41 protein-coding genes are annotated in these 49,259 nt (G+C 69.8%); 29 read left to right on the top strand and 12 right to left on the bottom strand.

The window, feature by feature from the left end; all coding sequences use genetic code 11:
- Nucleotides 1-102: 102 nt before the first annotated feature.
- The 4 genes from ACLQ3B_RS04595 to ACLQ3B_RS04580 all read right to left on the bottom strand — a co-directional run bounded on the left by ACLQ3B_RS04595 (nt 103) and on the right by ACLQ3B_RS04580 (nt 3,459).
- Complete coding sequence (locus tag ACLQ3B_RS04595) at nt 103-840, bottom strand: hypothetical protein (RefSeq protein ID WP_425777592.1); 738 nt, start codon at nt 838-840, stop codon at nt 103-105.
- Nucleotides 809-1,360, bottom strand: a complete 552-nt coding sequence (locus ACLQ3B_RS04590; RefSeq protein ID WP_425777590.1) for a DNA cytosine methyltransferase — start codon at nt 1,358-1,360, stop codon at nt 809-811. The genes ACLQ3B_RS04595 and ACLQ3B_RS04590 overlap by 32 nt, the downstream gene beginning before the upstream one ends.
- Before the next feature lie 190 nt (nt 1,361-1,550).
- A complete protein-coding gene (locus ACLQ3B_RS04585) occupies nt 1,551-2,534 on the bottom strand; it encodes a TRM11 family SAM-dependent methyltransferase (protein WP_425777588.1) in 984 nt (327 codons plus the stop codon).
- Nucleotides 2,527-3,459, bottom strand: a complete 933-nt coding sequence (locus tag ACLQ3B_RS04580; RefSeq protein ID WP_425777586.1) for a hypothetical protein — start codon at nt 3,457-3,459, stop codon at nt 2,527-2,529. Before ACLQ3B_RS04580 ends, ACLQ3B_RS04585 begins: the two co-directional genes overlap by 8 nt.
- Before the next feature lie 836 nt (nt 3,460-4,295).
- Between ACLQ3B_RS04580 and ACLQ3B_RS04575 the strand changes: the two genes are divergently transcribed.
- The 16 genes from ACLQ3B_RS04575 to ACLQ3B_RS04500 all read left to right on the top strand — a co-directional run bounded on the left by ACLQ3B_RS04575 (nt 4,296) and on the right by ACLQ3B_RS04500 (nt 21,121).
- Entirely contained in the window at nt 4,296-5,174 is an 879-nt protein-coding gene (locus tag ACLQ3B_RS04575) for a hypothetical protein (RefSeq protein ID WP_425777584.1), read from the top strand.
- A 736-nt stretch (nt 5,175-5,910) separates the two neighbouring features.
- Nucleotides 5,911-6,291, top strand: a complete 381-nt coding sequence (locus ACLQ3B_RS04570; protein WP_425777582.1) for a pilin — start codon at nt 5,911-5,913, stop codon at nt 6,289-6,291.
- 5 nt (nt 6,292-6,296) lie between these two features.
- Nucleotides 6,297-7,211, top strand: coding sequence for a conjugal transfer protein TrbL family protein (locus ACLQ3B_RS04565; protein ID WP_425777580.1), 915 nt, complete (start codon nt 6,297-6,299; stop codon nt 7,209-7,211).
- The gene (locus ACLQ3B_RS04560) at nt 7,208-8,170 is read left to right on the top strand and encodes a PrgI family protein (protein WP_425777579.1); all 963 of its coding nucleotides are present in this window, start codon (nt 7,208-7,210) and stop codon (nt 8,168-8,170) included. The genes ACLQ3B_RS04565 and ACLQ3B_RS04560 overlap by 4 nt, the downstream gene beginning before the upstream one ends.
- Entirely contained in the window at nt 8,167-9,954 is a 1,788-nt protein-coding gene (locus tag ACLQ3B_RS04555; RefSeq protein ID WP_425777577.1) for a VirB4 family type IV secretion system protein, read from the top strand. Before ACLQ3B_RS04560 ends, ACLQ3B_RS04555 begins: the two co-directional genes overlap by 4 nt.
- Before the next feature lie 77 nt (nt 9,955-10,031).
- Nucleotides 10,032-12,461, top strand: a complete 2,430-nt coding sequence (locus tag ACLQ3B_RS04550) for a helicase HerA domain-containing protein (protein WP_425778053.1) — start codon at nt 10,032-10,034, stop codon at nt 12,459-12,461.
- A 209-nt stretch (nt 12,462-12,670) separates the two neighbouring features.
- Nucleotides 12,671-13,546 (top strand): replication-relaxation family protein, encoded by an 876-nt coding sequence (locus ACLQ3B_RS04545; protein WP_425777575.1) that lies wholly within the window; start codon nt 12,671-12,673, stop codon nt 13,544-13,546.
- A 479-nt stretch (nt 13,547-14,025) separates the two neighbouring features.
- Complete coding sequence (locus tag ACLQ3B_RS04540) at nt 14,026-14,742, top strand: hypothetical protein (protein WP_425777573.1); 717 nt, start codon at nt 14,026-14,028, stop codon at nt 14,740-14,742.
- A gap of 421 nt (nt 14,743-15,163) precedes the next feature.
- A complete protein-coding gene (locus ACLQ3B_RS04535) occupies nt 15,164-15,835 on the top strand; it encodes a hypothetical protein (protein WP_425777571.1) in 672 nt (223 codons plus the stop codon).
- Nucleotides 15,832-16,224 (top strand): hypothetical protein, encoded by a 393-nt coding sequence (locus ACLQ3B_RS04530; protein WP_425777570.1) that lies wholly within the window; start codon nt 15,832-15,834, stop codon nt 16,222-16,224. The genes ACLQ3B_RS04535 and ACLQ3B_RS04530 overlap by 4 nt, the downstream gene beginning before the upstream one ends.
- Nucleotides 16,225-16,376: 152 nt before the next feature.
- Entirely contained in the window at nt 16,377-17,294 is a 918-nt protein-coding gene (locus tag ACLQ3B_RS04525; protein ID WP_425777568.1) for a MarR family transcriptional regulator, read from the top strand.
- Nucleotides 17,295-17,388: 94 nt separating this feature from the next.
- Nucleotides 17,389-18,066, top strand: a complete 678-nt coding sequence (locus tag ACLQ3B_RS04520) for a GGDEF domain-containing protein (protein ID WP_425777566.1) — start codon at nt 17,389-17,391, stop codon at nt 18,064-18,066.
- A gap of 106 nt (nt 18,067-18,172) precedes the next feature.
- Nucleotides 18,173-18,751 (top strand): hypothetical protein, encoded by a 579-nt coding sequence (locus tag ACLQ3B_RS04515; protein ID WP_425777564.1) that lies wholly within the window; start codon nt 18,173-18,175, stop codon nt 18,749-18,751.
- Nucleotides 18,752-18,963: 212 nt separating this feature from the next.
- On the top strand, nt 18,964-19,362 hold the full coding sequence (locus ACLQ3B_RS04510) for a hypothetical protein (protein ID WP_425777562.1): 399 nt from the start codon (nt 18,964-18,966) through the stop codon (nt 19,360-19,362).
- 136 nt (nt 19,363-19,498) lie between these two features.
- Nucleotides 19,499-19,912, top strand: coding sequence for a hypothetical protein (locus ACLQ3B_RS04505; RefSeq protein ID WP_425777560.1), 414 nt, complete (start codon nt 19,499-19,501; stop codon nt 19,910-19,912).
- 114 nt (nt 19,913-20,026) lie between these two features.
- Complete coding sequence (locus tag ACLQ3B_RS04500) at nt 20,027-21,121, top strand: M23 family metallopeptidase (RefSeq protein ID WP_425777559.1); 1,095 nt, start codon at nt 20,027-20,029, stop codon at nt 21,119-21,121.
- Nucleotides 21,122-21,308: 187 nt separating this feature from the next.
- Here ACLQ3B_RS04500 and ACLQ3B_RS04495 read toward each other — a convergent pair whose 3' ends face one another.
- Both ACLQ3B_RS04495 and ACLQ3B_RS04490 read right to left on the bottom strand, forming a co-directional pair.
- Entirely contained in the window at nt 21,309-21,926 is a 618-nt protein-coding gene (locus ACLQ3B_RS04495; protein WP_425777557.1) for a hypothetical protein, read from the bottom strand.
- Nucleotides 21,927-22,382: 456 nt separating this feature from the next.
- On the bottom strand, nt 22,383-23,222 hold the full coding sequence (locus tag ACLQ3B_RS04490; RefSeq protein WP_425777555.1) for a DUF4253 domain-containing protein: 840 nt from the start codon (nt 23,220-23,222) through the stop codon (nt 22,383-22,385).
- A 212-nt stretch (nt 23,223-23,434) separates the two neighbouring features.
- Between ACLQ3B_RS04490 and ACLQ3B_RS04485 the strand changes: the two genes are divergently transcribed.
- The 10 genes from ACLQ3B_RS04485 to ACLQ3B_RS04440 all read left to right on the top strand — a co-directional run bounded on the left by ACLQ3B_RS04485 (nt 23,435) and on the right by ACLQ3B_RS04440 (nt 34,342).
- On the top strand, nt 23,435-24,106 hold the full coding sequence (locus ACLQ3B_RS04485) for a hypothetical protein (protein WP_425777553.1): 672 nt from the start codon (nt 23,435-23,437) through the stop codon (nt 24,104-24,106).
- Nucleotides 24,107-24,173: 67 nt separating this feature from the next.
- The gene (locus tag ACLQ3B_RS04480; protein WP_425777551.1) at nt 24,174-25,268 is read left to right on the top strand and encodes a DUF4314 domain-containing protein; all 1,095 of its coding nucleotides are present in this window, start codon (nt 24,174-24,176) and stop codon (nt 25,266-25,268) included.
- 111 nt (nt 25,269-25,379) lie between these two features.
- On the top strand, nt 25,380-25,862 hold the full coding sequence (locus ACLQ3B_RS04475; protein WP_425777549.1) for a hypothetical protein: 483 nt from the start codon (nt 25,380-25,382) through the stop codon (nt 25,860-25,862).
- A 348-nt stretch (nt 25,863-26,210) separates the two neighbouring features.
- On the top strand, nt 26,211-27,386 hold the full coding sequence (locus ACLQ3B_RS04470) for an AAA family ATPase (protein WP_425777547.1): 1,176 nt from the start codon (nt 26,211-26,213) through the stop codon (nt 27,384-27,386).
- 37 nt (nt 27,387-27,423) lie between these two features.
- Nucleotides 27,424-29,061: a VWA domain-containing protein gene (locus ACLQ3B_RS04465; RefSeq protein ID WP_425777545.1), complete on the top strand. Its 1,638-nt coding sequence runs from the start codon at nt 27,424-27,426 to the stop codon at nt 29,059-29,061.
- A gap of 270 nt (nt 29,062-29,331) precedes the next feature.
- A complete protein-coding gene (locus ACLQ3B_RS04460; protein WP_425777543.1) occupies nt 29,332-29,943 on the top strand; it encodes a hypothetical protein in 612 nt (203 codons plus the stop codon).
- Nucleotides 29,940-30,482, top strand: a complete 543-nt coding sequence (locus ACLQ3B_RS04455) for a hypothetical protein (protein WP_425777541.1) — start codon at nt 29,940-29,942, stop codon at nt 30,480-30,482. Before ACLQ3B_RS04460 ends, ACLQ3B_RS04455 begins: the two co-directional genes overlap by 4 nt.
- A 106-nt stretch (nt 30,483-30,588) precedes the next feature.
- Nucleotides 30,589-30,957, top strand: coding sequence for a hypothetical protein (locus tag ACLQ3B_RS04450; RefSeq protein WP_425777539.1), 369 nt, complete (start codon nt 30,589-30,591; stop codon nt 30,955-30,957).
- 16 nt (nt 30,958-30,973) lie between these two features.
- Entirely contained in the window at nt 30,974-31,435 is a 462-nt protein-coding gene (locus ACLQ3B_RS04445; protein ID WP_425777537.1) for a DUF4262 domain-containing protein, read from the top strand.
- An 849-nt stretch (nt 31,436-32,284) separates the two neighbouring features.
- On the top strand, nt 32,285-34,342 hold the full coding sequence (locus ACLQ3B_RS04440) for a hypothetical protein (protein ID WP_425777535.1): 2,058 nt from the start codon (nt 32,285-32,287) through the stop codon (nt 34,340-34,342).
- A 1,174-nt stretch (nt 34,343-35,516) separates the two neighbouring features.
- Here the strand turns inward: ACLQ3B_RS04440 and ACLQ3B_RS04435 are convergent.
- The 5 genes from ACLQ3B_RS04435 to ACLQ3B_RS04415 form a co-directional block, all read right to left on the bottom strand.
- Entirely contained in the window at nt 35,517-36,923 is a 1,407-nt protein-coding gene (locus ACLQ3B_RS04435; protein ID WP_425777533.1) for a hypothetical protein, read from the bottom strand.
- Between the two features lie 215 nt (nt 36,924-37,138).
- On the bottom strand, nt 37,139-39,961 hold the full coding sequence (locus ACLQ3B_RS04430; protein WP_425777531.1) for a BTAD domain-containing putative transcriptional regulator: 2,823 nt from the start codon (nt 39,959-39,961) through the stop codon (nt 37,139-37,141).
- A 375-nt stretch (nt 39,962-40,336) separates the two neighbouring features.
- Entirely contained in the window at nt 40,337-42,439 is a 2,103-nt protein-coding gene (locus tag ACLQ3B_RS04425) for a hypothetical protein (RefSeq protein ID WP_425777529.1), read from the bottom strand.
- Nucleotide 42,440: 1 nt separating this feature from the next.
- Nucleotides 42,441-44,312 carry an Hsp70 family protein gene (locus ACLQ3B_RS04420; RefSeq protein WP_425777528.1) on the bottom strand — a complete coding sequence of 624 codons (1,872 nt, stop codon included), beginning with the start codon at nt 44,310-44,312 and terminating at the stop codon, nt 42,441-42,443.
- Nucleotides 44,313-44,396: 84 nt separating this feature from the next.
- Nucleotides 44,397-44,744, bottom strand: coding sequence for a hypothetical protein (locus ACLQ3B_RS04415; RefSeq protein ID WP_425777526.1), 348 nt, complete (start codon nt 44,742-44,744; stop codon nt 44,397-44,399).
- Between the two features lie 1,026 nt (nt 44,745-45,770).
- On the opposite strand from ACLQ3B_RS04415, the gene ACLQ3B_RS04410 reads away from it, so the two are divergent.
- Nucleotides 45,771-45,971, top strand: coding sequence for a hypothetical protein (locus ACLQ3B_RS04410; protein WP_425777524.1), 201 nt, complete (start codon nt 45,771-45,773; stop codon nt 45,969-45,971).
- A gap of 888 nt (nt 45,972-46,859) precedes the next feature.
- On the top strand, nt 46,860-47,807 hold the full coding sequence (locus ACLQ3B_RS04405; protein WP_425777522.1) for a helix-turn-helix domain-containing protein: 948 nt from the start codon (nt 46,860-46,862) through the stop codon (nt 47,805-47,807).
- Between the two features lie 78 nt (nt 47,808-47,885).
- Here the strand turns inward: ACLQ3B_RS04405 and ACLQ3B_RS04400 are convergent, their stop codons facing one another.
- Nucleotides 47,886-48,095: a DUF397 domain-containing protein gene (locus tag ACLQ3B_RS04400; RefSeq protein WP_425777520.1), complete on the bottom strand. Its 210-nt coding sequence runs from the start codon at nt 48,093-48,095 to the stop codon at nt 47,886-47,888.
- An 848-nt stretch (nt 48,096-48,943) separates the two neighbouring features.
- On the opposite strand from ACLQ3B_RS04400, the gene ACLQ3B_RS04395 reads away from it, so the two are divergent.
- Nucleotides 48,944-49,195, top strand: coding sequence for a hypothetical protein (locus ACLQ3B_RS04395; protein WP_357205363.1), 252 nt, complete (start codon nt 48,944-48,946; stop codon nt 49,193-49,195).
- Nucleotides 49,196-49,259: the final 64 nt, after the last annotated feature.

Raw genomic sequence — 49,259 nt, 5'->3', positions numbered from 1 at the left:
CCCCTCCCGGGGTGGTTGGGGGGGGGGGGCCCGGGGGGGGGGGGCTGGGTGGGGGTGGTTGGGTGGCGGCCCCCGCCCCCCCCCACCCGGGGGCTGGCAGCGCTAGGTGTGCTGGCAGAGCAGCAGTCGCAGGGCGGTCGCCGCTTGGGCCGGGACGACGCCGTTGCCGAGGACCCGCAGTGCGGTGGTGCGGGGCAGCCCGAGCGCGGGGTTGGTGACCCAGTGCTCGGGCAGGCCCATGAGCCATTCCACGAACGGCGGTGCGAGGACGGGTTTGCCGTGCCGGCCGGTTTGCGTGGGTTCGGGGGCGGGGCGGCCGAGCAGCAGCTCCCAGCGGGCGACGGCGTCGGCGTAGCCGCCCCACCGCTGCTCGTCGGGCTGCCCGAGTGCGGCGATGGTGGTGCGCAGGTCCGCGCCGCCGTCGCCGTGGCGCCCTGGGCCGCGCCCGTCGGACGCGCGCGGGGTGGGCAGGATCCGGGCCGGGACCCGCACCGCTGCGGAGGGGAGGGTGAGGTCCCCGTGCGAGCCGCGCTGCCCTGGGCAGCCCTTCTCGCCGTCGGTGGCCCGCGGGGTGGGCAGCAACACCTCGGACAGCGGGGGCCGGAAGCCGGCACCCGCGCGTCGTCCGGGCGTGCCGGTGTCGCTCGCCCTGGGGGTGGGCAGTAGCCGTGCGGCGCCGGTGGGCGGGTGCGCGTGGTGACTGGTGCGAGCGGTGCGCTCTGCGGTGTCGGTGGGTAGGAGGCCGTGGGTGGAGCCCGAGGGTTCGATGAGGTCGGGTAGGCCGTGCTGGTGGCCGGGTCCTTTGCCGTCACGGGCGCAGGGTGTCGGCAGCGTCCGCACCTCCGCCGGGTCGTGGGGTGGGTGCGGCCAGCAGGAACAGCCGGTCGCGGCGGTGGGCGGCGCCGATGTCGGACGCGCGTAGGCATAGCCAGCTCGTGTTGTACCCGATCGTGGCCAGGTCGGCTTCGACGACGTCGAATCCTCGCCGTAGGAGGGCGGCGACGTTCTCCACGAACACGAGCGGCGGTCGAAGGACGCGAACGGCGTCGGCGATCGAACTCCACAGGCTGGAGTGCTCTCCGGTGATGCCGGCGCGCTTGCCGGCGTTGGAGATGTCCTGGCACGGGAACCCGGCGGTGAGGACGTCGACGGGCTCGACGAGGGTCCAGTCGATGGTGCGGATGTCGCCGAGGTTGGGTACGCCAGGCCAGTGGTAGGCGCAGACGGTGCGGGCGTGCCGGTCGGTTTCGGCGTACCAGGTGAGCTGGCCGCCGAGCACCAGCTCGACGGCCATGTCGAGGCCGCCGTAGCCGGTGCACAGCGATCCGATGCGGAAGACGGTGGTGTGGGCAATGCTCACGTCACCTCCCCGCGCCCGGCGTCGCCTGTCACCGGCTCGCCGTGTGGGCAGGACCAGGGGCCACAGCCAGGCACTTCTGTGGGTTGAGGACGTGGGCGCAGCTGCACTTTGTCCAGCGGCACTCGCTGCCTGTGCACCGTGGAGCTCTGCACGCCGGCACCCATGGACAGGTAACGGTGGGTGGGTGGGCTCACGTGACCACCCCGGATCCGTCCTCAGCCGTGCGCGTCTTGGTGAAGATCAGAACGTCTTCGTGGGCGATGAGGTGCATCGGCACCCCAGACGTACGGGCCTTGCGGACCTGTTGGAGTTGGAAGAACGACGGGCGGGCGACGAGCTGCCCGTCACGGACGGCGGCGAGGAAGGCGACGCACCGCTCGGTCGGCACGAGTCCGGCGCGCAGACCGGCGGCGATCACGGCGCTGGGCAAGTCGACCAGCTCCCCACGTTTGCGCCACGGACGGGCGGTGACCACGACGGCGCCGCCGGGTCGTAGCAGGGTCGCGCAGCCGCGCAGAATCTCAGCGAAGCCGTCGGCGAGACCGGTCAGGTCACGGTAGGCGAGGTTGCCCTTGTCCTCGCCGTCGTTGTACCGGTCGTCGTACTTGACGACCCCGTGCTCGCCGGGGCGGACGAGGCCGTGGACGGTCGGCCCGTACGGCGGTGAGGTGACCACGAGCGCCACCTGCCCGGTGAGGGCCTTCGGCACCAGCGACATCAGCCGGGTCGCGTCGCCGCGGATGACCGACGCGCGTCCGCTGGCGCCGTGGTCGTGGGCGTGGCGAATGTTGGCGTCGGCGATGTTCGACCATTGCGGCTCGTATTCGATGCCGAAGGCGTCGCGTCCGGCGTGGACGGCCTCGACCAGGGTAGTGCCGATGCCGCACATCGGGTCCAGAACCAGATCGCCGGGCTGGGTGTAGACGGCGACCGCGTGGGCGGCGATGGCGGGCAGCATCCGGGCGGGATGCTTGACCGATTCCGGCACGTACCGGCCGCGTCGCTGGACAGGGCCGGTCGACTGGGCGGTAGCCCAGACGGACAGACCCCCAGGATCGGCGCGGTGGCGGCCTTCGTACTCGCGGTGCCGTCCCGGGTAGTCCTCGCCCACTGCGGAGCTGTTGGTGTCCGGCTCGCTCGCGCCGGAGGATCCTGCAGTGGTGTGCTCAGCCATGGCGCTCACCGCCGTCGCGGCCACGGCGCCGTTCCACCCCAACCCCTGGAGTCGAGTGCGGGGTGAAGACCATCAGGTCGGCGTGCACCCGCAGGTGGGCGACCGACCACTGCTCGGGGTTGGCGTGGACCAGGGTGAGCAGCTCCTCATCCGTGCCGTAGTAGACGAACTGGTCGCCGTCGGTGTCGGCCTCGACGGCGACGATGTGCTGCAGGTAGCCCAGTCCGGCCGCGGAGGCGGCGGCCACGAGCGGCCCGAAGTCCTCCGGCGTGGGCTGCGTGCCGGCGGGGACGCCGACGACGAGGACGAGGCAGCCGCTGGGGCGCAGTAGCCGCGCGCAGGCAGCGAGGAGCCAGGCGAGGCGGACCCGGGCCGTCGTGCCGGCCTCATGCAGCGGCCAGGTAGCGACCACCAGGCTGGTGGCCGCGTCCAGCGGGCCGTCGTGGGGCGGCCGGACGACCGTGGCGTCGGCGCCGGGCAGGTCGGGGTCGGTGAGGTCGTCGCCGAACCAGTCGACCAACTCGGGCGGGTCCTGCGCGTCGCCGGCCTCCAGTTCGTCGGGCGCGGTGAGCGGGTTCGTTGCGGTCGTGGGCGCCTGCGGGCCGGCGGTGGCGGGTCCGATGATCAGGCTGGAGCTGTCGGTGAACCACGCGCGGTGGTGCTGGCGCCCGCCCTGCGCGCAGATCGGTGCGAGGACGTGGTCGGTGGTGAGATCGGCCACCGCTTCCCCGGGCCGGCTGTAGGCGGCGACGAGGCGGTAGGCCAGACGGGTGGGCAGGCTGGTGTGCGGGTCGGCGTTGGTACGGGCCGTGCGCCAGACCGTGATCGGTACCGGCGGGTCGCCGGCGATCAGGTCGATGAGAGTGGCGTCGGCCGGCTTGGTGTGGTCGGCCTGCTGGTGTGGGTGCGGCGTGTGCTCGCTCATGTGCTGTCGGCTCCGCGCCGCGCCGTGAAGCGCTGACATCCCCAAACCGGGCTTTGTGAGCCTCGGCGAACACTTGCCGAACCCACAAACGCTCACAACGCGCGACCCGGCAGCGGCTTGTCCCGGTTTTCCTCGTCCTGCCTGGTGCGCGGGACGTGGCGGTAGCCATCGGCAGGTGGCCTACCGCGACGGGACCGGCATCGTTCCCACTCATTTCTGTCTGTGACGCTGGGTCACTGACAGAACGCCCTGACGGTGCCGGCGCCGGTTGGAGAGAACGCGTCGGGCGTCGACGTGGATGAGCGTTGACCAGCACTGTGAGAGGTTGCCGAACTTCGTGTGCCGGGCCGTTGTCATCGGCGCGGCGCGTCGCCTGTGACAGGGTGCGGGATGTCCAGCGGTGACAGCCTGCCCGCGACTGTCACGGGTACGTCGGCAGTCCGCGCGGGCCGTCCCCGGCGAGCGGTGACAGCGGCGCTGTGAGCCGACCCGGTTGTCACAGCAGGCCGCGTGTGTCCTCTGTGAGGTCGTCCGCGCCATCTCGCGGCTCACGACGTGAGCCTGTGCCACCACCTTCGAACCGCGCGGTCACAGACTCTGCCAGGGTGTCACAGGGCAGGTCAGCCGACCTTTGTCAGGCTCTTGCCAACGATCAGCGGCGGTGGCGCGCCGGGCGGGCGGGCCATTGACAGAGGCCTAGTCGAGGGCGACGAACAGCGCCCTGAGCGGCTCTGTCAGGACCGTGTGAGCCTGCTGTGGCGCAATCGATGCCACCGATCGCCGTGACAACGCCGGCGACGGCATTCGCATCCCTTCAGTGTCACAGGAGTGTTGACATGAGCGTGTCCGACGCTACGAACTGGCCGACGTCCGCCCTCGACGCGGCGGCGACCGCCTTCGCCGCGCTGACCTGCGAGCCCGCGCCGCTGGCTCTCGACTGCACGGCGTTCTTCTGCGACGCGCGTCTGCCGCAGCCGGTGATGCCGCTGCCCGCGCTGCGGGACTGGCTGTTGCGCCACCCCCGCGCCTACACGGCGCGTGACGAGGTGTGGCGCGAGCTGATCCGACGCGCCCGTCTCGACGGGCCGCACTGGGTCATCGCCGCGGTCGGCATGGCGATGCCGGCGCTGCAGCAGTACGCGGCCCACCTGGGCGAGGGCTACACCGGCGACCCTGCGGATATCGACGCCGAAGTCCTGACCGGGTTCCTGACCGCGCTTCGCGACCGGGCCGACCTGGGCAAACCCGCGCCGTACGCGAGCCTGTGCAAGGCGGCGTGGCGAGCCGGGCGGGACCTGCGGCTGCAGCAGCATCAGTGCCTGCCGGTGCAGAACATTGAGCACCTCGTTTCCGGCTCCCGCACCCCGCCGGTGCCGTACGGGCATCCGGACCTCCTGGTCCGCCGCGCGGTGACCCTCGGGATCGTCGACCCCGAGGATGAGCAGCCCTACATCGACGTGCGGCTCGGTCGACGGGCGATCGAGCCCATCGCCGCGAGGAATGGCGTCAGCGTCGACGCCCTGCGCATGCGGCTGTCCCGCATCGACAGCCGCGTCGCCGAGGCCCTCGCGGACGGGCTGTTGACCGGGATCGCGTCGCCGGAGACCACGGCGCGGCTGCGGCAGCAGGCCGAGCAGCGCGGCGGGCGTCGCGCAGGACGTGCCGCGGCCGCCCGCCGCGAAGCCGCCCGGCAGCAGGCTGCCGCAGCCGCCTGACATCCAACCGGCACGGCTGTGGCCGGCCCGAAGCACCACGTCGGGCCACAGCCGTTTCCGCTTGCCGAGCGCCCGTCCCAGCAGAGCTGCTCCGGAGGTAGCGCGCAGCGCTGGCAGCAGAAGACCAGCGCAGGATTGCCAGCCGGCCTGCCCGCCGGCACGTTTTGCGGCGCAGGCACCGCTCAGCCGTACCCCTCCGCTCCGACGATCAGAACTTTCGGCCGTCGTCCTAAGCGCCCTGGAACGGACGGGCGAACCACTTCGGCCTTGTCAAGAACTGTGAGCCCCGGCGGCCCTCACACCGCTCGCACAGAGAGCGGTTCCGAGCCGGCTGTGAGTCCTCGCCCGCAGGCAAGGCTGTCGAGCAGTGATAGCCCTTCACCAGCCCCGTGAGGCCTGCCTGGACCGCGGTGAGCGCGGCAAGTGTTCGCCCGGGCTCACAAATCCCGGTTTGGGGGTGCGGGACCTTTCGAGCTGTACCGCTCGCCGGTCCCGCCCGCCGCCGGGCGACACGAGGAGCCGCGATCCGCGCGCCTCGGGTGCCGCGCCAGTTGATGCGCTGACACCACGTTGATGACCGCAACCCACCCATGAGGGAGGACGAGCTCCTCCCGGGGCTCACGCGGTTCGTGCGCTTCTCGCCTGCGCCCGGCGGCGGTCCCATCGGACCGCTTCGAGCAATCGCCGCCCCCGGTCAGACGTCTTCGTGATCGGGGGCGGCGGGAGGTGAATCGCAATGTCTCGCACCCCACAGCGCACTCTCCGAATCCCGCGAGTCGTTCGTCTCGCACTGCGTGTCGCCGTACCGCTGGCCGGCGTCGGCCTGGCACTCGCCGTCCCGGCCGCCGCGTACGCCGATCCCGGCGAGGCCGTCGAACCGGCGGTGAACTCCCTGCCGATGGTGATCTTCAACCTGCAGACCTGGGTCATGGGCATCCTGGCCGCCGTCGCCACCCTCTTCCTCGTCCTGGCCGGCGTCTACTGGGTCACCGCCGGTGGTGACCCGTCGCAGGTCGAGAAGGCAAAACTCGCCCTGCGCAACGCGCTGCTCGGCTACGGCCTGGCCGTCCTCGCCCCGATCTTGCTGCAGGTCGTCCGAGGCATCGTCGGGGGCTGATCGTCATGGGATGGGTTCTCGACCATGTTCTTGATTGGCTCACTGCAGCGATTCTGGCCTGCCTCAGCGCGATCTTCGACCTCATCACCAGCATCCTGCTCACCACACCGAAGGTCACCGTGCTGCCGCAGGTGCAGGCGCTCACCGGCCGGTCGGTCTGGATCGTGGATACCGTCTTCGTGTTGGCGTTCGTCGCCGCTGGCGTGCTCGTCATGGTCGCCGGCGGCGACGAACAATCCCGCTACACGGTCAAGGACCTCCTCCCGCGGCTGGTCGTCGGGTTCACCGCCGCGCACTTCTCCCAGTTGGCCTGCGACCAGCTCGTCGATCTCGCCAACGCCCTGACCGCGGCGATCAGCGAGGGCGGCTACGACGGCGACGGCGCGTTCACGGCGATCCGCACCCACCTCGCTGCGGCACAGGACCGCACCGTCCCGCTGTTGTTCCTGGTCCTGATTCTCCTCATCACCGTCTTGGTCGTGACGGCGGCGTTTCAGCTGATCGGCCGGTTCGTGGCGCTGCTGGTGATGACGAGCATCGCGCCGCTGGCGCTGGCCTGCCACGCGCTGCCGCAGACCGACGGTCTCGCCCGGCTGTGGTGGCGCGCCTACGCCGGATGCCTGGCGATACCGGTGGCGCAGGCGTTCTTCCTCACCGCGGGGCAGCAGACACTGCTCGACCCGGCGACCATGCTGCCGGTGTTCGGCCTGCCCGTCGACCCGGGCGGCACGCTTAATCTCCTGGTCGTGGTGGTGCTGCTCTGGACCACCGTCAAGATCCCCACACTGTTGGCCCGGTGGGCGGGCCAGACCGGACGTAGCACGAGCACCATGCTCGGCGCGGTGGTCCGCGTCGTCGTGGTGCAGCAGCTCGCCCGCACCGTCCCCGGCCTGAACACCCTTCGGAGGACCATCAGATGACCCGACCTGATCCCGAAGCGCCGATGAGGGCGCGGATGCCCGCCGACGTCGACGCCCCCGACAAGGTCGCCTACGGCCTGACGTTCCACCAGCTGGCGGTCGTCGCCGCCGGCGCGCTGCTGTTCTACACCGCGTGGCGCACGCTGCACGATGTTGTGCCGGCGCCGGTGTTCATCGGTGCTGGTGTGGTGCTCGGCGGGCTGGTCATCGGCCTGGCGCTGGGCCGCCGCGACGGCCTGTCCATGGATGTGTGGCTGCTGCACGCGATCCGCTACACGCGCACACCCCGGTCACTGTCCACCGCCACCGTCGCGGCGGACACCGGGACGCCGGATTGGGTCGAGACCCCCACCAGCGGCCGGGTGCCGCTGCCAGCGCCGTTGCGGCTGCCCGCCGACGCCATCGACGACGACGGGGCAATCAGCCTCGGTGACGCGCGGGCGGCGATCGTCGGCACCACCACGGTGAACCTCGCGCTGCGCACACCCGGCGAACAGGCGGCCCTGATCGAGGGGTGGGGGCGGTGGCTCAACAGCCTGTCGACGCCGACGCAGATCGTCGTGTCCGCGCAACCGGTTGACCTGGCCTCCCACAGCCGGGCTCTCGCCGCCGCCGCGGGCGCCCAGCCGCATCCGCGGCTGCGCGCGGCGTGCGCCGATCACGCGGAGTTCCTCGGCGACCTCGCCGCCCGCCGGGACCCGCTGCGTCGGCAGGTCCTGGTCGTCACCCGCGCGGCTGCCGGCGAGCGCGCGCATGCCGCGCGGCGGCGAGCCGATGACACGGTGCGGGCGTTGGCCGGCCTCGGCGTCAGCCCGCGGGTGCTGGACGGCTCGGCGGTCACCGCCGCCCTGGCCAGCGCCGCCGACCCGTACCGGCCGCCGCAGCCGGGCCGCCTGGCCGCGCCCGACGCCGTCATCACCGCCGCTGCCCCCTCCCGCAGGACAAGGAGCCAACGATGATGAGGAAGAGACGGTCCGGCGACGACGGCGCACCGCCGCGGGCGGGCTCGCTGGCGTCGGCGGTCGCGCCGGCCGCCGTCGAGGTCACGCCCCGGTGGCTGCGCGTGGGCGACGGCTTCGCCGCGACCCTCGTCGTGACCGGATACCCGGCGGAGGTCGGCCCGGCGTGGCTGGAGCCGCTGCAGTCCTGGCCGGGCCGGCTCGACCTCGCGTTGCACATCGAGCCGCTGCCGGCCCCGATCGCCGCGTCCCGGCTGCGCACACAGCGAGCACGGCTGGAGTCCTCCCGGCGGGCCGACTCCGAGCGCGGGAAGCTCGCCGACCCCTACGTCGATGCCGCCGCCCACGACGCCGGTGACCTGGCCGAGCGGCTGGCCCGAGGCGCGGCGAAGCTGTTCCGCGTCGGCCTGTACCTGAGCGTGCACGCCCGCACCGAAGACGAACTCCTGCAGGCGTGCGCGCAGGTCCGGGCCGCCGCCGCGTCCACCCTTCTGGAGGTGCAGCCCGCGACGTGGCGACAGCTTCCCGGCTGGACCACCACCCTGCCCCTCGCCTGCGATGGGCTGCGGATGCAGCGCACCATGGACACCCAGGCACTCGCCGCCGCGTTTCCGCTGTCGAGCCCGGACCTGCCCGCACCGCTGCCCGGCGACCCGCCGGCCACCGGCGGTGTCCTCTACGGGATCAATCCGGCCAGCGCCGGCGTCGTTTGGTGGGATCGTTGGACGCAGGAGAACCACAACTCGATCGTCCTGGCCCGCTCCGGGGCTGGAAAGTCGTACTTCGTGAAGCTGGAGATCCTGCGCAACCTCTACCAGGGAGTGCAGGTCGCGGTGGTGGACCCCGAGGACGAGTACCTGCGACTGGCCGACGCGGTCGGCGGCAGCATCGTCCGGTTGGGCCTGCCCGGCGTGAAGATCAACCCCCTGGACCTGCCCGCCGGCGACCGGCGACCCGACACGCTGACCCGCCGCGCTCTGTTCCTGCACACGCTCATCAGCGTGCTACTCGGCCACCAGCCGCCGCCGGCGGAGCGCGCCGCACTGGACCGGGCCATCCTCGCCGTCTACCGGACCGCCGGGATCACCGCCGACCCGGCCACGCACCACCGGCCCGCGCCGCTGCTGCGCGACCTGGCCGCCACGCTACGCGCCGACGACGACCCGGCCGCCGCGACGCTGGCCGCCCGGCTCGCACCGTGGGTGCAGGGCAGCTTCGCCGACCTGTTCGACGCACCCACCACCCAGACCCCGGTCGGACACCTGGTCGTGTGGTCGCTGCGGCACCTGCCCGACGAACTGCGCACCGTCGGCACCCTGCTCGCACTGGACTCGATCTGGCGCACCGTCGACGCCCCACAACGCCCGTCGCCGCGGCGGCTCGTGGTGGTCGACGAGGCGTGGCTGCTGATGCGCGACGGCGAAGGCGCCCGCTTCCTGTTCCGCATGTCAAAGGCGGCACGCAAGCGCAACGCCGGACTGACCGTCATCACCCAGGACGCCGCCGACGTGCTGAGCACCGACCTCGGCCAGGCGGTGGTGTCCAACGCCTCCACCCAGGTGCTGCTGCGGCAGGCGCCGCAAGCCATCGACGCCGTCGGCGAGGCGTTCGGGCTCACCAACGGTGAACGGCGACTACTGCTCTCGACCCGCCGCGGCCAAGGGCTGCTGATCTCCGGGGCCAGCAGGACCAGCTTCGAGTCGATCGCCTCCGACGCGGAACACGCCCTATGCACCACCGATCCGGCCGAACTGGCCGACCTCAACGAGGAGGGCGACCTGTGACACCACCAACCGAAGCCCTCAGCTCAGCGCTCGTGTCACCGGCGCCCAGCCCCACCAGCGGGCCGGGCGCCGGTCCCATCCCGCCCCCTACCGGAGCTGCGGCCGCGCTGATCGACGCCGCCGTGTGGGCCACACAGCGGCCGTGGCTGGCGGCGGTCGCCGCCGGCGGGCTGATCGTGTGGATCGCGGCCCGCAACCTCGTCGAGATCTGGCGGCACCGCCACCACGCCCGCGGCGCGCGCCTCGTGACGATCGCGCCACCGCCGGAAGTCGACCCACACAGCGCTGGCGCGCTGTGGGCGAACCTGGCCGGCGTGCTGACCCCCTCACGGCGGCGGCGCCTGCTCCACGGCGCCCCGCACGTCGTGTGGCAGTACACGTGGTCCGGCCGACAACTACTCATCTCAATCTGGGTACCCGGCACCGTCCCCCCGGGGGCGGTCGAGGCCGCGGTGCGGGCGGCGTGGCCCAGCTCGGCCACCACCACCGACGACAACCCGGCACCGCCGATCCCCCTGGACGCGCATCCCGCGGCCGGTGGGCAACTTTTGCCCGTGTACGCGGAGTGGCTTCCGCTGGTCACCGACCACGACACCGACCCGCTGCGCCCGCTGATGGCCGCTGGCGCGCAGCTCAAACCCCGCGAGTACGCGTGCGTGCAGATCCTCGCCCGCCCGGCCACGCCCCGACGGGCGGCGCGGGCCCGCCGCGCGGCCGGGCGGCTACGGGCCGGCACCACCGCGGTCCCGGCGATCAACCCGGCCGCGCCGGTGCGGTGGCTGCTGGACGCGTTCCTGCCCGGCGGCGGCACCGGCCGCGCTGCGGCGTCCGCGTCCCGTCGGGATCCCACCGTGGAGCGCGACGTCCGGGCGATCCTGGACAAGACGGCGCACCCGCTGTGGCAGACCGGCATCCGGTACGCCGTCGCCACCACCAGCCGGCGCCCCGGCGCCGACCCGACCGGCCGGCTGCGGGGCATCGCCGACACCCTCGCCTCGGCGTTCGCCATCCACACCGGCCGCAACCGGCTCACCCACCGTGCCCGCATGCCCGCACCGGTGGCCGTCCTCGCCGCGCGCCGGCTCGGCCCCGGATTCCTCACCTCCGCCCCGGAACTCGCCGCCCTCGCGGCCCTGCCGCAGGACCTCGCCGTGCCGGGCCTCGATCGGGCGCGGGCCGCGTCCATGCCGGCACCGGTCGCCGTTCCCGGCGGCGGGCGTGGGGTGAAGATGCTCGGCGACGCCGAGATCGGTGGCCACAGTGTCGGGCTGTCGGTGGCGGACGCGAGGTATCACATGCATGTGATCGGTTCCACGGGTTCCGGCAAGACCACCCTGCTGGTCAACATGGCCGTCGACGACATCAAGGCCGGCCGCGGCACCGTCGTCATCGACCCGCACGGCGACCTCGTCCTGGACATCCTCGACCGGCTCCCCGCAGGCGTCGCCGACCGTGTCGTGCTCTTCGACCCGGACCAGGAGAACCCGCCGACGCTGAATCCCCTCGAAGGCGACGACCCCGACCTGGTCGTCGACAACCTCGTGTCGATCTTCGGGAACATTTTCGCGAAGGCGTGGGGGCCGCGGATGGATGACGTCATGCGGGTGGCGTGCCTGACCCTGCTGCGCCACAACAACGTCACCCTGCAGCACATCCCCCCGCTGCTCAACAGCCCCCAGTTCCGCTCGGCGATGACGGTGGACCTGGACGACCCGGCCGGGCTCAGTGGCTTCTGGCAGTGGTACGACAGCCTCAACGACAGCCTCCGCTCGCAGGTCATCGGACCGGTCCTCGCCCGGCTGCGCGCGTTCCTGCTGCGCGACTTCGTCAAACGCACCATGCGCTACCCCCGCTCGAGCTTCGACATGGGCCGCGTCCTCGACGGCGGCGTGCTGCTCGTCCGCATCCCCAAGGGTGTGCTCGGCGAGGACACCAGTCGGCTGCTCGGCTCCCTGATCCTCGCGCAGGTGTGGCAGGCCACGACCGCTCGCGCTGGCGTCGCACCCGACCGGCGTCGCGACGCGACCCTGATCATCGACGAGGCCCAGAACTTCCTGACCCTGGCCAACTCCCTGGACACGATGCTCGCCGAGGCCCGCAAGTACCGGCTGTCGCTCGTGCTCGCCCACCAGGACCTGGCCCAGTTCCCCCGCGACCTGCTCGCCGCGGCGTCGGCCAATGCCCGCAACAAGGTGTACTTCACGGTCGCGCCGGAAGACGCGAAGGTCCTGTCCCGGCACACCCTGCCGGAGCTGGGCGAGCACGACCTCGCCCACCTCGACGCGTACACCGCCGCCGCGCGGCTGGTCGTCAACGGCCGCCAGACCCCGGCGTTCACGATGAAGACCCGGCCGCCGAAGCCGGTCGTCGGAGAGGCGACCGCCATCCGCCAGGCCGCCGCCGCGGCGGTACCGAGCCAGGACACCAGCGCCATCGACGCCCTCGTCGAACGGCTCAGCCGCAGACCCGACGAACGTCGACCCCGTCCAAAGAGCGACCGGAGCTAACTTCCTCTGTCAGACGGTGGCGTCACCCGGGTCGCGCACCGGCTCACCATCGGGATCGTCACCGGTGACCGCCGGCATCCGCAGCACAGTGCTGACCTGGGCTGTCAGTGCCGCACACACGCCGTGACAGGCCCTCCGCGCCGACCTCCCTCGCTCCAGACACCCCTCCCGATCGGGAGGGGACCTCATCCTGCCCAGGAGCATCCGTCGTGTACTCCCGCGTTCCCCCCGTCTCCCGCAACCCCGATCCGCTCGCCGTCTTCGGTCGCATCGTCCCCCGCGACCACGCCCTCCTCGGGCTGCTCGCCGAGCACTACCTGCTGTCCACCGACCAAATCACCAGCGCCCTCTTCGACACCCGGCGCACCGCCCAACGGCGGCTGACGATCCTGCACCGCCTCGACGTGCTGCACCGATTCGGCCGCAGCGGCGCCCACGGCCGGTACGGATCACTGCTCTACACCCTCGGACCCGTCGGACTGCAGCTACACCCAACCGTCTACCACGACCCCACCGGCACCAGCGGCAAGGCACCGCGCAGCTCCCTGGAACGCGCCAAGCGGATCGCCGCCAGCGGCCAGGTCAACCACCTGCTCGGCGTCAACCAGTTCTTCACCGACCTCATCGCCACCGCCCGCCACACACCCGACGCCCGGCTGTCGCGCTGGTGGTCCGAGCAGCACGCCACCACCGTCTACGCCCAAGCGGGCATCCGCCCCGACGGGCACGGCGTCTGGACCGTCGGCGACACCTCGACCGGCTTCTTCCTCGAGCACGACAACGACACCGAGAACCTCGCCCGGGTCGTCGCCAAGCTGCGCGGCTACGAACGCCTCACCACCTTCGGCCCCCGCTACCCCGTGCTGTTCTGGGTCCCCAGCCGGCGCCGCGAGGCCAGCCTCCTCGCGGCGCTCGCCGGACTGCCCACCGCCAGCCCGATCGCCACCGCCGTCCACGGCCCCGACCCGGCAGGTCGGGTGTGGACCCTCGTCTCGGACCCCACCCACCGGCGGTACCTGCACGAGCTGCCCTGCGACCACGGCCCTGACACGGTCACCAACCCACGGCGCTTCGACCACCCGTAGAACTCACACCGCAGGCCAGCCCGCCGACACCTGCCTGAGTGAGCACCTCCGGCAAGCCGACTACCGTCGCCGACGTCTGTCAGCAAATAAGATCATCTGTGAGCGCCGTGAAGGCTCACAGCATCCCGCCGACGACGACTCCGCTACGAAGCGGAATGACTCACAGCGCAGGTCAGCCCCACTTTTCGGGGATCAACTCGTCGGATCGGCCTGACAGAACAGGCCGCTACCGTTCACGGCACTAACACCCCCTCATACATCTCCACCCCGGTCCGGTCCCACCTCGGAACCACCGCCGCACCCACCGGTGCGCCCCGCCCACCCGCCCCACCCGGGGCCGGTCGGCACCGCGCCGCGCGGCGACCCCAGGTCGCACCCCACCAACCCGCACCCACACCTCTCCCGCAACCGACCCACGCACCCCAGTGGGCCGGTCATCTCCGCGCGCCTGACGCGCCCACCCCCAAGGAGGACCACTCATGCCCAAGAACCCGACCCGGAAGGCCACCTCGCCGGCTGTCACACCGACGGCGACGATCCACACCATGATCGTCTGCGTGCCGGGCGACCTGCCCCGCGAATCCCTGACCGCACACCAACTCGACCGCAACTTCGGCGTGCAGGGCACGCTGTCGCCCCGCTTCTGGGCCAGCCCCGCCCTGCACCTGTGGCAGCGCAGCCAGATGTTCGGACTGCGCAAGGGCCGCCCGGCCTACTGCGCCGGCGGACCAGCGCGACTGCTCGACCTGACCGGCATGCGCCACGCCGCCGGTATCGGGGCGGGCATCCGCCACCAACTGTTCAGCCGCGCCGTGCACGGCACCCGCAACGCCACGCCGTGGCACGTCTACGAGGCCCGCCACCTGGCCGACCCGCAGCAATACCCGTGGGACACGGCCGTCGCGGACTTCACCCATCAGCCCCGGGTCAACGCCATCCGGATGCACAACGCCGCCACCTACGGCGCCGGGCAGATCCGCCTCAGCGAACTGGAGATGTACCAGGCCGGCTGCATGGCCTACCAGCACCACAGCGCTCTCACCGCCCTCGCGGGCGACGCGCTGATCACCGCCGAAGGGGCGAAGCTGGCCCCGGCCAGCGACGCCATGGCCGACCGGGTGACCTACCTCGAACAGGCCAACCGGCTGCTCTCCGCCATCGACCCCAACCAGCGACTGCTCGCGGTCGCGCTCTGACAGAGCCCGCCAAGAAGGAAACACGCCCGAGCGGCCGGGTCATGGTCCTGATCGGCGAGGTCGCCCGCCTCGCCGCCGACTGCGTCCGCGCCCCGCGCCGCAGCGCCGCGAACCGCTAGCCATCCACGCGCACCTCATCGCGCAGCTTCGGGTCGCCGCACGCGCCGACGCGATGCCCTGCTCACCATCCTGGCGACCGGCTCACGGTGTCGGCAGATACCCGCGAGCCGCCGCATCTCGCCCCGGCGTGCCAGCCGCCCCTGGCAGGGGCGCTGACAGCGCTGCCGGCCAGCGAGACGGCCGCCCTTTCCCTCTTGCGCGTAAGCCGGCGAGCGCCGGCACCAACCCCCACGCACCGCACCGAGCCGTCGGCGACCAAGCCCTGGTCGCCGACATCACCCTGCCTGAAGGGACACCCTCCATGATTCACCTTCCGATCTGCCCCGTCTGCGACGAGCCGGTGGCAGACCAACCCGCCACGCACTGGACCAACGCCTACCGCGGCGGCATCCCGTGGTGGCATCTGGCCGACAACAGCCCCATCTGCCCGGCAGCCGACGGCCAACACTCCCAGCCGGACCTCGTCGCCGACCCGCTACCGGTCGACAGCCAGACCAACACCTGGCTCGACGACATGAGCCGCCTGTTCGCCGTCGACGGTCCCTACGACCCCGCCCGACTGGGCAGCGCCATCACCGCCGCCGAGCACCTCACCCGCTGGCTGCACACAGCAACCGGACCGTTCAGCGCGCTGCTCACCCTGCCGGCACCCTCCGACGTCTCCTCCCTGATCGGGCACCTGCACCGCAGCACCCGGCTGCTCGCCCGGGTGCACGCACAGATCGGGTCCTACCTCCTCGACCAGGCCCGCCAGGCACACCTCACCAGCCTCGATGACAGCGAGAGGCGCAGCGAGGTCATCGACGCCGTCGACGACGTCCACGCATGGTTGCAGGACGCGGCCGACTCGCTCGCCCAGTCGGCGCAGGCCTCAGGTGCCGCTTGGTCCAGCGCCCGCACGGTCACGGCCACGAGCCGCCCCGGCGCCTCCTCCACCGCTGGCGATATCGACCCACAGGAGGGCCAGCAGTGACGAGTCCTGACTACACGCCGCGTCAGGGCAGCACCGCCGTCTTCTCCGGCCGGTGGCTGCGCTACGAACCGGTCCCTGGCTTCCACCGCTACCACGAGGGATACCTCGCGACGGTGACCGGTTGGTGGAACGGCAGCTTCGAACTCGCCCTCGACCACGAGGCCGTGACCGCCCTTACCCAGACGTTCGACGCGATGGCCACCTACGTCGGCGATGACTGGCGCACCGTCGGCTTCAACGGACACACCCTCACCATCACCCGTCCGGTGTCCCTCGGCGGCGGCGTCCACCTCGTCGAGCCCACCGGCAGGCGGTACCGGATCGGCTGGGGCCTGCCGTGGTTACCGGTCGACCCGAGCCGCTGCGACCACGTCTTCGGCCAGCCATAGCCGCACCGCCCCACCAGCACGGGGCCTGACAGGCCCCGAGCTCGATGGCATCCCGAGATCCGTCACCGCACTTGATCACGAGGCGCCATCGAAGCGTGGATCAGTGCACGCCCCCATCCAGGCAGACGCAACAGCAGCCACAGGGAGGACTCATGGACAACCCGACCGATCAGACTGCGGCGCCGAGCGCCCTCGACAAGGTCGCCGCCGCTCTGGCAGCACTTGGCCAGGACACGGCCGCCGCGATCGCGCAGCGCGCCGGCGTCGGCTACTCGACGGCCACCAAACGACTTCGCACCCTTGCAGAGGCAGGCCAGGCCGAATCGTTGCGCGCCGACGACGGCCGCACGCTCTGGCGGCACCTGCCGAACACGACGACCAGCACCGACAGCGGCGACCCGCAGGCGACCACGACCGACGCCAGGCGTGACCCGCCCTCCGCGGTGACGGACGACGACGCCGACGAGGCTCACGGACCGGACGGCGCCCCCGGACCGGCAGAGGAGGCGAACACCGCCATGGCGGCGAGACCGGACGACGAGTCGACCAGTCTCCAGCCGGACGACGAACGCCGACCAACGCCCGACGGCTACGCGGGCCGGCCAGCCCTACAGGACCCGCCCGCCAAGCCGGACCGCGTCCCCGACGCACCGACCACCAGGCAGGCGGAGGCCGGCGAGGCTTCCCCGGCCGACGCCGAGAATCCGGGCGCAGCCGACGCGTCCGGTCAGGCAGAATCCGCGCCCAATCTGGATCCGGCGGGCAGCGACGAACCCGCGGCGCCCAGCAGCCCATCCGATGCTGCGAGCGCGTCAGGTGGCGGCAAGCCGCGCCGGTCCAAGGGCAGCCTGCGCGGGGCCATCCTCGACGTGCTCGAAGCCCATCCCGGGCAGCCGTTCAAGACCAGCGAACTGTGCAAGGCCATCGACCAGGCGAACGAGGGCACCGACTCGGCCAAGGCCAGCGCGGGCGCGGTCGTCAACGCCGTGCACAAGCTCGTCACCGACGGTGTCGCCGTTCAGGTCGCCGAGAAGCCGGCGACCTTCCAACTCGCCCCGGCAACCACCTAGCAGATCCGTTACCGCTGGTAGCCCGGGGCGGGCGTCGAACTTGGCGGATCCACGCCCGCCCCGGTGCTCCTTAGTACAGAAGGAGCGACGTCAAGTGTGTCATCTGAGCTCGTACCTCACGGCGGCCGGCGGAGTCCTCGCCGGTCTCGCCGTCGCCGCGGCACTGCTCGCCCGGCAGCGGCACATCATTCACCATCAGCGGCAGGCGTTGGCTGCCCGCGACCGTGACCGGTCCTACTGGCATCGGCTGGCCACGCACAACGACACGACCGACCTGCCGAACCGGCGGGCCCTGTGGGCCCACCTTGAGGCCACGTTCTCGCTCGGGGAACCGCTCGGGCTCGTCCTCATCGACCTGGACCGGTTCAAGCAGGTCAACGACACCTACGGCCATGAGCACGGCAATGACCTGCTGCGCGAGGTCGGGCGCCGACTGAGGACCCTCGGGCCGTCGGTCGCTCTGGCGGCGCATCTCGCCGGTGACGAGTTCGCCCTCGTCGTGCACGGCGACGACGGCGAGGTCGAGATTGCCGCCGAGGCCGCCCACCGGCGTATCTCGGAGCTCCCGTACGAGATCGCCGGGCAGCAGGTGATCGTCACCGCCAGCGTCGGCTACGCGCTCGCCGAGCCGGACATGCTGCCCGGCGACCTCCTGCACGCGGCCGACCAGGCCATGTACCTGGCCAAACGCACGCGTTGCGGCGTCCGCGCCCACGACCCGGACCACGCCACGCCGCCGGGAGCCGTCATCCGCTACCGCGACCTGCGGTAACACGCCCCCGGCGCCAACCGCACCACGTCCCCGCACGCACCAGAAGCCCCGCAGGCCGATCCGGCCTGCGGGGCTTCTGCGTATGTCAAGGAGCCCGATCCCCGTGATGTCCTTCAACACCGTTCACACCCTGACCGGGTGCCTGCTGCACATTGAGGCCAGCGCCGACCTTATCGGCTGGGGCCGCCCGCCTCTCCTGCTGCTCGTCCAGGACCGGCCCTCCCCATCAGCACCTAATGGCCTGAGACGCCAGATGCGCGCCGTGCACCTACCGCTCAACGAAACCCGCATGGGCCGCTACCGCGCCGGACTCGCCGACCTCCTACCGGACCTCACCACCGCGCTCGACATCAACCAGCCGGTCGCCCGGCCCACCCTCGCGGCCTGCGTCGACATCGGCCTGATCACGGACCTCCTCGCCGATCCCACCCCCGGACTCCGCCTGCTGGCCTGGGCCGTCTGCTACGAGGACGTCCTCGTCGAGTCCGACGACCTGCACGAGATCCGCCGCGTTGACGCGGTCGACGCCGACCGCCGCACCTACCAGATCACGAGGCTGCGAGGCGAACCGCACCCCGTGGTCCGCGTCGACGACCACGACGACGCACCGGCCACTCGCTCCGCACTGGCGCGTCTCGTCCAGACCACCAGCAGACCTGGCCGAATCACGCCGACGGCCTTCTGACTGCCGCCGACGCCACGCCGGCAGCGCGGGTCCCCACCTCACCCGCGCGTCGCACGACGTGCCCTACGGCACCAACCCAGACGACTTGACCTTCATCGAGAGATAAGCGTCGATCAATCAGGTCATTGTCCGGGTCGTCCATCAGGCAACACACGACCGGTGCCGACCGGACGGTGACCCCTGCCCACAACCCCGACGGAAGGTCACCCGCCATGTCTGACCGCAGCCGAACCCGCTCGTCTCACCGCGCCCTCCTCCCCCGTGACGTCACCGACCCCCTGCTGTGGCGGCTGGCCGTGGATGTCCTCACCGCCCACCAACCCGGACCCGGCAACCGGTGCGCCAACCTGCAGTGCGCCGACCAGAGCGGGCCGTGTTCGGCCGCCAGGCAGGCACAACGGGCGATGCGCGCCGCGCGAGCCACACCACCGCCACAGCCGGCACCCGCCCGTGAACCCACACCACAACGGCCGGCCCGCGACTCCGTCGGATTCGTCGGCTGGTTCGCCAACGGTCTCGTCGCCGCTGCCACGCAGTTACTGCCGCGGGTCGCGCAGCGGCTGCCCCGCCGCGTCCCCGGCGCGACCCTGACCGCCGCCTACGCCGCGTAGCCGCAGCCCAGACGCAACGACCAACACCACCCGGCCCGGACCGAGAGACCTCACGACCTTCGACCGCGTGGCCCATTCACGGCCGTGCGGTCGTCGTCGTACCCGAACACCCCACCACGACGAGGAGACACGACCCGTGGGAACCATCTGCTACGTCAGCGCCACCGATCCCGCCCAGCCGAGCACCGTCCACGCCCGCTACGTCCACTTCGACGGCTACCCCCTGGCGCTCGTCGCGCACCTGCGCGGCATCTGGGCCACCACCGCCCGCCGCGACACTCAAGCCCTCATCGACGCGGTCCTCGCCCACGACTGGTACTACCTCGGATCCGACGTCACCCCGGACACCCGGTCGTTGCCCCACCAGCACCCCGTCGGCGGTGTCGGTGTGACGTTCGACGACACCGAGCCGGAGCCCGCCACCGTCTTCCCGCTCAGCCGCGCGGTCGACCTCGACGCCTCGTGGATCTACGTGATCAGCCCGGCCGACGACACCGTCACCGTGCACACCGGCGACGGCGATCCGGTCGGTGTCCACAGCCTCGGCTAGCCGGCAATCAGGAGGACCCGTCATGCCCGGCCACGCCTCTCCCCTCGTCCAGCGCCCCTCCACGCCCTACCGCGCTCCCTACCTCACCTATCCCCTCGCCCGTTGGGGGCCGACGTGAAGCTCCGGTCTCTGGTGTCAGTCGCGGTGGCGCTCGTCGCCGTGTTCATCCTCTGCACCGGTGGGCTCGGCGGACTCCTCGCCGGCGGCTCGGCCACCGCCGAATGTGTCCCTATGGTCACCACTTCCGGGTCCACGTCAGTCGAGACGGTGTCGCCACCCGGGCCGCCGATCCTGTGGCCGGCGATCGGTGACTGGGACAGCGACCAGGTCGGCAACGCCGCCGCGATCGTCACCACCGGCGCCCGCCTCGGGCTACCAGCGCGCGGCTGGGTGATCGCGGTCGCCACCGCCATGCAGGAGAGCAGCCTGCGGAACCTAGCCGGCGGCGACCGGGACTCGGTCGGGCTGTTCCAGCAGCGCCCCAGCCAAGGGTGGGGCACCCCCGCCCAGCTTCAGGACCCCGTCTACGCGTCGGAGAAATTCTTTGACGAGCTGGCAACGATCCGCGGCTGGCAGGCGATGCCGCTCACCGAGGCCGCCCAGGCCGTTCAGGTCAGCGCCTTCCCCGACGCCTACGCGACATGGGAGGGACCGGCCACCCATCTGGTCACCGCGATCGCCGACACCACGGGCCTACCCACCGACGGCCTGGCCGGGTGCGAGGCCACCGGCCCGTGGACACAGCCGGTCCTCGCCCCTGTCGGGTCGGGCTTTCGTAGCTCGGACCGGCCCGGTCACGACGGCGTTGACCTCAGCGCCCCGCGCGGCACCATCATCCGCGCCGCGTCCGCCGGGACCGTCCGCACCGTCCGTTGCAACGCCGTCCACGCCGACACCGGCGCCGAGTGGGGCTGCCACCGCGACGGCGACCCCGCCCTCACGCGCGGGTGCGGCTGGTACGTCGACATCGACCACGCCGCCGGCCTGCTCACCCGCTACTGCCACATGGACCAACCCCCGATGGTGACGGTCGGGCAGCCGGTCGCCGTCGGCCAGCCCATCGGCGTCGTCGGCTCCACCGGCCACAGCTCCGGCCCGCACCTGCACTACGAGGTGCACCACAACGGCGATGCCAGCCCGAACGGCGCGATCGACCCGGTGCCCTTCATGGCCGCACAAAACGCCCCGCTCGCCGCAAACGAGCGGTGATGCATCTTATGCAACATTCGTCGACCGCCGCAGGAGCGTCCCGATGCCACCGGGATCAATGGCACCGCCGAAGTGCAGTCATCCACCGCCCGCCCACCGTGGTTCCAGTCGCGACGAGCAGTATCGCCATACCGATGCGCAGGCCCGCTCGGCGTCTCATTAGGGGCAGTGCAACACGGACGGCGTCTCAGCGGTCGGCAGTAGCCCGCCGCTCATTCATTGCTGGCCGCCGCCTGCCAGTGGCAAGGACTCGAAAGCAGCCGACCACTCCGGCCGTCAACAGCGCCAGTCCACTGACGATGTCGGCCACCCGGTTCGGCCAAGGCAGGATCGCGGGGGTGGTGAACCGGCCGACAACGAACGGCTCGAGCACGCCTCCGACGGGGACGACAAGGCGGGCCGCAACCCCCCACGGATCCAACCGGCGAGCGATCGCGCCCACCAGGCCGAGCGGTCCTCCTACGACCATCGCCGCCAAAAGCCAGTGCAAGTTGGCCGCCCAGACGTTCAGATCGAACATGCCGAAGGCTATCCCCACGCTGTAGTGCACGACGGAAGCGGTGAGCAAGGCGATGACTCCAGCGGCAACGGCCGGCGCGGGGCGGCGGACGAGCCACCCGGATAGCACTGCCAGCCCGGCCCAAACCGTCCCCGCGTTGACCAACTGACTCAGAGTCAACCGGCCAGCCAGCAAGGTGTCCGCCTTGCCTTCGAGCTGATTTTGAGTCGTCACGTTTGAGGCAAGCGACACCAGAGCCAGCACAACGGCGGCGATAACGACCAGGCACCATCCCCGTCGACTCATAGCCAGAGGCTACGCACTTGCAGTTCGGCCCCCCGCCGTGCGCTGGCTGGACCGCATCGCCCTGGAGCACTATCCCGTTTCGCCGATGAAGGGCGTAGCTTGCCCAGAGCTCGGCAGGAACCAGAGGCCGGCCGGCCAGTGACACCGGCTGCTGCTGCCCGACAATGTCGGCCGACGCTTACTCTCCGGCGTCGGGATCGCGATCTTTCTCAACCCCGGACACCGTCGGCCATCAGTTTCGGCCAGGCGACGCCGTCGCTGTGTGCCGAGTCCGGCAGCGCCGCCACCGCACGGGCTAGGTGACGCTGAAGACAGCTACCACGACGCGTAGTCCTACCAGCAGGGTCGTTGTGATTGCACGGGGGACCTTGCACCGCCAAGGTCCAAGACGCGCAGGCACACCACACGTCCGGAATAACGCCGGTTCCCAGCAGGCAGACGGTGATGGGGCACCGATCAGGGGCGGTCGTGCAGGAACCATGCGTCGCCTCGGGTAAGGGCGATCGCGAGTTGCCACTGTTCGCATTGCAAGCTGCCACCGACGGCCAACAGTTGCCCGGCGAGCTCCCACGCCTGCGGGCCGGGCTGCGGCCGGCGTTGCGCGGTGAGCTGCAGCATGGTTCCCCAGGCGGCGATGAGGGCGGCGCCCCACCGCTGATCCCACTGCCACATGGCCGCTGCCAACGCTGGAATGCCGTTGTCACGGGTGGCTCCGAAGTAGGGCACCCAGGCGGGGGCCAGCCACTGCGACGTCGTGGGCAGCAGCACCAGCTGCACCTCGGGCCAGGTGTGCCATCTGCTCGTGCCGACAAGGTATTCGGACCCGCGGAAGGCTCGGAAGGCGAGCTCCGGATCGGCGAGGAGGGTGTCATAGGTCCACCTCTGCAGCGCCGTCGAGGTGGTCGGTAGCGTCAGCTGCTCGAGAGCCGCGGCGACCATGTCGTCACCCAGAAACGCCCGAACATAGCGTTCAACCTTTCCCTGGTCCTGGGCGTCCTCGCGGCCGTATCGCTGATACACCGACCACGGATCCAGCGTCCGAGCCACCCGGTCCAGGTCGGCGAGCTCATCAACATCCGGTTCGTGGTCGAGGTCGCCCGGCAACGTGAAGACGGGCCACCGACCGGTAGCCGGCATGGCCGCATGAGCAGCATGCCACGCATCGAGTAGCCGAGCAGGATCGACCTGCTCCACCAAGAAGGTCCGGCCGAGCCCTTCGCCCACGGGGTGGCCCTGAAGAGCGGTCCCCCGCAGGGCAGCCGCGATGTCGCCGGCGTCGTCCATCCGTGCAGCCATACGAGCACGGTAATTCCCTCCACCGACATGCCCGCCTGAGCCGCAGCCTTCTCTCACCGCAGGTGGCCGCTCGGAGGAACACCGCGCGGTTCGAGTACTGCGGTCACCCACGACGGCCGCGAGCAGTACCGGCGGGCCCATGCCATCCAAGTCCGGCGGTCGTCCCACCCGGGACGCCGCGCACCCCCACGTCCTCTAAGGAGGAAATGCACGTGAGCACACCCGCACTGATCGGTGTGGCTGCGTTACGCGGCAGGTACACCGCCCGGTCCATCCAGCTCGGCGAGGACCCGGAGGTCCTGGTGCCGCTGCTGCGCCGGATCTGGACCGACACGTTCGGCCACGACACCGACGCCATGGCCGCCGCGCTGCTGGCCCGCAACTGGTGGAGCCTCGCCGTCAACCCCAAGCCCCGGCGATGGCACCGACAGCCACCCGTGGCGGGACTCGGCTACCCGACTGTGACCGAGAACAACACCAACCGGCAAGGCTCGCTGCGAGAGGACCTCGACGGGTTCGACGAGTGGATGTACCTGCTGCGCCCCGACCAGCGGCTGCTGGTGGTGTACGAGGCGACGGTCCACGGCCGCTGGCTGCGACACAGCGTCCACCACCTCGACCCGATCGAGGACCTGTTCGTCACCGCACCCGCCCTCGCCGACGGCGGCCCGGAGATGACCGTCTGCACCGTCTGCGGCGCGGTCGACGAGATCGACCACGTCGAGGTCCCGTCCATGGCCGGCTACGGCCACGACACCGCCACCAGCTGCACCCGCTGCGGCTCCTCGGTCGCCACCGACCCGATGTTCGGCGCCCACATCACCCGCAAGCCCTGGCCACCGCACGCCCCCACCACGGGTAACGCGACACGCGGCACCCGATGAGCACGCTCGACCCGATGCCACCGCCGCCACCAGCCGCGTCCCATCCACTCGCCGATCGGAGAGCACCATGACCTACCAGCCCGGCCAGCGCGTCGCCATGGTCCACACCAGCGACCCGCACACCCAGTTGCGGCCCGGCGACACCGGCACCGTCCGCCGCCACGACCAGCAGCAGAACATCGTCGAGGTCACCTGGGACAGCGGCTCGGCCCTGTCCATGTGCCTCGACGCCGGCGACCGCATCCAACCGGTCACCACCACCCCGCCGCCCACCGGTGGGCCAGTCGACGAGGCCGCCAGATGGGCCACCGCACTGCAGCGGATGCGCGCCGCTGGCACCGAGGCCGGCCACACCGCCGCCGGGTCGCGGGCACAGGACACCATCGGCGCCCGGGCCAGCGACGACACCCGCCTGACCGCCCGCCGGGTCCTCGCCAGCATCAAGGACAGGGATCCCGCCGTCCTCGACGCCCTGCCCCGCTTCACCTTGGCCGGAGATGCGGTCGACACCGCCGGATGGGAGCTGTTCGCCGACGCCACCGGCGACGTCAGCGGCTGGTTCGGGCTGCGCATCCAGCAGCGCGACGACGCGATGACCGTCTACCGCGACGCCTTCGACACCGCCGCCACCGACCGGCTCGCCGACCTCTGTCACCTCGCGGCCAGCCCCACCGGCCGCGACGTGTCCCACCTGCGCCCCGAGAAGGTCCGTGTCGGCGACGTCGGCGTGTTCTCCGGCGAGTGGGCGCTGACCACCGGCCCGGATGGCGACGACCGTTTCATGGTCGGGTTCGTCGGCACCCTGATCGACCACTGGAACGGGTGGGCGGTGTTCTCCTGCACCCGTGCCGTGGCCGAGGCGATCGTCACCGACCAGCAGCGGCACCGCGACCAGTACCGCCACAGCCTGCGGGACGAGGGCGTGCCGGAGGACGAGCTGGACAGCCGGATCGGTGCCGCGCTGGCCGACCTGTCCTTCGACGGCGACGTCATCGTCGCCGACCAGCGTGCCATGTCCGGCGACCCGGATGCCATCGAACGCATCGCCCCGGACGGCGACGGCCGGTACGTGGTGATGGGCCGCAACTGGTGCTGGGAGCCCGTCGACCCCTACGCCTGCGACCGGATCGTCGGCGACCTGCCCGACCCCGATCAGGCATAGGCCGGGCGACCCCGACCAAGCCCCACCGCGTCACCCGAAGCCAGCCAACATCGGCCGCTGCCACCCGGCCGCTGCCTTCACGACAGGTAAGACCAACAGGAGGAAACCCAAATGGCCATCCGTACCCAAGAGGAAATCGTCACCCGGGTCTGGACTCTCCGGGCCAACCGCTGGGACATCTTCGGCTTCCGGGAGGAGGTGCTCGTGGAGGCGCTCGATCTCGACCACGCCCGCCAGGTCCTCACGCCCCGCCACCCGGGTGAGTGGAGCCAGCGGGTCGACCACGAGGGCTACACCCGGGATTACCTGCGATTCGCCGTCGGGAAGATCATCGACCACCGTGGCAACTCGGCGAGCCGGTCGGTGGACAAGCTCGGCGAACTCGCCTGGCTCCTCGGCCGCGACGACATCGCGGCGGCGATGGACGACGCCAGCTATCCAATGTACGGGGCACCCAAGGTCAAGGCGTTCGCCGACGGGTTCGACTGGCCGTTCCTCGACGGCCTGGACAGCGACGACCAGCGGGCCCTGGCCCGGATGGCTGACGGACAACAGTGCGACCCACAAGGCTGCGAACGGGGCTGCGCCGATTGACCACGACCGGGCCACCGGCATCTGTCCCGACTCTCACATGCACCCTCGGTCAGCGGGCGCCCCGCCATCCCGCACCCGCGCATCAATTCGACTTGATCGATTGAGCTGTGGGGCGTTGCATCGTCGGCGCCGACACCGCCCGCCCGACATCGACACCAACCAGCACCCACCAGCGGCGAACTGACGCGTCGCCGCAACCCCTCAGCACCACCGGGGTGTGGTCGCCCACCTGCCCGGCCCGACCAGGCCGGCAGGGGTTGGCCCCACCCGTCTCCGCTGTGCGGTACCTACCGCCCGCGCACCCGGAGACGGGTGCGCGGGCACGACCCTTGGAATCGAGGCAACCACATGACCACACCACACACGCCAGTCCCGCCGGCCGGTCCGCCGCAGAACGACCCGGCCCCAGCCGGCACCGGCGAGACGCCCACCACCGATGCCACCTCCGGCCGGTCCGGCTACCTCTACCGCAACGTCGCCCTGCACCTGGCCGACCACCCCGACACCATCCTCAAGGTCGGCGAGATCACCCGGGCGATCGGCGCACCGTCGTCCGGGGCGGTGTTCGAGGCATTGAAGAAGATGGCCGCCGCTGGGCACGCCACCCACCACCGCGACCCGCACCACCGCTTCCAGATCACCCAGCCCGGCATCGACGCCGCCGGCACCCTCCCACCCGCCGAACCCCGCACCCGCTCCGGCGGCAGTGCTGGTGGTGGCCGTCAGTCCCGGCCCGCGCCGGTACCGCGCCCGAACGGGGCGCTGTACCACCCGAGGCGGCTCGGCAAGGGCTGGGACGTCGAGGAACTGCGACGGCTCCGCACCCAGCAAGTACCGGTGCTGCTATACGGGCCGCCCGGCACCGGCAAGACCGCCATGGTCGAGGCCGCGTTCCCCGACCTGCTGACCGTCGCCGGCACCGGCGACACCGTCGTCGACGACTTCCTCGGCTCCTACAACCCGATCCCCGGCGGCGGCTACGAATTCGTCCACGGGCCCCTCGTCACGGCCATGCGTAACGGGCGGGTGCTGCTGGTCGACGACGCCACCCTCATCCCGCCCCGCGTCCTGGCCGTGCTGTACCCGGCCATGGACGGCCGCGGTGTCATCACCATCCCCGCCAACGGCAACGAGGCCGTGCAAGCCGTCGACGGGTTCTACATCGTCGCCGGCCACAACCCGGGCGTGCACGGCGCGGTGCTCACCGAGGCCCTGGCCTCCCGGTTCACCGTCCACCTGCACGTCACCACCGACTGGGACCTCGCCCGCCAACTCGGCGTCCCCAAGCAGGTCGTGGCCGCGGCGATCGACCTCAACGCCGACCTCGCCGCCGGCAAGACCGTGTGGGCGCCCCAGCTGCGCGAACTGCTCGGCTTCGTCACAGTCCGCGACCACCTGGGCCTGACCGCCGCCCTGGCCAACCTGGCCGGCATCGCCCCCGAGGACGCCCGCGACGACGTCACCGCCGCCCTGTCCCGACACACCGGCACACCCATCACCGCGCTCGCCCTCGGCAAGCGCTAACCACCGTCCACCTCAGAGTTCTGGAAGGAGCCAATCCGTGTCACACCCCAGCACCCACCTCCAGCAGGGCGCACCGCCGACGCCGGCCGGCGCCAGCGACTGGCATGACTGGTCCGCGGCGTGGACCAAACACGTCCCGATGCTGACCGGCCGTACCGACCTCACCGTCCTCGTCGCTCCCGGCGCCGCCGGCGACGCACCCGAGTGCTTCTACCCCGACCTCAACCGCATCGAGGTCGACGCCACCTACATCGCCGAGCGCCCCGACATCACCGACCCGGCCAAGGCCCGCCACAAGCGCCTCGTGCCCACCGGCTACGGGCTGCTCGTGCACGGCGCCGCGCACGCCGCGCACAGCCGCTGGACCACCCCGCCCGGCACCCCGCCGATCCTCGCCGACGTCGCCAACATGCTCGAGGAATCCCGGGCCGAAGGACGCCAACGCACCCGCCGCCGGGGCGACCGCCGCTGGCTGCGCCACGTCGTGACAACCCTCCTCGACCCCGACGACGCAGCCGTCGACGACCCATGGCACGCCGGACAACTCGCCGCCCTGCTGCTGGCCCGCGTCGACGCCCGCATCGTCACCAGCAAAGACGTCCGCCCCGTCCGCGCCGCCGTCACCGGAGTCCTCGGACGCAAACGCCTGCGCCAACTGCGTGACATCTGGCGCGAGGCCCAGATCTGCGACGACACCGACGCCGACACCATGATCTGCCTGGCCCGCCGCTGGTGTCAGGTCCTCGGCATCGACCCCGACCAGCAGTACGACACCCCCGTACCGGACGCCGGCCTGTTCGCCGGCCGCCTCGCCGCGGCCCTCGTCGACTACCTCGCCGTCGCCGCTGGCGTCACCCCGGCCGAGTACGCCGCATCAATGCTGGCCCGCCGCCACAGCCCACCCTCAGAGTGGGACCGCCGGGACCCGACCGAGCAGGAACACCGCGCGGCCCGCGACCTCGCCAACCGGCTGCGGCAGGCCCGCACCAGCCATCCCGAACCCGGCCGGCGGCCCTCCGCGATCCCACCCGGGCGGCTGCGCACCCGCCACGCCATCACCGCCGACGCGCAAACCGCCGCCGGGCAACTGCCAACGGCCGCCCCGTGGCAGCAACGCGCCCAACTACCGCCCGAGAAGCCCCGTCTGCACCTGGCGATCCTGGTCGACCTGTCCGGCTCGATGGACCGCTACACCGAGGCGATGTCCTCTGCGGCGTGGATCTTCGCCCACGCCGCCCGCCGCGCCGACGCGACGACCACCACCATCGGTTTCGGCGACCGCACCACCGTCCTGGTACCGCCGCGCACCTTCCCCAGGCAGGTGCTGCACATGCGCACCGACTTCGCCACCGCCACCTTCCCCGAAGCGGTCAAGGTCGCCGATCACCTCCTCGACCTGCGCCACGGCCGCACCCTACGGATGCTCGCCGTCGTCTCCGACGGCTACCTCGACGACATCCCCGCCGGACAACGCCTCGTCACCACCCTGCACCGCGCCGGCTGCGCCGTGCTGTGGCTACATCCCGCCGACCCGCCCGCCGCGGGCGAGCCAATCGACCCGGACCAGATCTGGGGAAACACCTTCACGCACACCACCACCCTGACCGTCACCGACCCGGTCGAAGCCATCACGGCGATCGCCGACGCCGCCGTCACGGCGCTCGCCCAGGCCTGAACCCCGGCCAGACCCGACCCGTCCGGGGTTTAACCAATCCCACCTCGCGCGCGGCGCTTGCAACGGCTGCGGCCGGGCAGCGCCGCGGGCGGCGTCCCACGAGTACCCCAGCCCTCCAGATCGCGCGGCCCCGCCGCCGGCTACCGGCCGCCGGTCCGCGACTTGACCATCCCGCCTCATCGAAGCGTGGATGCGTCGCGTCCCCGACTGGCCCTGACCGACCGGGGTCGGACGCGATACGACGATGCCCATCACAAGGAGTTCCAACCCATGCGCTACGGCACCGACAGCGAATACCCCTTCGACACGGACAACCGCGCCTGGCGACGCCTCGGCGACGTCGCCAGCGAACACTTCGACGTCATCACCTGGAACCGGGACCATGACGGCCGGCCGGTCATGCTCACCCTGGCCGACCTGCACACCGGGGACACGATCACCCTCGCGATCCTCGACTCACTCGAGATCCGCGACCCGTACACGCTGCTCGCCGTCCACACCGGCGGCGACCTCGCCGCGCACGGCCCCACCAGCGGCCCCACCGCGGCCGACTCCCACGCGGCGACGCTCGCGCTCGGCAGCACCACCCTCGCCGCGACCAGGCCCACACCGCTGCACGACCCCGCCGCCACGGCCCTGCCCGCCACCTGCTGGGTCGACCTGCCCACCGACCTCGCGGCGGCCCTACGGCCCGCACTCGACGACGCCCGCGCCGCCGTCCTCGTGCTGCTCGACCGCACCGGTGGCCGGCTCGCCGCCGTCGGCCCGTTCCCCACCCACGCCGCCGCCGACACCTGGCAACCCGACGACGGGCCCGGCCGCACCGCCGACCGGCTCATCGTGCCCCTGCACCCGGTCACCATTCAGGAGGCCCGGCCGTGACCAGCACCCCACCGCTGGCACGCCCCACCCTCGCACCGATCGTGGCCGTCGACGTCGACGGCGTGCTCAACCCCGACGACCCCACCCACGCCACGGCGCTGGGCTACCAGACGCACCGCTACGACGGGCCCGGCCCCGACGGCCGGCACGTCACCGGCACCGTCTGGCTCCACCCCGAGCACGGGCAGTGGCTGCGGGAGTTGGCCAACCACGCCCTGCCGGTGTGGTGCACCAGCTGGAACCACCTCGCCGCCGAATGGATCGCGCCACGGCTGGGCCTACCGGCCACCTGGCCGCACGTTCCCGTTCAGGCGGGCGGTATCCGCTTCGGCCACCAGAGCAAACTCGGCCCCCTCTACGCCTGGGCCGCGCGGCGGCCACTCGCCGTCCTCGATGACGAGTTCGGCGGCAAGGACCGCTTCGCCGCCGACCTGCGCACCGCCGGCGGCGCGCCCACCCTGCTCCGCCCGGTCAACCCGTGCCGCGGGCTACGCCGCGCCGACATCGACGCGGTGCTGACCTGGCTGAGGCAGCTCTGACAACCGCACCGGCGCCGACCCGGCGCCGGGCCGTCCCGTTCACCTGGACTCGCGGGGCCCGCATCCATGGATGCGGGCCCCGCGCCGTAAGGACAAGGAGTTGACGATGGACAGCATGTCCCAGCCCGCTGACGAACCGGCCACCGGTCGTCCAGCCCGGCTCAACGTCGGCGACCCGGACCTGCGCAAAACCCGCGTGCTCGCCCGCGAGTGCGCCACCTGCATTTTCAAGCCCGGCAACCCGATGCACCTCGACCCCGGCCGGCTCAAGCAGATGGTGACCGCGGCGCGCGGCGACGCCGGCTACATCATCTGCCACTCGACCCTGCCGTACGCCGGCAGCCCGGTCCCGCCCGCGGTCTGCCGCGGCTTCGCCGACCGCTACCGCACCTGGCAACTCCAGGTCATGGAACGACTCTGGGGCTTCGTCGAAGTCGAGCCACCCGATCCGGACTCCACCCGTTCTCTCGAGTGACCAGGAGACACCCACCATGGCGAACATCGACGACGTCCTCCGACGCCAAGAACAGATCATCGACACGATCGGCTGGGCCGTCACGCACGTCCTGCCCACCGACGACGACCCCGACACCAGCACCCCGTTCGCCTACACCGTCGGACTCACCGCCCACCACTACCCCGAACTGCTCACCGCCGGGCTACCCCCCGGGGTCGCCCACTGCCTGCTCAACGACCTCGCCCGCCGGGTCTACGAAAGGGCCGAACGGTTCAGCCACGGCCAGCGCGTCAGCGACCTCATCGCCGGCTACGACGCGATCATCATCGACGGGTCACCCACCCATGACCTGCTGCCCGGGATGGCGATCGCCCGCTACGGCCGTCACCAGATCCGCCTCCAGCAGCTCGTCTGGCCGGACCAGCAGGGCCGGTTCCCCTGGGACAGCGGGTACAGGTTCGCCCCTCAGGCACAGCCACTGATCGCCCAGATGTAGCGCGAAAAAGCGGCGCCGCCCGGGATCCGGACGCCCTAGGTGCCCGGATCCCGGGCACAATCGAACCGCTGGCCCACAAAGGTGGCAGCACCAGCGAAGGCAGCTGTCGGCGTACAGATCGGAGTACATAGGTAGGTACGCCGTTACGTACAAAGATCCACATGACGACGGAGCCAAAGAGGGTCGACCCGAGTTCCCACTCAGGCGGAGTTACTCCGTCCGGCCAAGCTCGGTTAGCCCATCACAGGCGCATGCGTGCCCGGAACGCGGCAAATCCGGATGCTCGGTGACGTGGAAGCTCCAGGGCAGCCTGGGGTTTATGACCGGGCGTGTGAACTACACCGGGCTGATCGAGCAGACCGTGAGGTCGCCGCCCGACGGTCTTTCCGACACCGGGAGTCCACACACGTACCCAGATGCCGACCTCGATGAACCGGGCGCGGTGATCGCGCGGATGGTCGGGCTCGTGCCAGGCCTTGCGGCGGGACCGCAAGGCGCGCCCAGCGATAGCTGCACCGGGCCTAGGATTACAGCCGTCGGGTAGGCCTCGCTAGCCGAAGGGACTGCCAAGTGGTTGCCGCGGCCAAGGTTGTAGCACCAGGATCTCCAAACTTTGCGCTTCATACCCTGGGGTGGAGGGCTTTCCAAGACCTCTGCGCCGCAGTCATGCGGCGGGTATGGGGACAAACCTTCACGGCTTTCGCAGACTCCAATGATGCCGGCCGCGACGGGGCATTTTACGGTACGTGGGTCCGGATTGAGGGACACAATGTTGATGAGGTCCCCGCCGGTCCATTTGTGGTCCAGTGCAAGCACAGTAAGATCCCGGGCGCTTTGCTATCAACTTCGATGCTCGCTGACGAGTTCGCCAAAGTAGGCGGTTTGGTTGGGCGCGGCGTTTGCAAGACCTACGTCTTACTTACGAATGCGCGGGTCACCGGCGCATCGGAAGAGAAGATTCGCGAGCGGCTACTCAAAGAAGGCGCCCGAGAGGTGTTCATCTTAGACGGGCAATGGATTTGTGACACGATCGCGGCTAGCCGTGAACTTCGGATGTTCGTTCCGCGCGTTTACGGCCTGGGAGACCTATCTCAAATTCTAGACGAGAGATCGTATGCGCAAGCATCGGCGCTTGCGGCATCGGCGACGGAGGAGATATCGACCTTCGTGCCCACCGCAGCATATCGGAAGGCGGCATCTGCTCTACGAGAACACGGATTCGTAATGCTTTTGGGTGAGCCGGGCGTGGGAAAGTCGGCGATTGCTCGAATGCTAGCAATAAGTGCTGCGGATAATTGGTCCACCCCTCTGATGAGGGCACGCACGTCGGGCGAGTTGGTGCAGCATTGGAACCCGAATGAGCCAAATCAAATCTTCTGGGTAGACGATGCTTTTGGGGTAGTAAGGCATGAAGAGAGGCTGACCTTCGATTGGGCTCGTGATTTGCCGCTGATAATGAGCGCAATCAAGGGCGGCGCCAAGATCGTGCTGACCTCGCGGAGCTACATTTATAGCGACGCAAGGCCAATGCTGAAGACGTACGCCTACCCGCTGCTCACGGAGCAGCAAATCACAGTAGATGTCTCGGATATCAGCCGCGCTGAACGGCATCAGATCCTTTACAACCACCTGTCTGCCGGTGATCAACCTGCAAAGGTTCGTGCCCTGATGAAGCCGCACCTCGAGGCGGCTGCAGACGCTGACGCATTTCGACCAGAGTCCGCGCGAAGGCTCGGTTTGCAGGCGTTCACTCGCGGGCTTACCCTCGACCGTAGCGGAGTAATTTCGTTTATTGCTCGCCCTAAGCAATACCTGACGGATGTCTACTTCGAGTTAGACAACGCAGCACAGGCAGCCCTAGCGCTGATCTATTCAGCGGGCGCGGGAGGGCTCTCTACATACTTTAGAGTCACGCAGGCGGAGCGAAATGTGATCGAGGCGGCAGGATCGACGCCCGCCGCATGTGCCGCATCCGTAGGATCTCTTGTCGGGACATTTCTTCGCAAGGAGATTCGCGAGGGTCGCGAATCGTACAACTTCATTCATCCAACCTTGCGTGAGGGCTTCGCCGCTTGGCTCGCCGAAAAGCCGAACCTGATCTCCGCAATCATTACTGAAATGGATGACTCGACTTTGCTTGACAGCACGGACTGCCTACCGTTTGATGCCGCCCCCTTAGAGGGGACCCTGATGCGCATTCCTCCGGCCCTCTTCGGGGCCGTCTCCGAAAGGTTCCTGGCCATCTTCAATGAATGGCCGGATGGCTCATGCTGGACTGGAGATATTTGTCGATACATGGCCCGCAGGGGAGGCGATGACCTATTGCAGGCATACCTGAAGGTCGATGAAATGCTTGAGAATAAACTCCTCAACTTCGGCTCTTTCGCCTCCTTCGAGCCAGAGCCAATAATCTTGAGTCGACTTTTGGCGATGGGGCGGCTATCTGAAGAATCCCGGAGAGCGGCGTGCAATCAGATGGCGCGATTGGCTGTCCGATTTGTTGACCCAGCATGGCTGGAGGACGGGCCATGGCAAAAGCTGCTCAAGGTCGATGAACGGCTGACGTTCATGGATTACGTTCGCAAAAACCTTGTTCCCCAGCTGACTCGTGCGGTTGAAGAGGACTGGCCTTCCGACGCCATATGGAAGGCCAATGAAGATAGCAATGACACCCGGTTGGAGGACCCGGCTGGATACGCGCTCGAGTTGTATCGCCAAGCATTCCATGAAGCCGGTGACACTGCGACGGAACAAGCATTCGCCGAAGCAATCCTGCTGAAGGGTGAGCTGGCGATGGCAGCGAACCGCACCACCGAAACGGACGAATCCGGCGATGACAATATTGCGGAGAGGGCCGAGCCAACTTGCGAGCGAAGCGTTTTCGCTGACATCGACGAACTCCCGTAGGCACCCCTCCGTTGGCGAGGACAGTTTGACCTGCGGTGCTAGATACATCGCCCGCCGAGGGGTTTGGGCAATTCCCCTCAGCTCGGGTTGCGCGCGGCCGCGAGGGTGAGAGTCCGTAATCCAGTGACGTTGAGTCCGCTGCACACTATGTCGAACGATCGCGTGGTCAAGATCTCCGCGACGGGCGCTCGGCGTGGCCCAGCACTCAGCGTTGAATACCACCGCTCCCCATGGGCTAGGCTGCTAGACATGTTCCACAGCAACTGGACGTCCGACGTCGCCGTATTTGTTCCGTAATACCTGTCAATCTCGGATCCGAGGTCCACAATCATAGATTCATCCCGCGGCGGCCGTCTGTGCACTTCGGGGGCAAGGTCTCGCACCGCAGACATAACGACTTCTCGCGATCGTTCGAACGCATTACCAACAGCCCCGAACGAAGCGGGTGCACCCTGCTCCACCGCCTTACGCATAGCGATGGCGCCCTGACGACGGTCGTCAGCTACCAACCGTATCGCTCGGCTCACGCGCTCTGCGGAGTCCGCTGCCCCAACTAGCCACGCGCCCTTGGCCGCTGACACCAAGGCCGGACGTAGCAGCAGGAAATGCGTCCCCTGGCTGGCAAGATCGGGGTTATGCGCAATCTGCGCCGCAGCTTGCAGCCGGTGCACCGCGTCGAGGAGAAGGACCCGGGCGACGGTGTAGGTGGAGATCGGCGCATGCGTCGCGTCGGAGGCAAAGTCGCTGCCAACGCCGGGCTCTCCAGGCCAAAGCTTGGCTATGCTCGGCATAGCCTGAACCCGATCAAATACGTCAGCCACGTAGCTGAGCGTATGCCAGTGCCAGCGTTAGCTTCGCAACGGCGTATACGAGCGCTGATGGATGACATCCGCTCGCCCGCTAGAACCGGATGCCGCGTGGAGATGTCGACTGAACGCCCGTCACGCAACGTCATCGACCCTGCATGCCGGTCAGTCGCACAACCGTCAAGGTAGCGACCATCAAAACTTCGCCTGCCCCGGTGCAGGCTTGTACGTCAAGCTGTACCTGTCTCTGCACGGGAGCCGGCACGCCGACAGCAGCCTGATACCGCTGAGCAGCAACGAAACTCCGTCGCCTGTTCGCCTACCTCGTTTCGGCCATCCCTCACAGAGGGCCACATCCTGCACTGGTCTCACTTCCGCAGTGTTAGCCCACCTGCGGGCTCTCGAGTAGGAAGTGCGGCCCTTTCCTCGTTCGTCGGGCGGGCGGGGTGCCTGTTGACGTCACTCGCGGTGGCTCGCACGTCGGGCGGGGCCGGCTGGCGTCGGGTCCGTCGCCTGGCGATCCCCGGTCGGCGGGGGTAGTCCGGCGGCAGGTATCGGTAGACCGATCGCAGTGACCTGCCGATCCTCTCGGCGAGCAGTTCAGGGTCCAGGTTCGGCTCCTTGCGCAGCCAGTAGGCCACTGCCTGCGCGGTTCCCCGGGGCACTTCCGAGTCCTCGTCGTCGTTGGCGTCGTCGGCGGCTGCATCCGGATCGCCGTCGTCCGTCTCCTCGTCGGCGATCGCGCCATGGACGTCCTTGTCGTCTACGGTCCTATCTGCTGGGTCCCCAACGGCCGGATCGTCCGGGGCCAGAGCCTCAGGCGGGCCAGCGTCGCGGCTCTCCGCACTCTGCTGATGGCCGCTCGGGGCCGGCGCAGGATTCTCAGCTGGCTCTGTAATCGGCTCCTGCCGGTCATCGCAAGGCGTGTCCGCCACCGCGGTGGGCGCTTGCGGCGCGCAGGGGGCGGGCTCAGGTGCCGGTGGTGCGACGGCGAGGCGGTTTCGCCTGAACCAGCGACGGCGGTGACGGGTACTGTGGGCCGTCATGATCCGCTCTGGGACGAGGTCAGCGGCTAGGAGCATGGTCAGCCCGTTGTAGTCGGCGGTGGCTGCGAGGCGTGCGGCGATCTCGTCTAGGTCGTACACGTGGACGGCGATGTCGGCGGTGGTGGGGTCTACGGCGGTTCTGATCTTGCGATGGAGGACCTTGGCGATCGCGGCGTCGCGGCGTCGGCGGGCGATCGCGGTGCGGGCCGCGGTGAGGGACTTGTACAGGTCGAGGCCGTCGGCCTTGGCGATGGACCGCGCTCGGGAGGTGATGACGGGGTGGCAGATCCAGTGCCCGAACGCCTCGTAGGCGGGTGGTGTGGGCGGCAGGCCCCCGGTGACGCGCAGGCGGTCGCGGCGCTGGTTGCCGGCGTGCATCAGCCAGACGAGGTACCCAAGGGCAGACATGCCTGCGTAGAAGCCGCCAACTAGGTGGTTGGGGTGGGCGGCCCAGTTGAAGGTGACGGCTCCGGCGGCGATCGCGGCGGACAGCAGGCGTGATCCGATTGCCCGCTCGCCGAGGCGGCGTCGTACGTCGGCGTTGGCCATCACGACCACGCCGCCCAGTTCGAGCGCCGCGACGGCCGGGACCGCGACGACCAGCGGGACGCCGAGTGTTTGGACGGTGCCGGTGACTTGTCCAATGAGGGCGACCAGCAGCACTAAGGCGTAGAACACCTGGCGTATCCAGGCGGCGTGCCGGACTGCTGTGGCCAGGTCGGCGTCCACCGCGTCGAGGGTCGTCGGGGACGAAGCTTGTGGATGCGTCGACCCGCCTTGAGGGCTGCTGGCGGGCTTAGGGTGGCCGGTGAGTACGGCTGCTCGCAGGGGCCATTCGGTGCCGCTGCGGTCCCAGTTCGTCGCCTGCGGGCCGTCGCCGCCGCTGTTGGGCTGATCGTGGAGGCTGCCACGACGTGCGTCGGGTGCCGCCGAAGGGTCCGTCGTCATGAGTGTTGTCCGTTGGTGTGAGAGTCGGTCTTCCCGGTTGGCTTCTGCCGGCGCAGGTCGGCGATGAGTTGGTCGGCGAGTCTGAGGGTGTCCTCGCTGGGTTCGGCGTCGATCTCGTCGAGCCGGCGGGTGAGGGCTCGGCGTAGGGAGCGGACCTGCTCGAGGCGTCCGAGCGCGGCGTGGGCGCGCATCGCTTGCTGGTAGGAGGCTTCGGCGTACGGGTCGTGGCGCATCGCGGCTTCCAGGACGGCCAGGGCTTGTGTCGGGTCAGGGGTAGCGGCGGCGAGGGCGAGGTGGGCGTCGAGGGCTTGGCGGCGGATGCCCTCGCGGTATGCCTCGATCCATTCGTAGTCAAAGCCGTCGGCGAGTGTGCCGTCGTAGGCGTCGACGGCGCGCTGCAGTGCGGCGGCGCGGTCGCCGTCGGTGGTGGCGAGCGCGGCGTCGCGCAGCGCGGCGCGCATCCGCCACAGGTCGGTGTCGAGGGCGTCGCGGTTGAGGGCGTAGCGGCGCGACGGGTGAGTGAGGTAGGTGGCGGACCCTCCGGTGAGGACGAGGGTTTTGCGTAGTGCGGACACATAGGTGTGCAGGCGGTGCGGCGCCTTCGACGCCGGGGCGTCGGGCAGCAGGTCGTCGAGGATGTTGTCCTGTGCCGCCTCGCCGTCCTGAACGACGAGGTAGACCAGCAGCTCGAGGGCTTTCGCCCGCAACGGCGTGGTCGTGTCCATGTCCACGATGCAGGCCCCACCGAGCACTCGAACGTCGACGCGTCCGCCGGTGCTGTAAGGCCGCTCGTCGCCCGCCGGGTGCGGTTCATTCCCGGCGTGGTCGCGGCGCTCCTGCAGGTGTGGGGCGGCAGAATTCTCGGGTGTGGGGTTCGGCGCGTGGGCGGTGCCGACCAGCCTGTCGGGTGGGAAGCGCTGCGCGGGTGCTGGCGGTTGAGGCTCGCCGGTATGGGACTCGGCGAGGAGGCGCAGCAGTTCGGTGGTCTCGCTGCGGTTGATGACGCTCAGGCGGCCGACGGCGGGAGGACAGCTGTGCTGATTCGTGTCGTGCTTAGTGATGCTGGTGGAGCCGTCTTCGGCGACGAGGATGGTGTCGCCGTCGGGCCAGGCGCCGAGCAGGACGCCGTGGATGTCGAGTCGGCGTCCTTGAGTGAGCAGCGCGGCGATGCGGGTGCGCTCATGAGCAGCGGTGGGGGCGGCGATCAGCACCGTCGGCGGCACGGGCTCGGCGATGGAGTCCCGGTCCCGCAGGTCGGCGATCGTGTCGACCTCGTCGTCGCCGCACATGCGCGCGCGGTGCAGCGTCTGCTCCTCGATCAGCGTAAGAGCGTCGTTGAGTCCGCTGGTGACGCTCATCCGCGGGGTGTCCGCCCCCGTGGCTGCGGTGCCTAACAGCAGGGCGAGGGTGTCCGAGGCGATGACGACGTGGTGGCAGCCATTGGGGTCATCTGGTCCGCCGGCGGCGAGGGCGGTCACCAGCATGCCTCGGGCCGCTGCCTCGGCTCCGGGCCCGATCAGACCGAGTCCCGCAGGCGGCCATACCTCGATCAGCGGGCGGGCCGGCGCGGGTATAGCCGGCTGCGACTTGTGCGCCGTGAGCTCGGAGGTTTCGTTGTCGGCCGCGTCTGCCGGGTCCGAGTCAGCGTCCACGACGGGTTCGTCGGGCGGAGGGTCGAGGTCGGGGCGGGGGTCAGGAATGGTCCTCGTGCTCGGTGTCAGGGCCCGTAGGCCGCGACGGATCCGGGTGATCACCGCTGGCATCGGCTCGACACTCGGGTCGTCGAGGCGTGGGCGCGTCGTGGGTTGCCTAGGGATGTAGCGCCGTCGGCGGTGTGCCCAAACGAGGGCAACTGCGGCGAGGACTGCGGCGGCGAGTCCCATGTCGAGCCAGCTACCCGTACCGAGCGAAACACCTGGCTGAGGTCGCGGCGTTGGGGTGGTTCGGTCGTCGGCGGTGCGGGTGGGGGGCGTGGCCGCTGGTCCCGACGCCGAACCCGGGTCGGCTGGCGCAGACGTTGGCGCTGGGGTGGACTCCACGAGGCCGTCGTCGGTGTCCGTTCCGGTCGGGCTGCTGGGCGATCCTGACGGGGCTGTTGTCGTCGGCGTTGGGGCGGGCGCCGGTCGGGGCGATGGGCGTGGTGCTTCGAGCGTGGGAGGTAGTCGCAGTGTCCAGCCCGGGTAGATGAGGTCAGGGTCGCGGAGTGTCCCACCGGTGTGGGGGAAGCGGGTGCCACGGTTGGCGGTGAAGATTTCGGGCCAGCGGTCCGCGTCGCCGAGGCGGTCCTGCGCGATGCGGGACAGCGTGTCGCCACGCCGCACCGTGTAGGCGTGCTTGGCCTGGTCCCTGCCGGTGGGCGGTGAGGCGGTCTGGTCGTCGGCGTGGGCACGCGCGGTGGCTGCTGGCCCGTGCGGTGCATGGGTCGTCTCCGCGGTGGCGGCTGTTGTCGCGCTGGCGTGGGCGGGCGTCGCGGTGGCCGCCGTGCTGACGGCGGTCGCGCCCAGGACAGCCGCCGTGATGCCCTGCAGCGGCCCGGGCATGTGCAGCCGTGGCAGTCGCCGTGACATCCGGGCGGCCTGGGCGTACAGGCGGGCCGTGATGGCGGCGGCGAGCATTACCCACAGCAGCCACGCCGCGACGTAGGCGATGCCGGCGAGGAAGCCGCCGCTGAGGGGCTCCTCGACCCAGCCGCGCAGCAGGGTCGTCCACGAGCCCTGCGGGCGTGACCACCTGCCGACGCGGACGAGCGTGACCGGCACAGCGACGACCAGCAGCGTGGCCGCCGAGGTGTGAGCGGCCGAAGCGACCCTGGACCTCATCGCCCCTCCCTTGCTGCCCTGTGCAGGACCCGGACGCCGACCGGCACCGAGCCGGCTTGGCAGCGCCGTGAACCGTTGGCCACGAATCGACCGTAGGGCGAGCGGCAGAAGACGAAGCGGTTCCGCTGGCTGACAGGACCTCACACGACCTCACACGACCTCACAACCCCAGATCACAGGCAGTCGATAGGAGTCGAGACGTTGCGACCGGCGGTGTCTGCTGAGGCCGGGACGCGCCGTTGTCAGCAGGACGAGCTGGCTGTCTGGGACCGAGCACGGGGCAGCCGAAAGCGGGAACGGAGCCGGAGGCGCATGGGGGGTCGCACAGTTCGGGCTATCCCGAATCGGGTCGCCCGTGCTCGGAGCCGGCGGGCGTTACCGGGTGGGGATGGCGGGATGGTCCCTGAGGGTGGCCTTCGTGAGAGCCGTGTCGGTGGGAAGGATGCCCGCTGCGGCGAGACGACGGGCGTAATCCTTCCGCAGATGCTCCGCCGCGTCGTGATCACCGAGGGCGATGAGTGCGCTGACCGCGCGGGTGTGCAGGTCGGCGTTGTACGGATCGATGCGGATGCCGGCCTGCAGCCATGCCAGGGCCTCACGGACGTCAGGGCTGGCGCTGGCGAGAGCCACGTGCGCGTCGATGACGTGCCGGCGGGTGGCCTCGCGGAACGGGTCGAGCCAGGGCCAGGTCCGTCGGGCGGCGAGGTCACCGGGGTAGGCGTCGATGACGGCCTTCCAGGTCTTCGGGTCGGTGGTGACGGTGGTGATGGCGTCGCGGACCGCGTGGTGGAAGTGCCACAGGTCGACGATGACGGCGGTGGGGTCGAGGCGGTACCGGTCGTCGCTGTGTTCGACGATGGTCACCCCGGCCGTGGACCGGATGGTGGCGCGGAGGTCGCTGAGGGTGGTGTAGAGGCGGCCGGTGAGAGAGCGGCGGGGCAGGCCCGGCCAGATGGCGTCGGTCAGCTGTCGGGTGTCGGCTCCGACGGGGTGGGCGGCGAGGAACACGAGGACCTGGAGCGCGGCGGTACGCCGGATCTCCACAGGGTGGCCGTCCAACAGCAGTGTCGGTTCGCCCAGCACGCGCAGCTGAAGGCGTCGTCTGTCGTTGCCTGAGCGGACGGGGTGGTCCTGGGCGGTGGCCTCCCACTGTAGGGACCGGCCTGCCAGGGCGGGGTGGCGCGTTGGGCGGGAAGCGCCAGGCTCCGGCGGCGCCGGGTCGGGATGGGCGATGACGGTGAGCAGATCGGTGGCCGTGACCTGGCTAAGGACGCACATCCGTGGCCCGGCTGACCCGCTGCCGTCCTGGTAGTGGGTGCGCCCCGACGGGTCGACCTGCCATGTCTGGCCGGCCGGCCACCGTCCAAGCACGGCCACCGCGGCGGAAGCGATGGCCAGACCCGCCAGGGTCTCGGCGTTGTCCGCCGCGGACGCAACATGGACGATGAGGGTTGGTCCGGGTGGGCCGGTGCCCTCCTGCGTGTTCCGTTGTGCCTGGTCTCGTCCGCCCAGTCCACGATCAGGGTGGTCTCCGGAGAAGAACCCCGCTGCCTGCCCGAGGTTGTCGATGACGGCCAGCCCCGGCAGGCGCGGGCCCAGCGTTTCCGCGGTGTTGGGGCCGAGCAACCTGGCCAGGACGGCTCGGGTGACGACCACGGACACTGCCGGGTGATGACGGCCGGCTAGGAGGCTGGTGACGAGCAGGCCTCGCGCCGCGTCCTGCGCTCCCAGCCCGGTGAGACCGACCCCAGCTCGGTGGAAAGCCCCGCCAACGGTTGGCCGGTCGAGCAGCGACGAGCCCGCCGATGCGGCGCCGGGTTCGGTAGGCGGTGGCGTCGCATCGGCGAGGGCGGCTTGCACGGCCGCCACTGTCGGGGGCAGCGGAGCCAGGTCCGTGTCCTCGCGGCTCGGTGGACCGGGCGGGCGGGGCCGGTAGGAGCGGCGGCGACGTAGCCACACCAGCGCCGCCGCGGCGCTGACCTGCTCCGCTGTCTCACGCGGTAGCCAGCCGCCGGTGACGCTGATCCCCTCGTCTGCCAGGACGTCGCCGTCTGATGGCGTGGGCCTACCAGCCTCATCCAAAGTTCCTGCCGCTACCGGTTGCATGGGCGGCGGTGGCGGTGCGGCGATCGCGTGGGAGCTGACGCCGAACACGGCCGCGCCGGCGATGCCACCGGCGGTGGCCTGCCAGGGTGTCGGCAGCGGCATGCGCCGCAGCCACGACGCAGTCGCGCTCAGGCGGGTCAGCACCCGGACCGTGACCGTGTAGGCGAGCAGGAGCCACACCAGCCAGGCCGCGATGGTCAGCGCGGCGGTGAGGGTCTGTTCGGTCAGCGGGTTCTGCACCCACTGCCGGGCCTGCGCGGCGGTCGGCCAACCCAGTGCGGGTGGCCCGACCAGTGACAGCAGCACCATCGGAGGGCCGGCCAGCAGCGTGAGGACGAACAGCAGCGACATCAGCTGCCGCGACCACCGCATGTCACCCGCCTCCACCCGGTGATATGTCCGCCCGAACCGGGCCCGTGGGTGGTGCGGTGCGGTTGGGCGGTGCGGGGCGCAGGATTCGGCTCCAGAGCCGAGTAGCCCACCAGGTCGCGACGGCGATGGCGTAGATGACCCCGAGCATTCCTGCGGCCCGTCTACTGACGATCGCCGCGAAGATCACCGCCAGCGGGGCGGCGAGAATAAGACGGAACATCAGGGGCGTCACCACTGCCATGACCACGGCGACGCCGAGAAGGAGACCGCCGACGCGGCCGGCGATGTCGATCCACAGGATCCGATCCGGCCACCGGTCGGCGGTCAGGGAGTACTGGATCAACCCCATGCCGAGCGTGGCGGCGACGATGGATCCGGTCGGCGCGGCCAGCAACGCCGACCAGCCGCCGTGCGGGGCACGCCACTGCCGGGCGGCGACGACCGCCATCGCCACGGCCATCACCGACACCGGCGCGATCGGCCACAGCGCCCACTTCAGGTACGGACCGACGGGCATACCGAAGTACTGGCTGGTGACCACCGCGTACAGGCCGGCGATCGCCGCGCCGAGGGACACCGCGGCGAGGATCCCGACGCTGACTCTTCCCCCTTCGGTTCGGGTGCCGGGGGTGGGACTGCGGGCGGCGATCAGCGAGCCGAGGACCGTGCCCGCGGCCAGGCACGCCAGCAGGGCCATCACGGCCGCCATCGTGAACTCGCCCCAGTTCACACTCACCGAGTAGTACACGCCGAGGACCCCATGCTCCTCGGCGGTCAGGAGGCATTGCCAGATCAGGGCCAGCGACGCGAAGCCGGGTACCGCGATCGCCGCCGCCCGCCGCACGGGCGGCACCGGCACCTCCACCCGCTCGACCGTTTCGGTATCGACGGCGCCGACGTCAGCGGCGCCGCGGGCCGCGACCAGCGCCGGCTCGGGCACGACTATGGGTGCGGCGCCGGTGTGCTCGGCGATCGCCGCCGCTAGGTGCGGTAGCTGAGCGCTGCCGCCCACACAGTAGATACCGGCGAGGTCGCCGACCGTGAGTTCGGCGGCGGCGACTGTCTCCTGCGTCAACTGCGCGACGCGCCACGCCACCGGCCGGACGGCCTCGTCGAGCATCGCGCTGTTCGCTATCACCGGTGGCCGGTCCGGGAGCGGAACCGTGACAGCCGGATGGGCCACCAACGCTTCCTTGGCCACCCGAATGCTGTGCGCCACCGACGCGCGCGACGGGCCCTGCCCCTCTCCCATCGACGCGCCGATGAGGGCGTCGGCGAGCGCCTGATCGACTGCCGCGCCGCCAGCCGCGGCGTCCGCGAGGGTCGCGAGGACCTCGAATCCAGCCGGCCCACGGCGCAGCACCGTCACCTCCGCGCCAGCGCCGACATCACACACGACAAGGAACGCACCGACCGGCACCCGCACACCAGTGGCGAGCAGATAATCGGCGACCGCCACCGGGGCCTCCACCAGACGCGGTTGCGGCAACCCCGCCCGGTGCGCGACCTGCCGCATCCAGGTCCGCCGCCGGGGCCCCCACCCCGCCGGGACTACCACCCGCACATCCCGCACCGGCTGACCGACGACTCGTTCGGCTTCGTCAGCGACCCTGCGTAGTGGCGACGCCGCCACCTCCAACGCGTCGCCCCCAGCGTCACCTGCCGTCGCGTCCTCCACCGGATGGCGCGGCCCCGGAATGAACCCTGCGGGCTGCCCCGCCGCCTGTCCGCTCGCGGCCACATATGACGCGATGTGTAGGGATGGGTTCCCGTCGAATGACAACACGTGCGCGCTGCCATCGGCCCACGCCAGGACGGCTTGGGTGCCGGCGCTGCCGCAATCGATCGACAACCGCGCTTCCCCCGACCGCATGTCCATAGTCAAACATGAGGATCACATTCACGTCACCTGTCAATCACTCACGGCCAGCACAGGCCAGGCGAAACCGCACCAGCGTCAATGTCCGCCGAACCGCCAAGGGACCTCATCGAGGAAATCCTCGTGCTGGGCCGTCTCCCACGCCCGCATGCTCGGATATCGGTCACTGCAGTACCGCTGCCGCAGATGCTCAGCGAACCGCATCCGCTCCTGGTCGCCCGCCAGCACGAGCCCGCGATCATCGGCGCCTGCCCGAAGCAAACAGTTACCGTCCGGATGGACCGTCACGGTGATCTCGCCCTGACGTGCCACAGGGGCACCCGCAGCGAGGTACGCGAGATAGATGTAGCGGTAGTCGAACTCGTTGTGGCGCTGGTGTATCCAGTCCAGCCACCGGTCCACCTCGTCCAAGCTCCACGGGCTCATCGGTTACCTCCCACCCTACGGTGATCAGCCAAGATTCATCAATCCCAATCGTCACTGCAAGCCATGACATGCCGGATGCGTCGGGCTTCGTGCGCGTCGGCTAGGCACCGCCCCACCACACATACGCCCGAACACACGCCTAATCCACAGGCCGCCGAAGGTTGCCACATCGCTCTTCCGAGGCAGCGGGTCCGATGACCTTGCCGATGAGGTACTCCCACGCCCCACCGTGAGGTAGCGCAATCAGAGTGGGTACGACCAGGCGAGGCGGACGATTGCGCCCCGGGAGCGTCGAGGGGCCCGACGGCTTGAAACACCGCCTCCCTCGCCGGGCGACAGCACCCCTGGCGTCCCGCAGGCCGGGGTCACCCTGCTTGCATCCACTATGGACATGATCAAGAGGATGACTACCCCGAGGTGCGCAATCGCGGCCCTGAACGCGGGACTCAATCTCGACCCGGCAGGGAGCGCCCAGCGAGAACCTCGACCTCTTTGTTGGAATTGTCCGAGGCAATCCTGATCACAGACGGCATTCCACAGGCCAAGCGGCGTTGACGGGTTGGTTCGTAGGCCTGTTGATCTGGGTCGGCTTAGTCACCACATCTCGTGGAACTTCTATGTTCGCGACGAAGCTCTCGCCCTTCCGATAACGCTACGGCGTGCATTGAGCACTGACTGCTACTTCGCGTTAGGCTTGCCCCGCTCACCATCGGACAAATCTTCGCGGCTCCGCACTAGTGTCACCTCGGGGAATTGCCATGATCGAAGGGTTTGGTGGCGGCGCGACGGGCGCGCCCAAGGGCGTACAGGGTCTATGGCCAACGCATGTGTTGGAATAAGGTGGACGACGGCGTGGTGGACGCTACAGGGCTGAACGCTTGCCCGGCGCGACGGCAACGTAGCCTGAAACTAATGGATGTCGATCCCGATGTGGTGGGTGGACACGTGAACGTGGATCGCGGAGCAGTAGATCAGGCTCGTACCACCACTCGACGTCGAGTGGTGGGAGTTGGCATCGTTGTCGCGGTGGGTGCCATCGTGTCCGGCGCGGTGCTGTTGGTGGCGACGCTCCTAGTGCAGCTCCTTGCCGACGGCTTGAGTACGGGCACTCGCACGGCGATCATCGCGGTCAGCACCATCGCCGGCGCCGGTCTCGCGGGTTGGTCGGCACAGGTGGTGCTGGCTCCGACCCTCGCTCGCCTCATCAGCGACCGCAGCGACGACTAGATTCTGGCGCGTTGGCGGCGGAAGGTGCTTAGCGTTGCGTCCGCCGGGATCGGCGGCTGGTGAGCCGGGCCCGCAGACTATTGGCACCAGCGAAGGCGGCGGTCCCCGCAGCTGGCAACAGGCATGACAGCCAACCGAGCTGAGACACCAGCAGCGCAGTGACGCCGAGGGTAAGCACGAGTACGACGACGAGGGCCATGACCGCCCTCGTGTAAATCCAGACGACCCTTCTCTCTTCGTCAACGGTGGCGGTGCGATCCACCCGACGCTCGAAGAAGTCGACGAGGGTGACGAGCCAGTCAGGCCCGCGGAGCGCTGGCTGGGTGGGTTTTGCGGCCGGCGGCTGGACCAGCGGGGCGTTCCTGCTTGGCCTGCTTGGAGCTGCCTCCTCCGCCTCCCGCCGCCGGGGGGCGCCTTCGCGAGGACTGCGTAGGGCGGCCTGGCCGTTAGTTGGCCTCGAGCCGACAGCAGGCCCGGTCAATGGCTCGCCCACACCTTCAACAGCGGGTGGATCTTCGTACTGTCCACGCCGCTCGGTGGTGTCCGCGTCGGGGGCAGGCCTCCGCGCTCTGGGCACTTCGGGCGGCGGTGTTCGGGGTGATGCCGCCTGCTTACCGGGAAGGGTGCTGTCGTCGTCGAAGGGAGTTGTGCTCGGCACCGCGGGGCTCCGGTTCGTTCTGGGTGGATAAGCAGAGACAGGGGTGTGGCTTGGACAGACTGCGTCGCCTCGATATGCGGTGGTGGTAGCGACCCCCGGTGTCACGTAGCGCCAAGTGGGACGCACTACTTGGATGTTCCAAGTAGCGAGTAGCTACGCTACCGTTCGCGTGCGCGGCGGGGCAGCGACTCGCCGACGAATGACCTGCACCAACCACCAAGGGCTTTCGGATGCTAACTCTTTGTAGCTATCCACGCCCCTCGACTGCTCCGAACCCGACATTAGGGAGGTTTCCGACAATGGCGGCTGATGTCGATCCGGCCGTGCAGCGGCGACGGCTACGGTCTGAGCTACGTCGACTCCGAACGCTTAGACAGTTGACGCAGAAGGAGGTGGCGGAGCGTGTCGGATGGTCGCCGTCCAAGCTCATACGCATCGAGACGGGACAGGTAGGGCTCTCCCCCTCCGACTTGAAGGCGCTTCTTAACGAGTACAACGTCTCCGATTCGGAGACGATCAGTTCGTTAGCGGCCATGGCCAAAGAGGGCCGTAGGCAACAGTGGGGGCGTTATCGGGATGTACTGAACCCGGACTTCCTCACTTACCTGAGATCCGAGAGCTCCGCAAAGACGATTCGCCAGGCCGAACCCCAAGTCATTCCCGGCCTGCTTCAGACTGAGGAATACGCACGCGCCGTTATCCAAGGCGTAGGGGGAACTGACCTGTCGACACACGCGGTAGACCGCCAAGTCGAGGTCCGCATGAAGCGTCAGGAGATCTTCGACCGGCCGAACCCACCGGAGATGTTTTTCATCATTGACGAGTCTGCGCTGAGGCGGCCAGCCGGAGACGCGGACGCGATGCGCCACCAACTCCGCCATCTGGGAAAGATCGCAACGCTCGACCACGTGCACGTCAGGGTCGTTCTTCTCGACAGCGGGATTCACCCTGGACTGCGAGGATCGTTCGTCCTTTTAGAATTTCCCGAACCCGAAGACGACGACATTCTCTTCCTAGAGAGCAGCCAGACCAGCTTGGTCACCAAAGACGACACCGAAGCGATAGACAGATACCACAAGGACTTCGCCCATCTGGAAACCATCGCGGCGTCGGAGGATGAGACGGCGCGCCTGATTGCCGCGATCGATGCCGACCTTGAGCGACAATCGCCGCTATGAGGATTCGCCGCGAGCGGCCCCGCCCGGCCTGACAAGGACCTTAGTCTTGTTCAGCGGAAATTGCCGACTAGCGGCCCTTCATGAAGAGCGAGTGGAGGTACCGCCGAAGGCGCCGCGCTTGATTGCCGATACAAAAGACTTCCAACCTGACTCTGTGAAGTTGAGACGCCCCGCCATCGGGTTCTTCGAATCCCGAACCTTGACAAACGCCGAACTGGGCGACACCTCAACACAGTTGTTGTCGCCGGCCATACTTCGGCTGCTCTTCTTCCAGATCAACTCCGACATGACTCCACCTCCGAACGCACTACGGCAAACGTCCATTCTGCGATCCCCGTACGGGAGCCGGCGACGCCGCTGGAAACGACATCGACATCGACAACGACGTGCATGTTCGGAGTGTAAGCAGCCCTAGCCAACCGTGCCAGACTGTTACCGGTAGGCGCGAGGCGCGACCAGGTTCTTGGCGAGATGGTAGTCGCGATATGCATTTGCCATTTCAGAGGTTGCAGAACATATCCACGGCGCGCCGGATTTAGAAGTTCCACGGGAGACGTGCCAGCAAGTTGTGCTGCCCGTCAAGAAACGCGAGAGCCAGAGAGATCGATCTTCACGTTTTGCGTATACGCGCCGCCCCCCAAAAGGCCTGCCTGCATGAACGACAGCGTCGAAGCCTCAACTTCACAGGTTGTCGCGCACCGACCATAATCCGACTCCGAACGAGGAGGCACGCCCACGGCCGGGATCGCCGATGGAGCCATAAGCCCGCTCTGCTCCCACACGATCCGCACCATGGCGGGCGTGGTGCTCGCGACGGCGGACCTGCCGCAGGTGCGTGGACGAGCGCACCATGGACGAGCAGCCACCCGTGGCGGCGGAAACAAGAGAGCAGCAACCCAGCCCGTCCGGGGGCGGCGTCCTCGCGGGGAAGCCGCGCGTCCGTCCAAGCCCTCTTCTCGATGATCCTTTGTAAGCCGCAGGCGCGGGCGCCTACTCAGGACCAGTGAGATCGGCATGGCCTGCGAACCGACCAAAGCCGGAGCGGTCCGTGATCCGAGCACAGAACGGCATAACTCCAGCCTGACCACATCGCCACCCAAGACCAACAGTCAATCGAACACTTGTACGATGCCCCGGTGGAGGACATCGTGGCTCGCTGGTGGAACGGAATCTGGGGACGCCTGGGCCGCCGAGATGTGTGGCTCACGCGCGAGGTCCGGTGGAGGGTCACCGCCCGAGCCGGGGACACCGAAACCGGGCGGGTGCTTCGGTGGGAGTTCGACGCCGAAGGCGAGGCCCTGGCCATGGTCAAGCGCCTCCTCGCCGCCGACGCGGGCGGGCAGTGGCGCAAGCAGTCCGGCGATAGCCAGCCGCCACAGCAGGCATAGCACCTGGCGTGGGGGGGGGGGCGCCGCCCCCGCGCGGGCCGCGCGCCCCCCCGGGGGGGGGGGG

The sequence above is a fragment of the Micromonospora sp. DT53 genome (assembly GCF_049841535.1).
Lineage (GTDB): Bacteria > Actinomycetota > Actinomycetes > Mycobacteriales > Micromonosporaceae > Micromonospora.
This window is presented reverse-complemented; position numbering and strand designations above follow the sequence as displayed.

What these genes read in the sequence shown, in the direction of transcription:
- ACLQ3B_RS04580 (WP_425777586.1), bottom strand. Translation starts at nt 3,459, where the DNA reads ATGAGCGAGCACACGCCGCACCCACACCAGCAGGCCGACCACACCAAG.
- ACLQ3B_RS04570 (WP_425777582.1), top strand. Translation starts at nt 5,911, where the DNA reads ATGTCTCGCACCCCACAGCGCACTCTCCGAATCCCGCGAGTCGTTCGT.
- ACLQ3B_RS04560 (WP_425777579.1), top strand. Translation starts at nt 7,208, where the DNA reads ATGACCCGACCTGATCCCGAAGCGCCGATGAGGGCGCGGATGCCCGCC.
- ACLQ3B_RS04510 (WP_425777562.1), top strand. Translation starts at nt 18,964, where the DNA reads ATGTCTGACCGCAGCCGAACCCGCTCGTCTCACCGCGCCCTCCTCCCC.
- ACLQ3B_RS04490 (WP_425777555.1), bottom strand. Translation starts at nt 23,222, where the DNA reads ATGGCTGCACGGATGGACGACGCCGGCGACATCGCGGCTGCCCTGCGG.
- ACLQ3B_RS04405 (WP_425777522.1), top strand. Translation starts at nt 46,860, where the DNA reads ATGCTAACTCTTTGTAGCTATCCACGCCCCTCGACTGCTCCGAACCCG.
- ACLQ3B_RS04470 (WP_425777547.1), top strand. Translation starts at nt 26,211, where the DNA reads ATGACCACACCACACACGCCAGTCCCGCCGGCCGGTCCGCCGCAGAAC.
- ACLQ3B_RS04430 (WP_425777531.1), bottom strand. Translation starts at nt 39,961, where the DNA reads ATGAGGTCCAGGGTCGCTTCGGCCGCTCACACCTCGGCGGCCACGCTG.
- ACLQ3B_RS04540 (WP_425777573.1), top strand. Translation starts at nt 14,026, where the DNA reads ATGCCCAAGAACCCGACCCGGAAGGCCACCTCGCCGGCTGTCACACCG.
- ACLQ3B_RS04400 (WP_425777520.1), bottom strand. Translation starts at nt 48,095, where the DNA reads ATGTCGGAGTTGATCTGGAAGAAGAGCAGCCGAAGTATGGCCGGCGAC.
- ACLQ3B_RS04475 (WP_425777549.1), top strand. Translation starts at nt 25,380, where the DNA reads ATGGCCATCCGTACCCAAGAGGAAATCGTCACCCGGGTCTGGACTCTC.
- ACLQ3B_RS04445 (WP_425777537.1), top strand. Translation starts at nt 30,974, where the DNA reads ATGGCGAACATCGACGACGTCCTCCGACGCCAAGAACAGATCATCGAC.
- ACLQ3B_RS04425 (WP_425777529.1), bottom strand. Translation starts at nt 42,439, where the DNA reads ATGCGGTGGTCGCGGCAGCTGATGTCGCTGCTGTTCGTCCTCACGCTG.
- ACLQ3B_RS04525 (WP_425777568.1), top strand. Translation starts at nt 16,377, where the DNA reads ATGGACAACCCGACCGATCAGACTGCGGCGCCGAGCGCCCTCGACAAG.
- ACLQ3B_RS04565 (WP_425777580.1), top strand. Translation starts at nt 6,297, where the DNA reads ATGGGATGGGTTCTCGACCATGTTCTTGATTGGCTCACTGCAGCGATT.
- ACLQ3B_RS04415 (WP_425777526.1), bottom strand. Translation starts at nt 44,744, where the DNA reads ATGAGCCCGTGGAGCTTGGACGAGGTGGACCGGTGGCTGGACTGGATA.
- ACLQ3B_RS04585 (WP_425777588.1), bottom strand. Translation starts at nt 2,534, where the DNA reads ATGGCTGAGCACACCACTGCAGGATCCTCCGGCGCGAGCGAGCCGGAC.
- ACLQ3B_RS04460 (WP_425777543.1), top strand. Translation starts at nt 29,332, where the DNA reads ATGCGCTACGGCACCGACAGCGAATACCCCTTCGACACGGACAACCGC.
- ACLQ3B_RS04440 (WP_425777535.1), top strand. Translation starts at nt 32,285, where the DNA reads ATGCTCGCTGACGAGTTCGCCAAAGTAGGCGGTTTGGTTGGGCGCGGC.
- ACLQ3B_RS04555 (WP_425777577.1), top strand. Translation starts at nt 8,167, where the DNA reads ATGATGAGGAAGAGACGGTCCGGCGACGACGGCGCACCGCCGCGGGCG.
- ACLQ3B_RS04575 (WP_425777584.1), top strand. Translation starts at nt 4,296, where the DNA reads ATGAGCGTGTCCGACGCTACGAACTGGCCGACGTCCGCCCTCGACGCG.
- ACLQ3B_RS04450 (WP_425777539.1), top strand. Translation starts at nt 30,589, where the DNA reads ATGGACAGCATGTCCCAGCCCGCTGACGAACCGGCCACCGGTCGTCCA.
- ACLQ3B_RS04535 (WP_425777571.1), top strand. Translation starts at nt 15,164, where the DNA reads ATGATTCACCTTCCGATCTGCCCCGTCTGCGACGAGCCGGTGGCAGAC.
- ACLQ3B_RS04480 (WP_425777551.1), top strand. Translation starts at nt 24,174, where the DNA reads ATGACCTACCAGCCCGGCCAGCGCGTCGCCATGGTCCACACCAGCGAC.
- ACLQ3B_RS04495 (WP_425777557.1), bottom strand. Translation starts at nt 21,926, where the DNA reads ATGAGTCGACGGGGATGGTGCCTGGTCGTTATCGCCGCCGTTGTGCTG.
- ACLQ3B_RS04515 (WP_425777564.1), top strand. Translation starts at nt 18,173, where the DNA reads ATGTCCTTCAACACCGTTCACACCCTGACCGGGTGCCTGCTGCACATT.
- ACLQ3B_RS04420 (WP_425777528.1), bottom strand. Translation starts at nt 44,312, where the DNA reads ATGCGGTCGGGGGAAGCGCGGTTGTCGATCGATTGCGGCAGCGCCGGC.